Origin of the sequence: Bradyrhizobium sp. 191, from assembly GCF_023100985.1 — a bacterium.
In the GTDB taxonomy this organism is placed as follows: domain Bacteria; phylum Pseudomonadota; class Alphaproteobacteria; order Rhizobiales; family Xanthobacteraceae; genus Bradyrhizobium; species Bradyrhizobium diversitatis.
Genome location: NZ_CP064692.1, coordinates 4,152,804 through 4,210,474, shown reverse-complemented (window position 1 = coordinate 4,210,474; position 57,671 = coordinate 4,152,804). Strand labels below are relative to the sequence as shown.

Here is a 57,671-nt window from a genome sequence, read left to right as displayed (position 1 = left end):
GATCTCCCATCGCAGCGCCTCCGCATTTGGTGGCGCGGTCGGGCGAGGTGAAGGCGAGATCGGTGTTGTCGGACACGGTGAAGCCGGGCGGCGGGCCGGAGGCAGCGAGTGCGGGTGAAGCGGCCACCGTCAGGACCAGCGCCAGTCATCGGGCGGGACGGCGAAATACGGCCACGGGAAATTCCTTGAAGACATGCCGCGCTGCGGCCTCGACGATTGGACGCCGGCGGGGTGGCCCCGGTTCATCCCGGGCGCCGGGACGGAGGCTTATCATCCCATCGAACGTCTTGCTGCCGCAGCCAAATCGGCGCACTTTGCCGGCCTCGGCTGATTTGCCACCCAAGGTCCTTTTCAGATGATCACCGCATCCAAGGCCCTCATTGCCCTCTGTCTGCTCGCACTGGCCGGCACCGCACTGGTGATCGGCCCGACCGGGCTGCGCCGCCTGTTGCCGTCCGGGATGGAGACCGCCGTCGCCGCCAAGCCGGAGGCCAAGCCCGAACCCAGAGCTGAACCCAAAGCGGAGGCCAAGGCCGAGCTCAAGCCGGAACAGCCAAAACTCGCCGGCGGTTCGCCGCCGGCCCCGGCCGCCGGGCCGAAGGCGGGCGCGCTGGCCGAGACGCAGAACCAGGTCACGGCCGCGCTCGCCGATCTCGCGCCGGTCAAGCCGCCGCCGGCGGTTGCGGAGAGCGGCCCTCGTTTCGACGTCGCCCGCGTCGACGATCACGGCGAGGCGGCGGTGATCGCGGGCCGCGCCACGCCGGGCGCAAGGGTCGAGCTGCTGCGCGACGGCAAGGCGCTCGATAGCGTCGTCGCGGACGCCTCGGGCCAGTTCGTCATGACCCCGCCGCAGCTTCCCTCCGGTTCCTATGAATTGACGCTCCGGGCCAAGGCGCCGGACGGCACGGTGACGGAGTCCGGCCGGACCATGCCGGTGACGATCGCCGCGGCGGCGCCGCCGCCCGCGCGGCCCACACCGGCCGCGAAGCAAGATGCGGGACAGGAGCCGAAGCAGGCCGAAAAGCCCGACGACAAGCCGGACGTCGTGGCTGCTCTGCCATCGGCCTCGCCGCGCCTGGCTTCAGCGCCTGACAGGCAGGCAGCCCGGCCGAGATTGACCGGCGCGCCGAAACCCAAGGTCCTCGCGCGTGCGCCGGCGGACACCACGGTCGCATCGGCCTCGCCGGCGGACGTGCTCACCACCGCACCGGCGCCGGCCGGCGGCAGCCGGGTCATTGCCCGTGGCGACAGTCTGTGGGCTCTGAGCCGGCTCGCCTATGGTGACGGCGCCCGTTACGCGGTGATCTTCAAGGCCAACCGCGACAAGATCAACAATCCCAATCTGATCTATCCCGGCCAGACTTTCGTGATGCCGCAAAAGGCGGAGTGACGGCACGCTCCATCCTCTCCCCGCCCAGGCAGGCGTGTTGAAAGTCGCCTGTCCGCGGGCCGAGCGCGCGGTGGCCCGCGACGCTTTGCCCTGTGTCTCTCCGGAACAATCGGTTCCCTCGCGCGTCATTGTGCTGCGACGCATTGCGCTTGGTGCTGGGAGGAGGCCGAGGTGGCCAGTTCGGCGATCATGTCGGGACGCATGGGACTGGCACTGGCCGGCGCGACCCTCGTGATTGCGGCAGTGTTGCTGCCCAGCAAGGCGGAGGCGCAGTTCGGATTGCGCGGCGGTCCGGTTGGCGTTGCACGCTTCGCGGTCGGCCACATGCTCGGCCTGTCGCGCCTGCGCCATTCCCGCATGGCCGTGCGCGGCAGCCGATACCGCTCCGCTGCGCTGCGGTCGCAAGATCTGCGCGGGGCCGAGCGCGGACAGCTGTCCAATCCCTACGTCCTGCGTGCGGCCCTCACCGCGCAGGCGGCGCTATCGGGCTGGCATGGCGGCCGACGCCCGCAAGGCTGGTGGCGCCATCCCGACGGCAGCTACGGCTGGGTCGGCCCGGTGTTCTGGCCGTTCGCGCATGATGATCTCACCACCGCGATCATGTTCGGAGACACCACCAGCCTTTCGTTCTACGGCTATGGCGACATCTATGCCGCGATCTTCTCGCCCTATGCGGCGACGGAGCTCGCCGCCTATACCGCGCCGCAAAGCCGGCGTGGACGAAGGGTCCCGACGGCGGAGACGCTCTGCGAGGCCAGCGACACCGGCGGCCTGCCGGTCGACCGCATCGCCGCGGCCGTGACACCGAACGAGCCGCAGCGCACCGCGCTCGACGAGCTCGCATCCGCCTGGAATGCGTCGCGCGACGCCATTCACACCGCCTGCCCGGAGCAGGCGCCCGCGACTGCGTCGGAACGCCTCGGCCTGATGCGCGAGCGCCTCGAGGCCATGATCAAGGCGATTGACGCCATCGAAGCGCCGCTGGCGAAATTCACCGGTCTCCTCAATGACGACCAGAAGGCCAGGCTCAATGCCCTCGCCAGCGACCGTCGCGCGGCACTGGCGTCACATCAGCCAAAGGATTCGCAGAAGGATGCGGCCAGGGATGCGCAGGCCGCCGCCTGCCGGCCCGACTACGATCCGCGTTATGACGAAAAGGCGCAGCGCCAATACGAGCAGCTGGTCCAGCAGCAATGGCCCGCAAACGACATTGCCTCCACGCTCCACCTCGACGAGGTGGCCCGCGCCCGCCTCGAGGTGCTCCAGGACACCACCCTGCGCACCATGCAGACGCTCAGCGCCTGCCCGACCGAGCCCGCCGCGACACCGCAAGCCCGCCTCCCGGCCGTGAAGGCGCGGCTGCAGACGATGCTGCAAGCCGTCGGCGACGTCACCGATGCGCTCGACGATTTCCAGGCGGATCTGAGCGACGAGCAGAAGGCCGGGTTCGAGGCGATCGGGCCGAAGCGGGGGGCGTGAGGCCGAAGCCGCAACGCCTCCCGTGAAGGTCGCTAAAGCATGATCCGGAAAAGTGCGCAGCGGTTCTCCGAAAAGATCATGCTGAAACAACAACCTAAAGCGCGACGACGATTCATCCTCGCGCTTTAGCCGACCTCCCGCCGGACCTTCGCCGCTGCGTCGCACATGGCCTTCAGCTTCCCGAACGCAGTCGCGCGCGGCATGTATTTCATGCCGCAATCCGGCGCCGGGACGAGACGATCCGGCGAGACATATTTCAGCCCGTTGCGGATGCGCTCTGCGACGGTATCGACGCTCTCGATCGCGGGATCCGCGAGGTCGAGCACGCCGAGCATGATCTTCTTCGACGACAGGTCCTTGAGCACGCCGAGGTCGAGCTTCGGCTGCGCCGCCTCGATCGAAATCTGGTCGGCGGTGGTGTCGTCGAGCTCGGCCAGGAAGGAATAGCCGGCCGGCTTGTTCGAGCCCGGCACGACCGCGGCATAGCCAAAGCAGAGATGCACCACGGTGGGCACCGTGATCCCTTGCAGCGCGCGATTGATCGCCTTGACGGCATAGCGCTTGGCGAGCTCCGGATTGTTGCGCACCCAGGGCTCGTCGAGCTGGATCACGTCGGCGCCAGCCTTTTGCAGATCGAGCGCCTCGGCATTGACGGCCTCGGCGAGAGCCATCGCGAGCTCTTCCTCGTCCTTGTAGTACTCGTTCTTGGCCTGCTGGCTCATCGTGAACGGGCCGGGAAGGGTGATCTTCGCCGCGCGCTCGGTGTTCTCTCGCAGGAACTGCATGTCATGCAGCTCGACCGGGCCCTTGCGCCTCACAGGGCCGACGACGCGCGGCACCGGCGTCTGGGTGTTGCCCGTGCGCGCCACGATCATTGCGGGATTGTCCCCGTCGATGCCGTCGAGCGCGGTAGCAAAGCGATTGGAGTAACTCTCGCGGCGGATTTCGCCGTCGGTCACGATATCGATGCCGGCGCGCTCCATGTCGCGGATCGCGACGATGGTGGCATCGTCCTGGGCTTCTTCCAGGTGTTCGGGCGGCAACCGCCACATGTCGTGCAGGCGCGTGCGCGGCACCACCTTCGACAGCATGGCGCGATTCACCAGCCATTCCGGCTGCGGATAGCTGCCGACCACGGTGGTCGGCAGGATGTGTGCTGGCATGGGCATGGGGCTCTCCTTCTTCTTGTCGTTGTGGCATGTCGTTGTTGAGCGCGGCTGTTCAGGCCGCGCGCGTTGCCGCGACTGAACCCTCGTCCTTGACGGGATTGCTCAGGATGCCGATGCCGGAGATCTCGATCTCGACGACGTCGCCGCCCTTCATCCACAGCGGCGGCGTGCGATAGGCGCCGACGCCGCCGGTCGTGCCTGTCACGATCACGTCGCCCGGCACGAGCTCCGTGAAGGTCGAGCAATAGGCGAGCAGGGCCGGCACGTCGAAGACGAGATCGGAGATCGGAGCCTTCTGCACTTCGACGCCGTTGAGCCGGGTAATCAGCGTCTGCTTTGCGATATCGGTCAGCTCGTCGGTCGTGACCATCCAGGGCCCGAAGCCGCCGGTGCCGGCAAAATTCTTGCCCGGCGCGAATTGCGAGGTGTGGCGCTGCCAGTCGCGGATGCTGCCGTCATTGTAGCAAGCGTAGCCGGCGACATGGCTGAGCGCAGCTTCACGCGAGATGCGGCGGCCGGCCTTGCCGATGATGACGGCCATCTCACCTTCATAGTCGAAGCGTTCCGATTCCTGCGGACGGATCATCGGCTGGCCATGGCCGACCTGGCTGTTGGCGAAGCGGGTGAAGATCATCGGATGCGCCGGCGTCGGATGGCCGCTCTCCGCCAGATGGGTGGCATAGTTGACGCCGATGCAGAAGATCTTGTCGGGATCGGGAATGGTCGGCAGCAGCGCGACGTCCTGCAACGCGTAGTCGGGCTTCTCGCCGGCGAGTTGCTTCAACTCGTCGAGCGACCCCTTCGCGAGCAGCGCCTTCAAGGTCGGATATGCCTTCAGGCGCTTGCCGGCATCGATGACACCTTTGTCGGTGACGATGCCATAGCTCGCAGTACCTGATATCGTGAAGCTTGCAACTTTCATCGGTCAAACACTCTCTTCAATGCAGGAGACATAGTCGTTGATCGGAAGGACGATCTCGCCACAGCGGATCGGAACGCATTGCGGCGGGAAATCCTGGCGGAAGCGCGCGCCGGCGGCACCGGCGCGGTCGAGGAACAGCTCCAGATGAGCCATCGCGCCGGTTGGAAGATCGTGCAGCACCATCAGCGTCCAGGGCTGTCCGTTGCACTGGTCGAGCGCGCGCTCGGTCCAGCCGTCGGGGTCGTCCCAGTCGCGCGGAATGGAATTCCAGAGCACGCAGCTGTGTTTTTTGCGCGCGAGATAGTCGACGACGGAGGGCTTGAGCAGCCGCGTGTCGAGATTGCCGCCGCCGCCGAACGGCCGGAACCAGCGCTGCGGATGTGCGAGATCGCCAATCGCGTCCTGCGTGCGTCCGATCTCGTTCTCTGCGGTATCTCGCCCCGATTGCTCACCGAGCGGAATGCTATGCGTAAAGGTGTGATTGCCGATCCAATGCCCCTCACGGTGCGCGCGCTCCGCAAGGCCGCGCCGCTCGGGATCGGCAAGCTTCTCGCCGATGACGAAGAAGGTGGTCTTGATTCCGCGCTCGCCGAGAATGTCGAGCACGCGCGGCGTCACCTCAGGGTCGGGACCGTTGTCGAATGTCAGGGTCAAGTCGTACACGCGCGTACCTCAGGTCGCCGGCTGCATCGCGCTGGAAGCGATGTCGTCGTTGGCCTGACCGGCGCGGGTGCCGGTCTGCCAGATCGCCGCCTTGCGCTCGATCCACCGGATCACGGCGTTGAATCCGATCGCAAGAAACAGCACGAGCAGCACGCCCGCGAATACGTGCGGGCTGTCGAGGATCGTCCGGTAGCGCGAGATCAGGTAGCCGATGCCCGCCGAGGAGATCAGCATCTCCGAGACCACGACGCCGACGATGACCAGCGCACCGCCGACGCGCAGACCCGACAGCACCGTCGGGATTGCCGCCGGGATAATGACGCGGACCAGCCGCTGGCTCAGCGTCGCGCCCATGCTGCGGGCTGCGAGCAAGAGTTGCGGATCGATGGTCTGGATGCCGGCGGCGGTCGCGAGCATCGTCGGCAGGAAGCCGTAGATCGAGGCGAATGCGATCTTGGACTCCGAGCCGATGCCAAGCCACACCGTGAAGACGGGATAGAGGATCACAAGCGGCACCGCATAGAGGCTCGACACCATCGGCATGATCAGCACGCGCGGACGCGGCAGGCTGCCGACGATGGCGCCGAGCAGGATGCCGCCGCCGCAGGCGAACGCCATGGAGACCACGACCTCGTAGAGGGTGACAGCAAGCGCATGACCGTATTCGCCGGCGTCTGTCCATCCCGCCATCAACGTGGACGACAGCGACGGCAGGAACAGTTCCGGGATGAGCCCGGCGCGCGGCAACAGCTCCCACAGCGTGATCAGGCCGATCACGATCAGATGTCGCAGCGTCTTCGCACTGATCCTGGCACTCATGTCCGCCTCACGCCGATTTGCGGATGTGCCGCCAGATGCGGTCGCGCAAGCTCCCGAAGGCATCGCCGCTCAGCATCTCGTAGGTGCGCGGCCGCGGCAGCTGGACCTGGAGATGGTCCACGATGCGGCCGGGCCGTGCCGACATGACGATCACCTCGTCGGCGAGATAGACGGCTTCGGTCAGGCTGTGCGTGACGAACACGACCGTCTTGCCGGTCGCCGCCCAGATGCGCAGCAGCTCGTCGCCCATGGTCATGCGCGTCTGCTCGTCCAGCGCTGCGAATGGCTCGTCCATCAGCAGCACCGGCGGGTCCTGCACCAGCCCGCGCGCGATCGAGACGCGCTGCTTCATGCCGCCCGAGAGTTCGTGCGGATGGCGCTTGCCGAAGCCGTCGAGCCCGACCAGCTTGAGCGCATCCTGCGCCTTGGCTCGCCGTTCAGCCTTGGGGACACCCCGCAACGCCAACGGAAACTCGACATTGTCCTCCGCCGTCAGCCACGGAAACAGGCTCGGCTCCTGGAATACCACGCCGACCCTGTCGGGGTCGGGCTGCAGGATCGGCGCGCCGCTGATCGTGATGGTGCCCGCGGTCTGCTGACGCAGCCCCGCCATCATCATCAAAAGGGTCGACTTGCCGCAGCCGCTCGGGCCGACCAGCACGACGAAGCGGCCGGGCTTGATCTCGAGCGAGACGTCCTCCAGCGCGATGACGTCCTGCGACCGGGTCTTGAACACCTGGCCGACATTCTTTACCTCGATCGCGCCGGCGCGCGCGGCGGGCTTGAGCGGGGTCACGTTCGCCAATGGCTGCATCGCGTTTCCACCCATCTGACAAGTTCGTTGAACGTCATGGCGATCGCGGCGACCATCACGACGCTGGCGAGGAGCTGCTTCATCTGGAAATTCTCGCCCCAGGTCGCGATCTGGTGGCCGATGCCGTCGCGTGAGGCGTACATCTCGGCGAGGATCACGCCGGTCAGGTTGAAGATCATGGAGATCCTGAGCGCCTCCAGCAGAACCGGCAGCATGCTCGGCAGGTAGACGCGGAACGCCGTCTGCATCGGCGTGGCGCCATAGGAGCGCGCCACCGTCAGATGCTCGATCTTGACGGACTCGACCGCCGTCGTGGTCGACATGATCACGATGAAGATGGTGGAGAAGAAGCCGAAGCCGACCTTCTGGGCAAAGCCGACGCCGAACACCAGGATGAACATCGGCAGGAAGATCGATTTCGGGATGCTGAAGGCGAAGAACAGCAGCGGCTTGGCGACATCGGCGAAGTAGCGGTTCTCCGCAACCAGGAAGCCGATCACCGCGCCAAAGGGGACGGCCAGCGCGAACGCGGCCAGCACCTCGGTCGCGGTCACCATCAGGTCCTTCTGCACGGCCGCGCGTTGCAGGAGATCGCCGAGCGTCACGAACGTGTCGGACGCCGACGGCAGCAGGCGCGGATTGACGATGCCGGTGCGCGACAACACCTCCCACAGCGCAAGGATCGCGACGATGATCGCGATCCGCGCAAGGTTGATGGCAAGCGTGCTCTGCATGGCCAACTACTTGGTCGGGACGGGCTTGAACTTGGTCGAGATCACGTCCTCGGCGGGCACGATGTCCTTGAGCCCGCCGAGCTTGGCGAGGTCGAGTGAGAGCTGCACGGCGGCGCTCACGTTGGCCGCGCCCATGTCGCCGCTGGTCTCCAGCTTCATGATCGTGTTGTCGTATTCGAGGCCGGCGATCTCCGGCGGCATCTCGTAGAGCTCGGCGATCAGCTTGACCGTAACGTCGCGATTGGCGCGCATGAACGCGACCGCGCCGTAGAGCGCGTTCACCGCCTTCTGCACCAGCTGAGGCTTGGCCTCGGCGAATTTGTCGAGCACGATCCAGCCCGCGGTCAGGTTCGGCGGAACCGCGGTCGCGTAGTCGAGAATGGACTTGGCTTCGCCGGACTTCGAGATCTGGAAGCTCAGCGGCGAATAGACCACGGCGGCTTCGACATTGCCGGCCAAAAGGTTCGGCACCAGGCCGCCGCCGCCGACGGGGACGCGCGTGAAGTCGATCTTCTTGTCCTGGATGGTCCACAGCGCCAGCAGGTCCGAGCCCGAGCCGGCCGCGGTGATCGCCACCTTCTTGCCGTTGAGGTCCTTGACGTCGAGCGTCGATTTGGTCGGCACCATCAACTGCCAGCCGAAATTGCCCATTGCGGCGTTGGCGACGATGCGCGACATCACGCCCTTCTTGCGCCCGGCGGAGACCAGCGAGGGCGGATCGAGGATGATGTCGGCCGCGCCCGCAGCCATGCCTTCGAACGTCTCCGCACCGCTGCGGTAGATGGTCAGCTCGGCCTTGATGCCTTCCTTCTCGAACAACTTTTGCCGCACGGCGGTCTCGGCGATCGTGGTCGGCCAGTATGTTTTCGTGGGCAGGCCGACGCGAATGGTGTCGGCGGCGCTCGCGGGGCCGGCGAAAATTGCGGCGGCAACGAGCGTCATGAACGCGTGACGGCAATTGATCTTCATTCTTTCCTCCCGGTCTCTCTTTTTTTGTGTCGAATTTCTAGGGATCGTCAGGTCGTGCGGCTCACCTCCGCAATGCGCGAGGCGGCGAGCTCGACGAACTCCTTGGTGATGCCGAAATGCTTTGACAAGGCGCGAACTGCCGCATCCGCATCGCGCTTCAGCACGGCAGCGACGATCGCCTCGTGTTCGCCCTCGACGTCGCGCGGCTTGCCACCGAGCTCGCGTCGGATCGAGAGACGGCGATATCTCTCACTCTGCTCGTGCAGCACGTCGCGGAAGCCGAGCAGCCATGGCGAGCCGCAGGCGTTGACGAGCGCACGGTGGAAAATGCGGTGACGGATCACCCATTCCTCGTAGTGCACGGTCGGATCATCGGGGTAGTGATAGGGGACGCCTTTCAGGTCCGCCCAGGTCGACTTCACCGACGCGAGCCAGGCGTCATCGCCCCGCTCGATCGAACGGCGCAGCGCGAGGCCCTCGATGTCGATCCGGGTCTGTGTCACGTCGGCGAGATCGGCCAGCGACACCGGGCTCACGCGGAAGCCGCGCTGGTCCGACGCCTGCACGAGCCCGTCGGCGACGAGACGCGACAGAGCCTCGCGGACGGCGGCAAGGCTCACCGAAAACTGCTTGGCGAGGCCGGCGATGTGCAGCTTCTGGGCCGGCAGCAGGCGCGCCGCCAGGATATCGGCTCGCAGCCGCTCATGCAGCGCCGACGTCAGGCTGCGCGGACCATCGCCGGGGTTTCCGGACATGTCGAACTGAAGCGGACCCATCGCGGGATGATTGCAAGGCGCCACCCAGCGGTCAACAGAAAATCGAAAATCGATTTTATGGGCGCCACTGGCTATCCTACTACTATTATGTCGGCGGCGTGCCCGGCCGCGATAATTTCCGCCTGCATGACTGCAGCAAGGATCACGCCCACAACCATCTCGGCGGCACGATGCGGCCCTGCCAAGCCGTGCCCGAGATGAGCCCGCCTCTTGAAGGGAAAGGATATCTGAACTATGATATACAATGGATCTGTATATCATAGAGGCTCCCATGCTTGTTTCCAAATGGGGGAATAGCTTGGCGGTTCGCCTGCCCAAGGCGCTCGTCGACGCCCTGAACCTTTCGCCCGGCGACGAACTCAACGTGGTCGAAGCCTCGAAGGATCGGCTCGCAGTGGAGAAGATCGACAAGCGGGCGGAATTTCTCAGGCAAGCCGAGCAGTTCCACTTTCCCCTGCCTGACGACTACAAGTTCGACCGCGACGAGGCGAACGAGCGGTGAGGCCGTTCTTCGACAGTAATATCCTGATCTACGCCTATTCGACCGACATCCGCCGTCAGCGGGCACTGACCATGATTGCCGGCGGTGGCGTCATCAGTGCGCAGGTGCTGAACGAGTTCACCAATGTGTTGCGCAAGAAGCAGAAGCAGGATTGGCCGGTGATCGAGGCCGCCGTGCAGTCCCTGCGCTTTCGATTTCCCGATATCGCGCCGCTGACGTCGGACACGCACACGGCAGCGCTCGCACTGGCGCGCGATCACAACCTCGCCTTCTATGACGCCTTGATCGTCGCCGCGGCGATCGAGGCTGGCTGTGACACGCTCTACAGCGAAGATCTCCAGCATGGCCGCAGCTTCAGTGGGCTCACCATCGTCAATCCGTTTCCCGGGAGCACGCCGTGAACGCCCAAACCCTCGTCGCAAAAGTTTGGAATTTCGCGCACGTGCTGCGTGACCAGGGCGTCTCCTATCAGGCCTATATCTCCTCTTCCTCAAGATGGACGAGGAGCGCGTCACGCAAATTTGGGAAGCCTCAAGGCTGCCCAAAGGTGCGCGCTGGGAGGACATCAAGGACCTCTCTGGTGAGGCGCTGAGTGAGACCTACGCCAAGTCGCTAGAGAAGCTCGTAAAGCAGGGTGGCATCATCGGCGCGATCCTCCTGAAGGCGCAGAGCGATATTCGGGACCCTGCCAAGCTCAAGGGGCTGGTCGGCTGATTGACACCAGTGACGCGAATGCCAGAGACACCTCTGGGACAGGATGAGCCTTGGCCTAAAACCCAATGATGCCATCATGCGAGTGTTTTGCCCGACGTGTCAAAATTTCCGTCCAGCTCACACTCTCGTCACCGCCTACGTCTGACGCTCCGGTAACCGATTGATTTTCCACCCCCCGTCTACTGTGCATGGGGTTGTTTTCGCAGTTTCGTTTGGGGCTACCCCCGCATCCGCGCGACCGTCGCATCCACCACGTTCTCCACCTCCTCGCGCCAGCTCAAAATCTCCATCGCCAGCACGGGGTGATTGAAGCCCTTGAGCTGGAGATCGTCCAGCGCGCGGGCCTCGACCCACGGCTCGACCATGCCGTAGACGCGGCGGCTCACCACGATCTGGTTGGGCTTGGCTTCGCCGCAGAGGCGGGAGGCGAGGTTGGTGACGCTGCCGATCGCGGCATATTCCAGCCGCTGCTCGAAGCCGACCTGGCCGAGCGTTGCATAGCCGAGCGCGATGCCGATGCCGAAGCCGAGGCTGTGCCCGCGGTTGCGCCAGCGCTCGGTCAGCGGGCCGATGGTGTCGCGCATCTCCACCGCCATCTTCACCGCGCGCCTGGTGTGGTCCTCGAACTGGATCGGCGCGTTGAACAGGATCATCACGCCGTCGCCAGCATATTTGTCGAGCGTGCCCTCGTATTTGAAGATCAGCTTGCCGAGCGCGGCGTGATATTCGCGCAGCACATTCATCGCCTCTTCCGGCTCGGTCGCTTCCGTGAACGCGGTGAAGCCGCGCAGGTCGCAGAACACGACCGTGACCTCGCGGCGCTGGCTGGTGAGCAACCCTTCCGGGCTGTCGGAGGAGGCGATCAGCTGCGCCACCTGCGGCGCCAGGAAGCGCTCGAGCTTGCGGATGCGCTCGATCTCGCCGAGCTGGGTCCTGACGCGCGCCTCCAGCGACTTGTTCCAGTCCTTGAGCTGCTCGGTCTGCTGCTTGAGCTTGTCCGCCTGGGCGCGCACGGTCGTGTTCGCCGCCTCCAGCGCGTGGCTCTTGTGGTCGACCTCGCTGAACAGCCGCGCATTGCGCATCGCCAGCACGGCCTGGTTGGCAAAGGTGCGCATCAATCCGATGACGCTGCCGGCGAACTCGCCGCCGGCGCGGCGCAGCACCACCAGCGCGCCCAGCGTGCCCTGCTGGTCGATCAGCGGCACCACCAGCACCGAATTGAAGCCGGCCGCGAGCGCGACCTCGCGCAGCGGCTGCTCGGCGGCCTCGCCGAGCTCGGCCAGCGCGATCGGCTCGCCGCTGGCGGCGGCATCGCTCAGGATGTCCTCGCCCTGCTCGATGGTGACGTGCGCGCCGTCGGCGGATTTGTCGATGCCGTTGGCCTCGGCCAGGTTGAAGCGGCCAGCCTCGGCGTCGAAGCCGTAGATCAGCACCGCGTCGGCACGGGTGATCTCGATCGCGCGGGCCGCGATCGTCGCAAGCACGGCGTTGAGATCGAGCGAGGAGGCCACCGCGCGGCCGACCTCCTCCAGCACCTTGAGCTCGTGGATCGACTGCGCGAGGTCGCGGGTGCGCTCCTCGACCTTGGTCTCCAGGTTCGAATAGGTCTCCTGGATCTGGTCGGCCATGCGGTTGAACTGCCCGGCGAGGTCCTCCAGCTCGTCGGAGGTGTGCACGTCGATGCGGTGGCTGAAATCGCCTTCGCCGAGCCTGTAGGCGCCGTCGCGCAGCGCCGTGATCGGGATGATCATGCGGCGCGCCAGCAGCGTGCCGGCGAGGATCGCGACCATCAGGCCCATGCCGATCAGCAGCGCGATGCGCACCAGCTGGTCGCGGATCGGCATCAGGGCCTGCGTGGCCGGCTGCTCGAACAGCACGCTCCAGCCGAGCTTCGGCACGATGCTCGCGGCGCTCATCACCGCATGGCCGTTGAAGTCGGTGCCTGACGTGTCCGGCTCGTGGCCGGGCGCGATCGCGGCTGCGACCTGCGGCAGCCTGGAGAGGTCCTTGCCAATCTCGGGTCCTTTCGAGGACGTCGCCAGCACGCGGCCGCGCGGATCGACGACATAGGCAAAGGCCGCCTTGCCGACCTGCGCGTCCGACAGGAAGTCGGAGAGGAAGCTGAGATCGATCTCGGCCACGGTGACGCCGGCGTTGAAGCCGGAATGCGCCACCGAGATCGACATCATCGGCGTCCGGTCGGCGAACCAGGCCGGTGCATAGCTGACGCCGCGGGCGACGGCGTCGGTGAAGCGCATGTCGCGGGAGAGGTCGGCATTGCCGCCGGTCGTGGTCGATTGCCTGGAGACGCGCAACACCTCGCGGCCGTCGCCATTGAGCTGGAACAGCTGGTTGACGTCGGAGACCTGGTGCAGCAGCGACGCATAGTCGGCGCGGCGCTTCTCCAGCGTGTCCTGGCTCGCCCGCGTCACCCAGCTGATCTGGCGGTCGAGCTCGGAGATCGACTGCTCGATCCGCCGGGCGGCTCCTTGCGCCTTGTCCTCCAGCCCGTCGGTCAGCGACGTCCTTGTGGCGCGGTAGGAGATCCAGGTCTCCATCGCCCCGTTGACGGCGAGGACGAACACGACGAGGCCGACGAGGGAGACGACGTATTTGGCGAACAGGCCCCCGCGCAGAGATCGTGTCTTGTCGTTCGCTCCTGCCATCCCGATCCTCTCGCGCCGCCATCGACGCTGCGCGCTACGGGCCGTTCTACCACAATTTGGGCCATGGGGCCGTGGCGGGGCCGGCGGACCGGCCGGCGTGGTTACCCGCTGCGGCTTTCCGGGCCGGTGGAAGGGGAAATTGCCGCAGCCTCATCCCGCTCGGAGGAAGCCGCAGGGGTCGAAGCCGATGCAAGGATCTGCCCGTGATGTCCAGCACGCCAGTCCTTAGGTCAGCGATTGAAGAGCTGCCGCAGCACGTCGTTCATTGGCTGACTGTCCTGCTGCGCCAGCGGCGGGTCCTCCAGCGCGGGCGCCGCAGGCGAGGCCTGCGGCGCAGGCGTGGAGGGCGTTGCCGGCACGCTGCGGCTGCGGCCGGAGCCGGTGCCGGTTGCTGCGCCACTGGAAAGCCCCTGCTGGATCAGATTGCCGATCGCCTCCCCCAGCGGGCCGCCGAGCGGATTGTTCTGCCCCGGCTGCTGGGCTTGCGGATTGGCATTGCCGGGCGCATTGCCGCCGCTTGGCGCGGTGGCGCCACCAAGGCCAAGGTTGCTGCCGAGGCTGCCCAGAATGTTGCCGAGCCCGGCGCCGTCGGGGCCGAACAGGCCCTTGCCCATCTCGCGCAGCTTGGCATAGGCGGCGTCCGGATTGTCCAGCATGCCGGCCATATCAGGATAGATCCGCGGCTGCGACCAGCTGCCCTGGATCATCACGGGGATGCCGAAGCCGACCGGTTCGGAGGTGCGGCCCTGGCCTTCGGTCGTCATCACGAGCTTCGGCTCGACGCGAAAGCCCATCATCTTGGTGTCGAGCGCGATGGTGCCGGCGCCGGTGACGCGCACCAGCGGCCCGATCAGATTGAGATCGGTCGTCACCGCCTGGCCCTTGTCGATGCGGAAGGAGGCCGAGAGCTGCGACAGGTCCGTGCTCTGCTCCTGGCCCGGGTCCTGATTTGCCTGCCAGCCGGACAGCGTGCCCGCCGTCAGCGAGCGGATCATCTGCGCGACGTTGATGCCGCGGATGGCGCCGTCCTGGAAATTGACGAAGGCCGTGCCCTGCATGTTCGCCATCAGCGCGCGCTGACTGTTGCCGGCGCTGCGCAGGGCGAGCTTGGCCTGCAGCTTGCCGTCGATGCGGTCGAATTCGGCAAGGCCCTGCAGCAGCGGCAGCGCGCGCACGCCGACGAGATCGGAATGCATGGCAAAGCTCGGCGCGCCGCTGGTCGCATCCAGGATCACCTCGCCCGAGACCTGGCCGCCATAGGCGCCGAGATTGGAGGTGCCGGCCTTCAGCACGCCGCCGGCGAGCTTGGCGTCGAGCGCCAGCGGCGCGATGCGCGCATCGCCGATCAAGGCTTCGTTCGCGGAGATCCGCAACTGCGCATCGACATAGTTGAGCCCGGACACGTTGATCGGCGCATCGCTCCAGGGCTGCCCCGCCGTGCCCTGCGGCGATTTCGCCAGCGGCATCGCGAGCCGCTGGAAATCGAGGTCGACCTTGACCAGAGGCTTGCTCGCGATGTCGACCGAAGCCCAGCCGTTGAATGCGCCGTCGCCGAGCCTGCCGTTCACGCCGTTGATCATCACCACATCGCGGTTGAGCCGCATCTCGGCGTGGCCGGTGAGCTGGGACTTCAGCACGTCAGGCATGTCGATGGCGAAATCTACCGGCACCGTCGGCCGTTCGGCCGGCGATGCCGGCGCGGCCGCCTTGATGTCGAACTTGGTTGGATGATCGCCGACGCGCGCGGTGCCGGTGATATTGACCTTGCGGTCGTGGTCGACGGTCGCGTCGGCGTTGATGGCGCTGATGCGGCCTTCGACACGATCGCGCAGGCGCGAGAATGCAACTTCGCCGTCGATCACCTTGATGCGGTCGATAGTGGCGCCATTGGTATCGAGCGCGAGCGGCTTCGACGGGGCGCCGGCACTCGGCAGGCGCTCACGCAGCAGCGGCTGGTAGAGCACGGGATGGGTGACGACGAGCTCGCCGATCTCAGGGCGGCCGGACCATATGCTTGCGAGCGACACGTCGGCCTGCACGCTGCCGATCGTCAGGCGCGTGATGCCGCTGCGGTCCCTGGGGTCGGCTAGCGTGAGGTCGTTCAGGGTGACGTTCAGCGTCGGCCACAGGCTGATCTTCGTGGTGCCGTCGATCGACAGGCGATAGCCGGTCGCGCTCTCGACGCGCGAGGCGATCGTGGAGGTCAGGAAGCCCGAGGGGATTCCCACCATCAGCAGGAGTGCGATCACGATGATGACGGCGGCGAAAGCTCCGCCGGCGAATTTCAATGCTCTCATGTCGACTTTCCAACGACGGATGATCGGCGTCGAACCCGGCAGATGACCCGTCCTTTGCGCCCTTAGTTTATCCCCGGACGGGAAGCGGCTCCAAGCGCGTAAAAATAGTCCGGGGGTGCTGCAAAGTTATGTGACTTATGACACACTTCTCCGGCGCGGTTTTACGCGATCCTGAAGTTTGATGGTTTCAAGCGATTTGACAGGAACAGTGACGTTCACAAGGACATTGAAATGAGCAAGCAGGCCGAATTTGCGGTCATCCTGAAGATGAACCCGATGTTCGCCGATCTCGGCGCAGACGAGCTCCAGCGACTGTCCAATCTCTGTCACACCCAGCATTTGGGGAATGGCGAGGTGCTGTTCCAGAAGGGCGATCCCGGGGACGCGCTGTTCGGCGTGCGCCGCGGCCAGGTCCGCATCGAGACCGGCGCCTCCGATGGCAGCCGGCTGACGCTGAATTTCATGGGCCCTGGCGACCTGTTCGGCGAGGTCGCGGTGCTGGACGGCCAGAGCCGCACGGCGGACGCCACTGCGGGCGAGACCAGCGAATTGTTCGTGCTGCGGCGCGAAGATTTCCTCGGCTTCCTCGAGCGCGAGCCAAAGGTCGCCATCAAGATCATCGCTCTGCTGTGCCAGCGCATCCGCTGGCAGAGCGAGCGCATGGAGGAATCCATGCTGCAGCCGCTGCCGGTGCGCCTGGCCCGGCGGCTCTGCGCGCTCGCCGCCGATTTCGGCTCCGAGGTCCACATCTCGCAGGAGCAGCTCGGCGTCTTCGTCGGTGCCGCCCGCGAGAGCGTCAACCGCCAGCTTCAGGCCTGGCGCAAGGAGGCGATTCTCGATCTCCAGCGCGGCCGGATATTGCTGCGGAACATGACCAAGCTGACCGCGATCGCGCGGAACGAGTAGGAGATGCGGCGGCTCGCGGCGTCCGATCTTCCTGCTCGCCGCGCACTCATCATCGCACCCAACCAGCGTCGTCCTCCGTTTGAGACGCGCGGTCCTACTCCGCCGCCGGGTGCACGAAGTTCTTTGGCACGCGGGGCGCCTCCGCTGGAGTCGTTCCGTGGTGATCATCCGTCTCGGCGTCCTCGCTGTGCACGATCAGCCGCTTGGCGAAGCGCCAGATCAGGGCGCCGAAATCGTCCATCACCATGAACATCGCGGGCACGAACACCAGCGACAGGATGGTCGAGAAGATCAGGCCGCCGATCACCGCGAGCGCCATCGGCGAGCGGAACTCGCCGCCGGCGCCGACCGCGAGCGCGCTCGGCATCATGCCCGCGGCCATCGCGATCGTGGTCATCACGATCGGGCGGGCCCGCTTCATGCCGGCGTCGATCATGGCTTCCTCGCGCCGCTTGCCGGCGCGAATGGCTTCGATCGCGAATTCCACCAGCATGATCGCGTTCTTGGTGACGATACCCATCAGCATCAGGATGCCGATCCACACCGGCGTGGTGAGCTGCTTGCCGGTGACGAGCAGCGCGGCGATAGCGCCGCCGATCGAGAGCGGCAGCGAGAACAGGATGGTGATCGGCTGCAGGAAGGTGCCGAACAGCAGCACCAGCACGGCGTAGACCATCATCAGTCCCGCCGTGATCGCGGTCGCGAAGCCGTCGGACAGTTCGTTCAGGCTTTCCGCGTCGCCGGAGGGCGAGACCTTCACGCCCTTCGGCAGAGTCTTCATGACCGGCAGGTCGTAGATCTTCTTGGTGGCGTCGCCGAGCGCGGCGGAGCCGACGAGGTCGGCCGCCACGGTTGCCTGCCGCTCACGGTCGTAGCGGTTGATGCTGGTCGGACCCTGGTCGAGCTTGACATCGGCGATGACCGAGAGCGGCACGCCGCCCTTCTCGCCGCGCTCGCCGAGCGGCACGCGCAACTGTTCGAGCGTCTTCAGATTGCCGCGCGCGGCATCCTCGAGCTGCACCCGGATCGGTACCAGGCGATCGCCGACGTCGAATTTGGCGAGCGCAGGGCCGACGTCGCCGATGGTGGCGACACGGATGGTCTGCGACAGGCTTTCGGTGGACACGCCGAGCCGTGCGGCGAGATCGGCGCGCGGTTCGATACGCAGCTCGGGACGCTCCAGCGAGGTCTCCGAGATCACATTGGCGATGGTGGGAATGCGTTTCATCTGCGTCGCAAGCTCGCTCGCGACGTTGTTGACGATGTTGGGATCGACACCGGTCACCACCAGCGAGATCGCGCGCAGGCCGTTCTCGTCCAGGAACCAGAAGCGGATATCGGGAACGTTCTCCAGCTCCTGGCTGATCGAGAATTCAAGCTCGCGCTGGGTGATGTCGCGGCTGTTCTTGGGCGTGTAGTTGATGATCAGGGCGGCGCGCCGCACTTCCTGGGTTCCCGGCGGGACGCGCCCGCCGTCGACGAAGATGCTCTTGACCTCGGGCCGCTTGCGCAGGCGCGCGACGATGTCCTCGGTGACCTTTTCGGTGTAGGCGAGCTGGGTGCCCGGCGGCAGCTCGAGGGCAAGCAGCGAGCGGGCGCTGTCCTGCGCCGGCAGGAAGCCCTGCGGCAGCAGCGTGATGCTCCAGATCGAGGCGGCAAAGACGCCGAGGCCGATCAGCACCGTGATGAAATAGTGCTTCACCGACCAGGCCACGATCCGGTGATAGGACCGCAAGATGCGGCCGGGCGGCGGTTCCACATGCGTATGGTGCTTGAGGAAGTAGGCTGCCAGAACCGGGGTGACGAAGCGGGCCGCGAGCAGCGAGAAGAACACCTGCACCGAGACGGTGATGCCGAACTGCTTGAAGAACTGTCCGGCAATGCCCGACATGAAGCTCGCCGGTGCGAAGATCGCGATGATGGTCAGCGAGATCGCGATGACCGCGAGGCCGATCTCGTCGGCGGCCTCCAGCGCGGCGCGGTAGGGCGACTTGCCCATGTTCATGTGCCGGACGATGTTCTCGATCTCGACGATGGCATCGTCGACGAGAATGCCGGTCGACAGCGTGATGGCGAGAAAGCTGACGAGGTTCAGCGAGAAGCCGAGCAGGTCCATCGCCCAGAACGCCGGGAAGATCGACAGCGGCAGCGAGATCGCGGCGATGATGGTCGCGCGCAGGTCGCGCAGGAACAGCAGCACGATGACGACGGCGAGGATGGCGCCTTCGAACAGGGTCGAGATCGCCGCGTGGTAATTGCCGTTGGTGTATTCGACCGAGGTGTCGATCACCTTCAGATCGACGTCGGGATAGGCCGCCTTGAGCGCGTCGATGCGCTTCTGCACGGCTTCGGCCACCTTCACGTCGCTGGCTCCCTTGGAGCGCTTGATGCCGAGCGCGACCACCGGCTCGCCATTGAAGCGGGCGAAGGTGCGGCGGTCGGCGATGGTGTCGGTGACGGTGCCGAGATCGTCGAGCCGGACCTCGCCGCCGCCGAACAGCGGAATCATGGTGCCGGCGAGATCGCCCAGCGTCTTGGCGCCGGCGAGCGTGCGGATCGCCTGGTCGTTCTTGCCGATCTCGGCGCGGCCGCCGGCGACGTCGACATTGGTGCCGCGCAGGCTCTGGCTGACATTGACGGCAGTCAGGCCCATGGCCTGCAAGCGATCGGGATCGAGCGAGACCAGGATCTCGCGTTCGACACCGCCGATGCGCTCGACCTGCGCGACGCCGCGTACGCCCTGAAGCGCGCGCTTGACCACGTCGTCGACGAAATAGGAGAGCTGCTCCGGCGTCTTGCCGGGCGAGATCGCGGCATAGGTGACGATCGGAAGGCCGATGACGTCGACGCGCTGGATCAGCGGCTCGGTGACGTTCTGCGGCAGGTTGGAGCGCACGCGCGTCACCGCGTCCTTGACGTCGTTGAGCGCGCGGTCGGTGTTGGTCTCGAGCGCGAACTGGATCGTGGTGACCGACAGGCCGTCGGTGATCGAGGAGGTGATGTGCCTGACGCCCTCGACGCCGGAGACCGCGTCTTCAACCGTCTTGGTGACCTGGGATTCGAGCTCGGCTGGCGCGGCGCCGAACTGCGAGACCGCAACCGAGATCACGGGGATGTCGGCCGAGGGCAGCCGCGTCACCGCAAGCCTGGTGAAGGAGGTCCAGCCGAGAACCAGGAGGATGATCGAAAAGACGACAGACGGCAGCGGATGACGAATAGACCATGCCGAGATATTGAGAGCCATCAGCGTACCCGCGTGCGATCGAGTTCATCGGCGAACATGGTCTTGATCTGGTCGCCATCATGGAGCGAAGAGCCGGCGTCGGCCACGACGATTTCGCCGACCTCGAGCCCTTCCAGGATTTCCGTCGAGGTGTCGGACGACAGTCCGACCCGCACCTTGCGCGTCTCGACGACATTGCCTTTGACGACCTGCACCATCAGATGGTCGATCGCGGTCTTGGGGATCGAGACGCCGCAGCTGCGCTTGGCGTCGATCGAGGCGCGGGCGAACACGCCGACCTTGAGGGATGGATTGTTGGTGACGCTGATACGGACGCGCCCGAGCTGGGTCGTGCGGTCGATTTCGGGCGCGACCAGCCGGACGCGTCCGATCAGATCGGGCGCGTCGTCGCGGCTGATGCGCACGGTCGCGCCGGAACTGAGCTTGGACATGTGCACCGCCGGCACCTGGGCGTCGAGCTCGATCTCGTTGTTGACGGCGATGCGGAACATCGGACCGGCCTGCGGCGAGGCCGGCGCGCCGACGATGGTGCGGACCTCGGTGATGAGCCCCGGCGCAGGTGCTCTCAACGAGATCGGGCCTTGTGGGCCGGGTCGCTGCGGCTGCCCCGGAATCTGCGGCGGCGCAGTCAGGCGCGCCAGCTCCTGGTTGTCGGCGACAATGGCGCCTTCGGTGACCAGGAGGTCGGTGACTCTTGAGCCTTCCTGGTCGGCAACGACCACCGCCTCGCGGCGCGGCACGAAGAAGCCGGTCACCCGGACCAGGTCGGAGAAGCAGGCGTTGGTCGACTTCGTCACGATGACGAGCGCCTCGCCCGGCGTCTCCTTCGCTTCGGGGCGATGTCGATGCTCGAACAGATAATAGCCGACGCCGAGCACGGCGACGAACAGCACAGTTCCGGCCGGCTTGAGATATTGAGTCAGATTCATCGCCGGATCATCCTGGCCTGGCTCACGGCCGTCCGTGCGAGGCCCAGACAGAGCGTTTCCCCGAAATAAAGCGTCCCGCAAGGTTGCGGGACGCGCTTTGGAAGCGAGACCTTACACCACATCACGACTGTTCACTGTAAAGGATTACGTCGAGCTCACTTCGTCGATGAGCTCACTTCGACGCGGTAGTCTTGTTTTCCATGTTGACGACCTGCACGCGGCGGTTGACCTCTGCCAGCGGCTGGCTTGGATTCTTGAGCTTGCTCTTGCCATAGCCGACGGTGACGAGATCGGTCGCGGAGATGCTGTATTTCTCGACGAGGTAGCGCTTGATCGAATCGGCGCGACGCTCCGACAGGTCCTGGTTGTAGGCTTCGCCGCCGGCGGCATCGGTGTGGCCGGCGACCACGAAGGTCGAGCCCTTCAGGTCGGGACTGGTCAGCGCCCGGCCGAGCGCTTGCACCGACGGCATCGACTTGGCGCTGATATTGGCGGAGTTGTAGTCGAACGTGATTTCGAGGTCGATGTTCGGCTTGTCCTTGACGACTGAAGCGATTTCCTCGCGCTCGGTCGACGACAGCGAGCGTGTCGAGCGGCCGCGCACGGACTGAATCAGCTTGGTCTCCGCCGCGTTCGGCGCGGATTCGGTCTGCGGGCCGATCGAGAGGCCGCGGGTCAAGGGCTTCTTGGCTGGCGGCGCGAGCGCGCGGACGATCTCGTCCTCGGTGACATTCTTGCTGTTGCCGTCATCGCCTGCGTAGGCGCGCGGCAATGACAGAGCGGCGCCGACGATGATGATGGACAGGATCGCGGTAAGTCCTTTTGCAGCCGATCTCATAGCCAGTCCCTCCTGCTCAGCCAGCTTGCGTGCTTCCAAATTCCGGCAACAAGCCTCGGAAAAGGCCTCTTGCGGCATCCGCCCATTAGTCTTTCTTGGCCCATCCAAGGTTCGAGGCTTCGACGGCCTCAACTCGAAAAAATATCAACGCACTCCGTAGCTTGCGAATTCCTGAACGATGTTCGGATCCATCGCCTTGGCATTGGCGATGTCCAGCGCCCCTTCCTGGGCCGAGCCGTTGCGTTGCTTGGCAAGGCCCCGTCCGTAGAGCGAAGAGGTCAGGCGCGGGTTGATCTTCAGGGCCGCGTCGAAATCGGCGATGGCGTTCTTCACCGCGCCCGACTTGAGGTTGACGAGTCCCCGGCTGTCCAGTGCATCGACGAAGTTCGGCCGAAGCCGCAATGCCTCGTTGCAATCCTTCAGCGCGCCCTGGAGGTCACCGACCACGGTGCGAGTCCAGCAGCGGTTGTTCAGCGCCTCGACGTCCTTCGAATTGATCCGGAGCGTGTCGTCGAAATCCTTGATCGCAAGGTTGTAGGCGCCCTTGCTGGCATAGACCTGGCCGCGCCGGTACAGCGCGTTCACGTCGTCCGGATTGGTGGCGATCTTGGCGGTCAGGCCCTTGATCGTGGGATCGTCAGCCAGCGCGGCGGCGCTGGGTCCGCTGTCGGCGCTCGGCGCGAGGCCGGGATCGATCGGTTTCACCGGCGGTGGTGGCGGCGGCAGGGCGGCCTCGATCTGCGGCTTCGGCGCGGGGGGCGGCGCGGGTGCGGGGGCAGCTGGAGCAGCAGGAGCCGGTGCCGCAGCAGTGTCGGCCGGCTTCGGCGCCGGTGCCGGCGGGGCAGGTGGTGCCGGCGGCGGGTTGTTGGCGACGACGGCCGGCGCAGCGGGAGGCGCGGGCGGCGGCGTCGTTGCGGGACGCGATCCGCCGGCGCCCGGAATGAACGAGAAATCTTCGGCCAATGACGAGGAAATCCACGGCACCTGCTCGCCGCGAGAGGCACGGGTGACGCCCATCTTGGTGCGGTTCAGCGTCTCTTCGGCCATCAGGTCGGGAACGCGGATCTCCTTCAACAACTCCTGGACGAACAGGCTGTGGTCGCCACCGGCGTCCGAGACCACCGAGGCCAGCGCCGCCGAATACATCACCAGAGTGCCGTTGGGCGCGATGACCGGGGTCAGGCCGGCCGAGAAGCTGCGGAACCGGCGCTCGAACGGATTGCGCCTGGACGCATCGATCAGCGCGATCTTGACGCCGGCGCCGCGGCTGTTGAGCTCGCCGAGCACGGTCTCGAGGCTGAAACCATCTCGGCGTACGTCGGACTCCGTCCAGATCTGCGCATCGACCGGAAGCAAGTAGCTCTGGCGCGCCGACTGGATGCCGAAACCGCTGAAGAACACCAGCGCCACCGATCCCGGCTTGATCTTGCCGTAGAGCTTGTCGAAGGCGCGGCGCATCGCGTCGCCGGTCAGGTTCTCGCCGACCTCGACCGAGAAGCCGTCCCGCTTGAGCTCATCGGCGACGTCGCGCGCATCGTTGATCGGTTCCTTCAGCGGAGCATCCGCGTCCGGATATTTGGCGTTGCCGATGACCAGCGCAAAGCGGTCGCCGGCCGCAAGCGATGGGGCAGTCGGGACAAGCGAGACGAGCAAGAGCAGAAGAAAAACGAAGCGAATTTTCATAATCAGCGCGGTCCAGCCAAAAAGGCGCCGTTCCAGCTTGCGCCGCGGCGACCTTAACTTACGCTTCCTGCATTATCAAACCGGGGACGGGGGGCGTCAACCGCTTGGAGATTCGGCATTATCGTAGCGATTGACCGCAACGTATGGGCGTGCCGCGAGGGGGATTAGACGGGCTGTCATGACGGTACTCGGCGCGGCCTGGTTCGATCCTATCGGCAGCATGTAAGGGCAACCATGGCGATGAAAATGTGATTGGTCTCACATTGCGGGGCCGGCCCCCGACGCAATGCCCCGTTTGACCTTTCCTGCCGACGATGGCTTGGTGTGCTCGATCGTCCCAGAAGATCCAACTCAGAAAAGCAAGGCCATGGGAAACGTCTACGAAATCTACGCCCTGCGCTACGCGACGATGTCGCCGCGCACCCCCAGCATGAACTTCCTGGCACCCGATCCACATGACAGTGCGGCGCAGGACCTCGACTATTTCGTCTGGCTGATCCGTGGCGGTGGCCGCGACATTCTGGTCGACACCGGTTTCAATGCCGAGGAGGCGAGCGCGCGGGCGCGCAAGCTGACGCTCAACCCGGTCGATGCGCTGGAGCGCTTCGGGGTTGCCGCATCTGCGATTCGCGACGTCATCGTGACGCATCTGCATTACGACCATGCCGGCAATCTCGACCGCTTCCCGAATGCGCGCTTCCATCTCCAGGAGCGCGAGATGGCTTACGCGACGGGACGCTGCATGTGCAACGGACTGTTGCGACATCCGTTCTCGGTCGAACACGTCACGCAGATGGTGCGCCATGTCTATCGCGAGCGCGTCAGCTTCTATTCGGGTGACGGCGAGGTCGCTCCGGGCGTCACCGTGCATCGTGTCGGCGGCCATTCCGACGGCTTGCAGGTGGTCAGAGTCGAAACCGCGCGCGGCCCGGTGGTGCTGGCATCCGATGCCGCGCATTACTACGCCAATCTGCAGCGCAGGAGCCCGTTCCCGATCGTCTACAATGTCGGCGACATGGCGCAGGGGTGGGAGACGATCGAGCGCCTCGCCGGTCACCCCGATAGATACATTCCCGGTCATGATCCGATCGTGACGGAGATCTATCCGCGTGCCAGCGAGAAGGTCGACGCCTGGGCGCTGCATATGCCGCCGACGCGATCGTTTGCGAGATAGCCGCTGAGGCCTGCCCCATGCTCGTCGTCCCGGACAAGCGCGCCCAAAGCGCGCGTAGATCCGGGACCCATAACCCCCAGGGAGGAGTCGTCGCGCGAGCTGGCAACTCCGAGTCTTCGCCAAACATCTCCCTGTGGCTATGGGTCCCGGATCTGCGCTTCGCTCTAGACAACGCTTTGCGTTGTCTAGAGCTCTGCTTGTCCGGGACGACGATTGAGGTTTTGGCCGTCGTCTCATACTCCGCTGTCGTCCCGGACAAGCGCGCATCAAGCGCGCGCCGATCCGGGACCCATACCCCCAGGGAGGAGTCGCCGCGCGAGCTGGCAACTCCGAGTCTTGGCCAAACCCATCATGCCTCGCCACAGGCGGAGGGATTGATGGGTTTCGCTGACGATCTACCCATCCTGTGAGCTGACCTTTTCTTCGGACGCGTGCGGTCTCCGAGACGGGCGGCAGATATGGTGTCAACGAGTGCCGGCAGGATCGCCACAAGCAACGATATCGCGAGGAGATTTTCGAGCCGCTAGCTCCGGCGGAGAGAATACCGCCAGGTATCCTCTGTCCCCTGCGAGCCTATATGTGGCGACCTCGCGATAGCCGACGGCAGTCAATTCGCAGCGCAACAGCGCAATTGGCGTGCCATGCTTCGGCGTCGGAAGCTCAAGATCGACAATTCCGACCCGCGCACCCTGCTTCAAGGAGGGCGCGAGATTGTAGAGGAAGGCATAGGGTTGCGCTATCTCGTGATACATATGCACAAGGATAGCGGCATCCAGCGAGGAAGCGGGCAGACGCGGGTCGTGTGGTTCGCCGAGCGCGAATTGCACGTTTGTCAACTTCAGAAGTTTTGTTCGCCTGGCGAGTTCGACGAGGTAATCCAGCGTGACGTCCTGGGCAACGACAGAGCCGGCGGGTCCGACGAGGTGCGAGAGCCTGACCGTGTGGTAGCCACCGCCTGCTCCAATGTCGCCGACTGTCATGCCTGGTTTCAGTTCAAGCAGACGTGCGATTTGACCGGCCTCATCGAGGGCATCGCGGTGCTCTTCGGCGGAGCGGCGGGGGCTGACGATTCTTGCAACAGGACGCTGTGGCGAGGGAAACTCGTTTGCAGCGACGCCAGGGGGGGCCAGATGACCTATGTCAGCGGCGTATGCGCGAGTTGCGACAAGCGCCACAAGGAGCATCGCTATATAAGCCAGTGCCGTCACGGGCCTACCAAGATTCCTCAACAGGACCCTCAAACGCCGACGTCCGCGCCTCTATGAGTCCCTAATACGCCTGCTTTGCGTCGGCTTCTTCGCTGGTCTGGATCAGGTCGAGGCTCTGCTCGATCTTGCCGAGCAGGGCCGAGAGTTGCCTGCGCTCCTGCGCGGAGAGGCAGGCGAGGATCTCGTCCTCGCGCCGCAACAATTGCGGGAACAGCTCCTCGTAGAGCGCACGGCCCTTCCTCGTCAGTTGCAGCCGGAATTCGCGGCGGTCGGCCTCGTTCTCGACCCGTTCAATCAGATCGCTGTTGAGCAGCGTGGTCACCGCGCGGCTGATGGTGGATTTGTGCGTGCGGGTGCATTGCGCGATGAACTGTGCGCTGCAGGCATCGTTGCGGAAGCCGAGGGTGGCGATCACGCGCCAGGCCGGAATGTCGAGGCCATGGCGTTCCTGATATTCGACCGAAAGCGCGGAACTGACTTCCGCTGCGAGCCGGTTGAGGCGGAACGGCACGAACTTGAACAGGTCGAGCCGTGGCTTTGGCCGCGCCGAAGCCTCGTCGGCCTCACGCGCCTTCAGCGCGATGTTGCTGGATGTCCTCGTCAAGGAAGCGCTCCGAATTCCAGTTGACGGCCGGCCGGCTCCGGTCCAAAATAGTTGCACGTGAGACTATCTAGCAGATCAATCCTCTCCTGACCAGAGCCGAGGTTAGTGTGTATGGCGCAGGCCAAGTCCCAGTTCGGCTATCGACGCCACCCCGATCAGGATCGTTCCGGCCAGAGCCCGGCCGAGCACGCGGTCGTGGTCGTCGGTGCGGGCCCGGTCGGGCTGTCGCTTGCGATCGATCTTGCTCAGCGCGGCCAGCGTGTCGTCCTCCTGGATGATGCCGATCGTATCGGCGAGGGCTCTCGCGCGATCTGCTTCTCGAAGCGCTCGCTGGAATATTGGGACCGGCTCGGCGTCGGCGACCGCATGGTCGACAAGGGGGTGGTGTGGAGCGTCGGCCGCATCTTCCACGGCGAATCCCAACTTTACCAGTTCAATCTCCTGCCGGAGAACGGCCACAAGCGGCCGGCCTTCATCAATCTCCAGCAATATTACGCCGAGGCCTATCTGGTCGACCGCATCGACGATTTGCCCGAGATCGACCTGCGCTGGCGCAACAAGGTGACGGCGCTCGAGCAACGCAACGGTTCCGTCGCGTTGACGATCGAGACGCCCGAGGGCGCGTACCGCGTGCTTGCTCAATACGTCGTTGCCTGCGACGGCGCGCGCTCCTCGTTGCGGCAGATGGTCGGCGCCGAGTTCGCTGGTCAGGTGTTCGAGGATCAGTTCCTCATTGCCGACGTCAAGATGACTGCGGAATTCCCGACCGAGCGCTGGTTCTGGTTCGATCCGCCGTTCCATGCCGGGCGGTCGGCGCTGCTGCACCGGCAGCCCGATGATGTCTGGCGCATCGACCTCCAGCTCAACCGCTACGCTGATCCTGTCGTCGAGAAGAAGCCCGAGAACGTGCGGCCGCGGATCGCGCGTATGCTCGGCCACGACAAGTTCGCGTTCGAGTGGATCTCGCTCTACAAATTCCAGTGCCGGCGGATGGACCGCTTCATCCATGGCCGCGTGGTCTTCGCCGGCGATTCCGCGCATCAGGTCTCGCCCTTCGGCGCGCGCGGCGCCAATTCCGGGCTCGAAGACGCGGAGAATCTGTCCTGGAAGCTCGACCGTGTGCTGCGCGGCAGATCGCCCGCGAGCCTGCTGGAGAGCTATCATCTCGAGCGCAGCATGGCGGCCGACGAGAACATTCGCGAATCCACCCGCTCGACCGACTTCATGGCGCCGAACTCGCATCAGGAGGCGCGGCTGCGCAAGGCGGTGCTGTCGCTGGCGAAGGAGACCGAGTTCGGCAAGCGCATGGTCAATGGCGGCCGGCTTTCGGTGCCATGCAGCTATGACTCCCCTTTGTCCTCGCTCGACGCGGATACGTGGCACGGTGGACCGTCGCCCGGCTGTTCCATGCTCGACGCTCCCGTCACGACGCCGGCCGGCGAGCAGATCTATCTGACGGATGCCTTCCGCAAGGGTGGAACGGACTTTACCCTGCTGTCGTTCAGCAATGGTGCGGCCATCGACGCGCCCGATGGCGTCAAGGGCATCCGCATCGGCGGCAAGGGCGGGTTCGCCGATCCCTCGGGCTTGGTCGCGAAGCGTTACGCCGCCGAACCGGGCGCCGCCTATCTGCTGAGGCCGGATGGTTATGTCGCGGCGCGCTTCCGCCATCCGGCGCGTGCGGCGATCGCGGCAGCGCTGGTGCGTGCCGAAGGCTTGTATTGAGGTTCGCATGCCGCTTTCCACCAGCTCCAACTTCGCACGCCCCGACGATGCCTTCCGCGCCATTGTCGAGGCGCATCGCGGTCTCACCGAGGAGCAGAGCGCCGATTTCGATTCGGCGCTGGTGCTGATCCTCGCCAACCATATCGGCGATATCGACGTGCTGCGCGAAGCGATCGGGCTTGCGAAGCGCCGCATGATCGACGGCCAACAGCAACAACAGCAGCAACAATAACCCGGTGACTTGAAGGACGAATTGATGGCGAAGAACTTCGCATCCACTGGCGATCTCTCCGAGAAGAAGATCACCTTCTCCGAGATCGGTACGGATCTCTATGCCTTCACCGCCGAGGGCGATCCCAACACCGCCGTCATCGTCGGCGACGACGGCTGCCTCGTGTTCGACGCGCAGGCGACGCCCGCGATGGCGAACAAGGTGATCGAGCGCGTGCGCGCAGTCACCGACAAGCCGATCAAATATGTCGTGCTGTCGCACTATCACGCCGTGCGCGTGCTCGGTGCCTCCGCCTACAAGGCGCAAGGCATCGTTGCCTCGCAGGAGACCTATCGGCTGATCGCGGAGCGTGGCAAGCAGGATTGGGATTCCGAATACGGCCGCTTCCCGCGGCTGTTCCAGGATGCGCAGAGCATCCCCGGCCTGACCTGGCCGACGCTGACCTTCGAAGGCGAGATGACGATTTACCTCGGCAAGCGCGAGGTTCGCCTGATGCAACTGGGCGCCGGCCACACCTCGGGCGACATCGTCGCCTGGGTGCCGGACGCGGGGGTGATGTTCTCCGGCGACCTGATCGAATATCACTCGGCCTGCTATTGCGGCGATGCGCATCTGCGCGAATGGCCGATGACGTTGAACGAGATCCGCAACTTCAATCCCAAGGCGATCGCGCCGGGCCGCGGCGATGCGCTGAAGGGCACGGCCACGGTGCGCGAGGCCATCGCGATGACGCGCGACTTCGTCACCTCGCTGTATGGCGCGGCCGAGATCTCCGTTGCTCGTGGCCGCACGCTGAAGGAATCGATGGCGGCAACCCGCGAGGTGATGGACCCGAAATTCCACAGCTTCGCCATCTACGAGCACTGCCTGCCGTTCAACGTGTCGCGCGCCTATGACGAGGCGTCGGGCATCGACGACCCCGTGATCTGGACTGACAAGCGCGACCAGGAAATGTGGGCTGCCTTGCAAGGAGGAGGATAGTCATGAACATCAACACCTCGCCTGACCAGATCATCCGCAGCTCGGCCCAGGTGACGCCGGGCTACATGTCCGGCTTCGGCAACAGCTTTGAGACCGAGGCACTGCCGGGCGCGCTGCCGATCGGCCGCAACTCGCCGCAGCGCTGCGCCTACGGGCTCTATGCCGAGCAGCTCTCCGGCTCGCCCTTCACCGCGCCGCGCGGCAGCAATGAGCGCTCCTGGCTCTATCGCATCCGCCCTTCCGTGAAGCATTCCGGCCGCTTCGAGAAGGTCGACGCCGGCCTGTGGCGCTCGGCGCCGTGCCATGAATACGACCTGCCGATCGCGCAGCTGCGCTGGGACCCGACGCCGCTTCCGAAGGATGAGGTCACCTTCGTTCAGGGCGTGCAGACCATGACGACGGCTGGTGACGTGAATACCCAGGCCGGCATGGCCGCACATGTCTACCTCATCACCAAGTCGATGGTGGATCAGCATTTCTACGATGCCGACGGCGAGCTGATGTTCGTGCTCCAGCAGGGTAATCTTCGCGTTGTCACCGAGTTCGGTCGTATCGATGCCGAGCCGGGCGAGATCGTGGTGATCCCGCGCGGCGTCAAGTTCCGCGTCGAGATTCCGAATGGCCCGGCGCGCGGCTATCTCTGCGAAAATTACGGCGGTGCCTTCACGCTGCCGGAGCGCGGGCCGATCGGCGCCAACTGCCTTGCCAATGCGCGCGACTTCCTGACGCCGGTTGCGAACTACGAGGACAAGGACACGCCTACGGAACTGTTCGTGAAGTGGGGCGGTTCGCTGTTCAAGACCACGCTGCCGCATTCGCCGATCGACGTCGTCGCCTGGCACGGCAATTACGCGCCGTACAAATATGATCTGCGCACCTTCTCTCCCGTCGGCGCGATCGGCTTCGACCATCCCGATCCATCGATCTTCACGGTGCTGACCTCACCGTCGGAGACCGCGGGCACCGCGAACATCGACTTCGTGATCTTCCCCGAGCGCTGGATGGTCGCGGAGAACACGTTCCGTCCGCCCTGGTACCACATGAACATCATGAGCGAGTTCATGGGGCTGATCTACGGCGTCTATGACGCCAAGCCGCAAGGCTTCGTCCCCGGCGGCATGAGCCTGCACAATTGCATGCTGCCGCATGGCCCGGACCGCGACGCCTTCGAGCACGCCAGCAATGGCGAGCTGAAGCCGGTGAAGCTGACCGGCACCATGGCCTTCATGTTCGAGACCCGCTACCCGCAGCGCGTCACCGCGCATGCGGCGAAGGCGTCCACGCTGCAGGACGATTACGCGGATTGCTGGAAGGGCCTGGAGAAGAAGTTCGATCCTAACCGGCCGTGACGGTCGCGCCCTCTCCCCCTTGTGGGAGAGGGTGGCTCGCCGCGTAGCGGCGAGACGGGTGAGGGGTTCTCTCCGCGAGTGGACCTCTCTCATTCTAGATTCGCGGATAGAACCCCTCATCCGGCGCTTCGCGCCACCTTCTCCCACAAGGGGAGAAGGAAGAAAGGACCGGGCCAGACGTGACGACACACCCCAACGACCCCAGCCTCCGCTCCTTCATCGACGTCGATCCGGCCTCGGACTTCCCGATCCAGAACCTGCCCCATGGCGTGTTCTCGGCGAATGGATTGGCGCCGCGCGTTGGTGTCGCCATCGGCGCCTACATTCTTGATCTGTGGGAGCTCGAGCAGGATGGCCGCCTCGATGTCGGGCAGCCGGGGACCTTTGCGGCAGGCAGCCTGAATCCGTTCATGTCGTTGGGCCCGAAGGTGTGGTCGACGACCCGCGCGCGGATCAGCGAGCTCTTGCGGCACGACAATCCCGAATTGCGCGACAATGACGAGTTGCGCAAGCTGGCCCTGGTTCCCATGTCGGCTGCCAAACTGCATCTGCCCTTCACCGTCTCCGGCTACACCGATTTCTATTCCTCGAAAGAGCACGCCACCAATGTCGGCGTGATGTTCCGCGGCAAGGACAATGCGCTGCAGCCGAACTGGCTGCATATGCCGATCGCCTATAACGGCCGCGCATCGACCGTCGTGGTCTCCGGCACGAAGGTGAAGCGGCCTCGCGGGCAACTGAAGCCACCGAATGTGGATGTGCCGAGCTTCGGGCCGTGCAAGCGACTCGATTTCGAGCTGGAGATGGGCGTCGTCATCGGCCAGCCCTCGCCGATGGGCGGCATGCTCACGGAGCAACAGGCCGAGGAGATGATCTTCGGTTTCGTGCTGCTCAACGACTGGAGTGCGCGCGACATCCAGCAATGGGAATATGTGCCGCTCGGGCCGTTTCTCGCCAAGGCGTTTGCGACTTCGATCAGCCCCTGGGTGGTGACGCGCGAGGCGCTGGAGCCGTTCCGGCTGAAGGGGCCGGAGCAGGAGCCGGTGCCGCTTGACTATCTCAAGCAGACGAAGCCGCAGAACTACGACATCGCGCTCGACGTGTCCCTGCGCGCGGCGGGTGCCAATGCACCCGCCGGCATCAGCCGCACCAATTTCAAGTACATGTACTGGTCCTCGGTGCAGCAGCTCATGCACCACGCTTCCGGCGGCTGCGCCATGAATGTCGGCGATCTCCTGGGCAGCGGCACCATCTCCGGCCCGGAGAAGGACCAGCGCGGCAGTCTTCTGGAGATCAGCTGGAACGGCACCGAGCCGGTGGAATTGCCCGGCGGCGCCAAGCGCTCGTTCCTGGAAGACGGCGACAGCCTCGTGATGCGCGGCTGGTGCCAGGGCAACGGCTATCGCGTCGGCTTCGGCGAGGTCGAGGGGACGATTCTGCCGGCGGAGTAGGAGCGGTCGCCGCCACAAGCACCGTCATTGCGAGCGCAGCGAAGCAATCCAGAATCTCTCCGCGGAAAGCTTCTGGATTGCTTCGTCGCAAGGGCTCCTCGCAATGACGGCGTGGAGAGAGCCTACCGCCTCTCCGGCGGCACGTCCTTGATCCGCGCGCAATGCGCCGCGACATCCTCCACGCTGTACTTCAGATGCACTCGCTTGTCGGACGGCGCCTGCTTCGCTGTGCAGACCCCCGGCCGCCATTCCTGCGCCGGCCTGATCGGGCGTGGGGCAAAACCGCCGCCGCAATTCGGGCAGACGTTGAACAGCTTGGTCTCGACGCAATCCGCGCAGAACGTGCATTCATAGGAGCAGATCCGCGCGTCCGTCGCGCTCGGCGGCAGGTCGCGGTCGCAAAATTCGCAGTTTGGCCGAAGCTGGAGGGCCATGTTGAATCTCCGCACATGGAGCTGCAATCATCGCAGATCGTGCGCCTCGCGCGAATGCCATAGTTCCCTCGATTTCAGCCGGCCCTGATTTCCTTGAGCGGGAGCCGTGAGCTTTCCTTGAGCCTGTCGAGCACGATCGAGGAGCGCACATGCGCCACGCTCTGGTGCGGCATCAAGACGTCGTTGACGAGGTTGGAGAGGCCCTTGAGGTCGCGCAGCACGGCCTTGAGCACATAGTCGGCATCGCCCGTGAGCGAATACGCCTCCTGGATCTCGTCGATCCGGTTCACCAGCGCGCGGAAGCGTTTCGAATTGTCCGGCGAATGAGTTGCCAGTCCCACCTGGATGAAGGCGATCACGCCGAAGCCGAGCGCCTCGCTGGAGAGGTCGGCATGATAGCCCGCGATCACCTTCTCCTCCTCCAGCCGCATCCGCCGCCGCGAGCATTGCGAGGCGGAGAGGCCCGCGAGGTCGGCGAGCTCCTGGTTGGTGAGGCGGCCGTCGTCCTGGAGTGCGCCCAGGATCTTGAGGTCAAAGGCGTCCACAGGAATCATGCGTCAATCGTCCATTTATTGCACAAATCATGCATAGAGTAGCGAAATCGCGTCCCATTTGCACGCCCCTTGCGCACCCTATGAAGGATAGTTCCTCCCAGCAGCAATTCGGGAGAGCACCATGGGTCCGTTTCCGCACGATGCACCGCCGGCCACGATCAGCGCCGACAATCCGATGGGCACCGACGGATTCGAGTTCGTCGAATATGCGCATCCCGATCCGGAACAGTTGCACGCGCTGTTCAAGCTGATGGGCTATGCGCCCGTCGCGCGCCACAGGACCAAGAAGATCACGGTCTATCGCCAGGGCGACATCAACTATCTCGTCAACGAGCAGCCCGGCACCCACGGCTACGAGTTCGTCGCCGCGCATGGCCCCTGTGCGCCGTCGATGGCCTTTCGCGTCGTCGACGCGAAGGCGGCCTATGACCGCGCGATTTCGCTCGGCGCCGAACCTGCCGATGTGCCATCGGCGCAGAAGACTCTCGACGTCCCCGCCATCAAGGGGATCGGCGGCAGCCTGCTTTATCTCGTCGACCGCTACGGCGCCAATGGCTCGGCCTATGATGCCGAGTTCGAATGGCTCGGCGCACGCGATTCCAAGCCGGTCGGCGCCGGCCTGTTCTATCTCGACCATCTCACCCACAACGTCCATCGCGGCCGCATGGACGTCTGGGCCGGCTTCTATGAGAAGCTGTTCAACTTCCGCCAGATTCGCTTCTTCGACATCGAGGGCCGCGCCTCCGGCCTGTTCTCGCGCGCGCTGACCAGCCCGGACGGCAAGATCAGGATTCCGATCAACGAGGACGCCGGCGAGTCCGGCCAGATCGAGGAATATCTCAAGACCTATCGCGGCGAGGGCATCCAGCACATCGCCTGCGGCTGCCGCGACATCTACCGCACCATCGAAGGCCTGCGCGAAGCCGGCCTGCCGTTCATGCCGTCGCCCCCCGACACCTATTTCGAGAAGATCGATGCGCGCCTGCCCAAGCATGGCGAGGATCTGGCGCGGCTGAAGAAGAACGGCATCCTGATCGACGGCGAGGGCGTGGTCGAGGGCGGCCAGACCAAGGTGCTGCTGCAGATCTTCTCGGCCAATGCGATCGGCCCGATCTTCTTCGAGTTCATCCAGCGCAAGGGCGACGACGGCTTCGGCGAGGGCAATTTCAAGGCCCTGTTCGAATCGATCGAGGAGGATCAGATCCGGCGCGGGGTGTTGAAGGTGGACGCGGCTTAAGCTGCCGCTGTTGCCGACGTCGTCGTCTCTACAAAGGGTGTCGTCCCGGACAAGCGTAAGCGCCGATCCGGGACCCATACCGCGGAATCCATCCATTGTGTTCGGTAGGAGTACCGAACCACGAATCTTCGCCAAACCACTCCCTGTGGTTATGGATCCCGGATCGGCGCGCGCTTATGGCGCGCTTGTCCGGGACGACAGCGGAGAGTGAGGCGACAGCAGAGAGCCTAACGTCCTGCCCACGCCTGCATCACCGCGGCGATCTCCGCCGGCTCCGGCTCGCGCACCTTCGAGGGCGTGCGCGAGAACCGTGGCGCCGGCCCCGGCTGCTTGATGCCGTGACGTTCCACGAAGACCTTTCGCGCGACCATGTGCGGATGCTGCGTGGCCTCCGACATGGTCAGCACCGGCGCGAAGCAGATGTCGGTGCCTTCCATGATCTTGCACCAGTCCTCGCGCGACTTGCTCTTGAACACCGTCTTGAGCTTTTCCTTCAGCGCGGGCCAGGCCTTGGGATCCATCTGCGCGTCGAAATCGGTGTCGGTGAGCCCGGCATGCTCGCGCAGCAGCGCGTAGAACTGCGGCTCGATCGAGCCGATCGAGACGAAATGGCCACAGGCGCATTCATAGACGCCGTAGAAATGCGCGCCGCCGTCGAGGAAGTTCTGGTCGCGCCCCTCGGTCCAGCGCCCGATCGCGGTCATGTCGAAGAAGAACGACATCAGAGAGGCCGCGCCGTCGCACATGGCGGCATCGACCACCTGGCCCTTGCCGGACTTCTGCGCGTCCAGCAGTGCCGCGAGCACGCCGACGACGAGATAGAGCGCGCCGCCACCGAAATCGCCGACCAGGTTGAGCGGCGGCACTGGCGCTTCCTTCGTGCCGATCGCGGCAAGCGCGCCGGTGATGGAGATGTAGTTGATGTCGTGGCCGGCGGCATTCGCGAGCGGGCCTTCCTGGCCCCAGCCGGTCATGCGGCCATAGACCAGCTTTGGATTGCGCGCGAGCACCACGTCGGGCCCGAGCCCGAGCCGCTCCATCACGCCGGGACGGAAGCCCTCGACCAGGGCATCGGCGCTGGCAAGCAGGTCGAGCACCTGTGCAATCGCGGCCTTGTCCTTGAGGTCGAGCTCGATCACCTTGCGGCCGCGGCCCGCCACCGACTTCATGCTCTTCTTCGCGCCGACGCGATCGAGCGTGACGACGTCGGCGCCCATGTCGGCCAGCATCATGCAGGCGAACGGACCAGGACCGATGCCGGCGAATTCGACGATGCGGAAGCCCGAGAGCGGGCCGGAGGTGCGGACGGTCGAGGTGGGGGCTGGTTTGTCGAGCACGTTGTTGTTTCCTCGGGTCGCGGGCAGGTGCCGGTGATCCGGCAAACGCCTCAAACGTTTCTTCTGTTGAGCGAGTTAATCGGCCGATTAACTTTCCCGCCTTCACGCCGACGAGGCAAGCAGTTTTGATGCCGCACGGCCAAAATAAAACGGCGCGCACCGAAGTGCGCGCCGCGGAAAATTTGTGCTGAGACGCTGGAGCGTGATCGTCAGCCCGCAGCAGCCACCGCGCGCTGCGCCATCACCTTGACGAGGTTGGCGCGGTACTCCGCCGAGCCATGGATGTCGGCCAGCAACCCGCTCGCCGGAATGCTGACGCTGTCGATCGCTGCCGGCGACCAGTTCGCCTTCAGTGCGGCTTCGATCGCAGGCACCCGCATCACGCCATTCTGCGAGGCGCCGGTGGCGGCCACCCGAACCTCGCCCGACTTGGTCTGCGCGACGAACACGCCGGTCAGCGCGAAACGCGAGGCCGGATGCGGCATCTTGGAATAGCCCGCTTTCGCCGGAACAGGGAACGACACGGCGGTGATGATCTCGCCGTCTTCAAGCGCGGTCGTGAACAGGCCCTTGAAGAAATCGGCGGCCGCGATCGACCGCTTGTTGGTCTTCACGGTCGCGTCGAGCGCGAGCAATGAGGCCGGATAGTCCGCGGCGGGGTCGTTGTTGGCGATCGAGCCGCCGATCGTGCCACGGTAGCGCACGGCGGGATCGCCGATCAGCGAGGCCAGATAGGCAAGCGCAGGGATCGCCTTCTTGGCAGCGTCGCTGCTCGCGACATCGTAATGCGGCGTGGCGGCCTTGATGGTCAGCGTGTCGCCGGAGGCTTCGATGCCGATCATGTCCTTGATCTTGGCAAGGTCGATCACGTCGGAGGGACCTGCGAGGCGCTGCTTCATCACCGGCAGCAATGTCTGCCCGCCAGAGAGGAATTTCGCCTCGCTGCTCTTGGCGAACAGACTGGCGGCCTCGTCGACCGAGGAGGCGCGATGATAGGTGGTCTGGTACATCTTGGTTGCTCCTGAAATCTTTTCTCTGTCATTCCGGGATGCGCCGCAGGCGCAGACCCGGAATTTCGAGGTTGAATTCGTAGCTTCAGATTCCGGGTTCGACGCTTCGCGTCGCCCCGGAATGACGATGATGAGCAGTCAAGCCGCGTGGATCGTGCGCCACACCCGATCGGGGGTTGCGGGCATTTCCAGATTGTTCTTGCCGATCGCATCCGTGATCGCGTTGATCACGGCCGCAGAAGCGCCGATTGCGCCGGCCTCACCGCAACCCTTGATGCCCAGCGGATTGCCCGGGCACAGCGTCGTGGTGTGGGAGAGATTGAATGACGGCACGTCGTCGGCGCGCGGCATGGCGTAGTCCATGAACGAGGCCGTGATCGGCTGGCCGTTGGCATCGTAGATCGCGTGCTCGAGCAGCGCCTGCCCGATGCCCTGCACAAGGCCGCCATGGACTTGGCCCTCGACGATCATCGGGTTGATCAGCCGGCCGAAATCGTCAGCCGCGACGAAGTTGACGAAGGAGGTCTTGCCGGTGCCGGGATCGACCTCGAGCTCGCAGATATAGGCGCCGGCCGGGAAGGTGAAGTTGGTCGGGTCGTAGAAGGCGCTCTCCTTCAGGCCCGGCTCCATCCCATCAGGCAGATTGTGTGCGGTGTAGGCCGCGAGCGCGACCATCGGGAAGGCGATCGCCTTGTCGGTGCCTGCCACCTTGAACTCGCCGTTCTCGATCACGATGTCGCCCTCGGACGCCTCCAGCGCATGCGCGGCGATCTTCTTGGCCTTGGACTCCATCTTCTCCATCGCCTTCAGGATGGCGGTGAGGCCGACGGCCGCGGAGCGCGAGCCGTAGGTCCCCATGCCGAACTGCACCTTGTCGGTGTCGCCATGGACGATCGAGACCTGGCTGATGGGAACGCCGAGGCGCTCTGCAACGAGCTGGCAGAAGGTGGTCTCGTGGCCCTGGCCGTGGCTGTGCGATCCCGTGAGGATCTCGATGGTGCCGACCGGGTTGACGCGCACCTCGGCCGATTCCCACAGGCCGACGCCGGCGCCCAGGCTGCCGACCGCCTTGGACGGAGCGATGCCGCAGGCCTCGATGTAGCAGGATACGCCGATGCCGCGTAGCTTGCCGTCGGCTTTCGCCTTGGCCTTGCGGGCGGGGAAGCCGGCATAGTCGATCGCCTTCATCGCGGCATCGAGCGAAGCGTTGAAGTCGCCGGTGTCGTAGGCCATGATCACAGGCGTCTGGTGCGGGAACTGGGTGATGAAGTTGGTCCGGCGCAACTGGGCCGGATCGACGTTGAGCTGCCGCGCCGCCGTTTCCATCAGCCGTTCGATCAGATAGCTCGCCTCCGGGCGGCCTGCGCCGCGATAGGCGTCGACCGGCGTGGTGTTGGTGTAGACGCCGATCACCTCGGCATGGATCGCCGGGATGTTGTACTGGCCCGACAGCAGCGTCGCGTAGAGATAGGTCGGAACCGAGGACGAGAACAGCGACATGTAGGCGCCGAAATTGGCGTAAGTCTTCACCTTCAGGCCGATGATCTTGTTGTTGGCGTCGAAGGCCATCTCGGCATGGGTGATGTGGTCGCGGCCATGCGCGTCGGTGAGGAAAGCCTCGGTGCGGTCGCCAGTCCATTTCACGGGACGACCGACCTTCTTCGAGGCCCACAGCGCCACCATCTCCTCGGGATAGATGAAGATCTTGGAGCCGAAGCCGCCGCCGACATCGGGGGCGATCACGCGCAGCTTGTGCTCGGGGGCGATGTTGTAGAACGCCGACAGCACGAGGCGGGCGACATGCGGGTTCTGCGAGGTCGTATAGAGCGTGAAGTGCTCTTCCGCTGCGTCGTAATCGGCGATGGCTGCGCGCGGCTCCATCGCGTTCGGGGCGAGACGGTTGTTGGTGACGTCGAGCTTCACCACATTGGCAGCCTTGGCAAAGGCGGCATCGGTGGCGCTCTCGTCGCCGATCACCCAGTCATAGACCTGGTTGCCGGGGGCCTCGGGGTGAAGCTGCGGCGCGCCGGCCTTGATGGCGGCTTGCATGTCGGCGACTGCGGGAAGCTCCTCGTAATCGACGACGACGACCTCCGCCGCGTCGCGTGCGAGATTCTTGCTCTCGGCGATCACGACGGCGACGGCCTGGCCGACGAAGCGCACCGTCTCGGGCGCCATGGCCGGCCATGCGCCCATCTTCATCGGGCTGCCGTCCTTGGAGGTGATGGCCCAGCCGCAGATCAGGTTGCCGACCTTGTCGTCGACGAGCTGCTTGCCGGTGAGCACCGCGACCACGCCCGGCATCTTCAGCGCGGCGGACGAGTCGATCCCCTTCACCTTGGCGTGCGCGTGCGGGCTGCGGATGAAATAGGCATGGGTCATGCCCGTAAGCTTGATGTCGTCGACGTAGCGGCCCTTGCCGGTAATGAAACGCTTGTCTTCCTTGCGCACGACTCGCGCGCCGATGCCTTCAACACCCATGTCTGGTCCTCCCGACCGGAAATTTGTTGACCTGCGCTTTCCCTCGAAAGCGGCAGTGGTTTTTTTGTCGCGGGGCGGCCGCTCTACTCGGCCGCCTGCGCAACCTTCATGCGTCCGGCCGCATCCAGCACGGCTTTCACGATATTGTGGTAGCCGGTGCAGCGGCAGATATTGCCCTCAAGCTCGTGGCGGACGGTCGCCTCGTCGAGCTGGCCACCATGGCGTTGCACGATGTCGATCGCGGACATGATCATGCCCGGCGTGCAATAGCCGCATTGCAGGCCGTGATTGTCGCGGAAGGCGGCCTGCATCGGGTGCAGCTCGTCGCCCTTTGCGATGCCCTCGATGGTGGTGATGCTGGCGCCATCGGCCTGGCCCGCCAGCATGGTGCAGGATTTCACAGCACGGCCATCCATGTGCACGACGCAGGCGCCGCACTGGCTGGTGTCGCAGCCGACATGCGTTCCTGTGAGGTTGAGGTGATCGCGCAGAAGCTGGACCAGCAGCGTGCGGTCCTCGACGTCGACGGCGACGGCCTTGCCGTTGACCGTCAGTTTGACTGTAGACACTTGAAGTCCTCCCAGGATGATTTTGATTGGTTCTAATTAGAGACAGCGCGAGCGAAACTTTGCAACTGGGATTTTGGCGACCGCGCGTCATGTAAATGACACCATGCGGCCGTCGCAATCGTACGATCCGGTCACGACGCTCCGCGCCGCCGCCAGTGGATGGTGCGACCTTGCGGGAAGCTTGCGGAAAAGGTCGCTCCTCCAGCCGCGATGGTGTGTTCGACGGCCATCATGCGAAGCGCTTGTCCTGGCGGCGCGTGTCTTGGTCGTGCTCGCCACTTGCCCCTGGACGCGGCCCGGTGCGTCGTTTCTCCCTTGATGCTGCCTTCGTTGCACGAATAGGAGCACGCGCTCCCGCCTTTGTAATCGCGATCTTGGTAGTAGGCGGCGACGGTCTAAGTCATTGATTTTGCTTATGGCGATGCAGCGAAGCCGCGCCCGCACGATGCTCGCCGGTAAGCCGCATCGGCCACGACCCTCTAGTACTTCCTGGCGATTGATCGCAGGCCCGCGCCACCCTAGTCGAGCCGACAGGCAACGGCAAAAAGGGTGGAAGCGATGCAGATGAACGACAGTCAGCGGATCCCGGCGTCCAAGGCCACGGTGTGGACCGCGCTCAACGATCCCGACATTCTCAGGCGCTGCATTCCCGGCTGCCAATCGCTCGAGATGGCGTCCCCGACGGAGATGACCGCGACTGTGGTGCTGAAGGTCGGTCCGGTGAAGGCGACGTTCAGCGGCAAGGTGACGTTGGCCGACATCGATGCACCCAATGGCTACCGCATCGTCGGCGAAGGCGCCGGTGGCGTCGCCGGATTTGCCAAGGGCGGCGCGAAGGTCAGGCTGGAGGAAGAAGCGCCTGGCGTCACCATCCTGCACTACGAGGCCGACGCGCAGATCGGCGGCAAGCTCGCACAGCTCGGCTCGCGTCTGATCGAGTCGACGTCGCGAAAACTTGCCGCGAACTTCTTCCAAAGCTTCGCGGCGTTGGTAGCGCCATCATCGTGATTGATGCGCGATTGCGGCGCGATGCTGTCTGAATTCGATGACGCATTTCGAGCTGCAAAACAAGGGCAAGACGCAAGCTCGGACAACGAGATGGGCGACGAAGATCGTCAATGATTTGCACTACTACCTTCCGCCTATACTAAGCGCGAAAAGGCGATGCTGTAATTTCGAACGATGGCTCGCAGACGAACTGCGCATCACGAGCGCAACGCGCTCAGGCGCCCAACGAGGCGTGCACAACAACATCGCGGAGGGAATACATGACCTTTGGAACGAAGGGCTTCTTGGCTGGCATTTCGATGATCGCGATGCTGGCCGCCGGCGCGTCTGACGTCCGCGCCAACGATTCGCTGCTCAAGGCGCAATCCGATTCGAACCAGTGGGCCGTTGCCGGCCATGACTACGGCAACACGCGCTACAGCCCGCTCAAGCAGATCAACACCGAGAACGCCGGCAAGCTGACGCTCGCCTATTCGTTCTCGCTGGCGTCGCTGCGCTCGAACGAATCCTCGCCGATCGTCGTCGGCAACACGCTGTACGTCTCGAGCTCCTGGGGCCCGAAATACGTCTACGCGCTCGATGCCGCGACCGGTGCGCGCAAGTGGACGTGGGAGCCCGAAATTCCCGATGATGTGCTGCAATATGCCTGCTGCGACGTGAACAACCGCGGTGTCTCCTATGCGGATGGCAAGATCTTCGTGGGCCGTCTCGACGGCAAGCTGACGGCGCTCGACGCCGCGACCGGCAAGGCGCAGTGGACGACGAAGGTGGTCGACTACAAGCAGGGTTCGGTCATCACCTCGCCTCCACTGGTCGTGCGCGACAAGGTCATCACCGGCTTCGGCGGCGGCGAGTATGGCGTGCGCGGTTCGCTCCAGGCCTTCGATATCAAGACCGGCAAGCAGTTGTGGCAGACCTTCACGGTTCCCAGCCCGGACGAGCCCGGCGGCGACAGCTGGAAAGGCGATTCCGCCCAGCACGGTGGCGGCGCGGCCTGGCTGGTCGGCTCCTACGATCCCAAGACCGATACCGTATATTGGGGGACCAGCAATCCCGGCCCGTGGAACACCGGCGTTCGCTCGACCGGGGACGGCAATTTCGGCAAGCTGACCAACCTCTACACCGCCTCGACGCTGGCGCTCGATCCCAACACCGGCAAGATCAAATGGCACATCCAGACCACGCCGGCCGATGCCTGGGACTATGACGGCGTCAACGAGGCCGTGCTCGCGGATCTGAAGATCGGTGGCAACACCGTTCCGGCGCTGATGAAGGCGGATCGCAACGGCTTCTTCTTCGTCGCCAACCGTGAGACCGGCAAGGTGTTGTCGGCGGAGAAATACGTGTTCTCCAACTGGGCCAACAAGTGGGACGTCCAGACAATGCGCGCGGTCGAGGATCCCGACAAGCGTCCGGGTCCGGGCCATCCCGCCAAGGACATCTGTCCGAACCTGATCGGCGGCAAGAACTGGCAGCCGATGTCGTTCAATCCGCAGACCGGACTCGTCTACATCCCCTCGAACAACGTCTGCATGGATTGGTCGGTCTCCGACGTCGCCTACAAGCGCGGCGTGTTCTATCTTGGCGCCGAATTCCCGACCAAGGAAGGACCCGGCGGCTTCCTCGGCGAGCTCGTGGCCTGGGATCCCGTCGCCCAAAAGAAGGTCTGGTCGATCAAGGAAGACCTGCCCTTCAACGGCGGTACGCTGACCACGGGCGGTGGCCTCGTATTCGCCGGCAACATCCACGGCGACTTCCGCGCCATCGATGCGAAGTCCGGCAAGGTGCTGTGGAGCAAGAATCTCGGCTCCGGCATCGGCGCGGGCCCGGTGACCTACAGTGTCGACGGCAAGCAATACGTCGCCATCGTCGTCGGCCGCACGGCTGCATTGCCCGCGTTCCTGGGCGAGGTTGGGAAGAAGATGACGGCCGCAGCCCCCGAGGGCGGTTCGCTCTTCGTGTTCTCCGTCCAGTGACGACTGGCGCGCGTATCCCGAAGGAGACGGGATACGCGCGCGCCTTTCGAGATTGCGCGATTGCGGCGTCGGCCAGATCCCGTGCCGCAATCCCTGGTCCAGCCATTCCAAACCTCCGGAGATGAGAATGCGTCCGATCAATCCAGGAAGCGGCAAGAGCCGAAATCGCGCCGTTGCCGGGTTCCTCGCATGTGTCGCCGCGTCCGCGATGATCGCGCCGGGTCACGCAGACGAGGCGCAGCCGTTCCGTCTCTGCGCCGATCCGACCAATCTGCCGTTCTCGAGCGATAACCCATCGCGGCCGGGCTTCTATGTCGAAATCGGCCGGGCGCTGGCGCAGGCGCTCGGCCAGCCGATCGCCTACGACTGGTACAAATCCTATTTCGGCAAGCGCACGGTGCGGGTCACGCTGCTGGGCAAGCAATGCGACGCCATGATCGGCTTGCCGCGCTCGGAGGATTTCATGGGTCCCGCCGTGATCTTCTCCAGCACCTTTGCGAGGGAGGGCTACGCGCTGGTCGCGGCGAAGGGTCAGGCGATCGGCGGTTTCGACGACCTCAAGGGCAAGCGCGTCGCAGTCCAGTACGCCAGCACGCCGCAAAACCTTCTTGCGACACGGGACGATATCCAGAAGGTCACCGTGCTGTCGCCCGAGGAAGGCATGCAGGCGCTCGACCAGGGCAAGGCCGACGTCGCCTTCATCTGGGGGCCCGTGGCCGGCTGGTTGAACATGACCACCTACAATGATCGCTATCAAATCCGGCTGACCGAAGGCGAAGGCCTGTCATGGGATGCCGCCATCGGCTTTGCGAAGGGGTCGACCGAGCTCCGCGATCGCGTCGACGCGATCTTGCCTCAGCTCCAGCGGACAATCGCCGATCTCGCGGTGAAATACGGCTTGCCGGCCGGACAGCCTGTCCGCCTTGGTGCGGCCCCGGCTGCGCCGGCGGGAACCACGACCGGAGCGGGCCCCCGCCCGAGCGTGATGCAGGTCGCAAATGCGGTGGCAACCGAGATCAAGGGCGATGCAGTTGCGCCGAATGCCGAGGCCATCAGCGCAGGCAAGGAGATCTTCAACGGAACCTGTGCGCATTGCCACGGCCCGGACGCGGTGCAGAGCGAACGGAAGATCGACCTGCGGCTCCTGCATCACCGCTACGGCGACGACATGCGCGATACGTTCTGGAAGACCGTACACGAGGGGCGCCCCGCCAAGGGCATGCCGCCCTGGAAGGAGGTTTTCACCGACGGCCAGCTCGATAGCATCTATTCCTTCCTGCTGACGGTCCAGGTCGAATCGAACGACTGAACGGTCTTGACCGGACGGGATCGGGAAGATGTGGTAGCGTCCATCCTGCATCTTTCCGGCACGGGATGGGTGCGCTGCTGCCGCCGGTACGGCGGATCCTTTGGAAGGCGCAATGGCCAGCTTCCTGATCATCGACGATCATCCGCTGTTCCGCGAAGCGCTGGGCAATGCGGTGCGGTTGGCCCTGCCCGAGGCCCGCATCCTCGAGGCGATGTCGATCGAGGATGCTCTGCACATCCTGACGACCGAGCAGGGGGTCGACCTCGCGCTGCTCGATCTCTCGCTGCCGGATGCGACCGGCTTCTCCGGTTTCCTCCGCCTGCGCGAAACATATCCGCGCCTGCCGGTCGCCATCGTATCGAGCGAGGAGGACCAGCACGTGGTCCGCGAAGCGCTGGCGCTCGGCGCGGCCGGCTATCTCCCGAAGTCGACGTCGAAGCGCGAGCTGGCCCAGTCGATCGAGGGCGTGCTCTCCGGCTCGGTCTCGGTGCCGCGGGATTTCGTGGCGACGCCGCAACGACGAAAGGCCGAGACCAGCAAGGCGCTCGAGGTCAAGCTCCGCGAGCTCACGCCGCAGCAGCTGAGGGTTCTGGACCTGTTGCGGCGCGGCTATCCGAATCGGCAGATCGCGCAGGAGCTGCAGCTCGCCGAATCCACGGTCAAGGCGCACATCACCGAGATCCTGCGCAAGCTCGGCCTGTTCAGCCGCAACAAGGCGATCATCGAGATCGGCAAGATGGACCTGCCAGATCCCAGGAACCGCCCCTATGCAAGGGTCGACCGCGGGAGGCCGCAATGACCGGCGCTGTCATTGACCTCGATCAAGCCGGCTGGCGCCGGCTGATACATCCTCGGTTTACGCTCGATCCCGGCAACGATTTGGAAATGGCTGACGCGTGACGCGATTTCTGATTGTCGAAGATCATCCGTTGTTTCGCGAGGCGCTCGAAGGCGCGCTGCGAATGGTGGCGCCCGAGGCCGAGATCCTGCAGGCGACGTCGGTCGATGGCGCGCTCGAGCAGCTGGCCGCGGGAGCCGAGCTGGATCTCCTCCTGCTCGACCTGTCGATGCCGGGCACCACCGGCCTGTCGGGCATCATCCGCATCCGCAAGGCCTTTCCGAAGGTTCCCGTCGTCATCGTGTCGGCGCATCAGGATCCGAGCATCATCTCCGGCGCCTTGTCGCTCGGCGTGTCCGGCTATATCCTCAAATCCTCGTCCAAGCAGGATCTTGCGCAGTCGATCGGCGAGGCGCTGCGTGGCCTCGTCTGCGTTCCCAACGCCTATCGTGCGCTCCGGCCGCGGCGGGCTCCAGGTCCCGCGCATGATCTGCTGAAGCGGCTGCATGATCTGACGCCGCAGCAATTGCGGGTTCTCGAAATGCTCAAGCGCGGCCTGCAGAACAAGCAGATCGCCTATGAGCTTAAAATTTCCGAGACGACCGTGAAGGTCCACGTCTCCGACATCCTGCGCAAGCTGAACGTGCTGAGCCGCACCAAGGCGATCGTCGAAATGTCGAAGATCGATTTCGCGACGCTGGCGAGCGAAGGAATGAGAGTGAAGCACGATCGCGCGCAGTCGGAGTAGAAGGCTGGGAGCGCTTCAAGTCAGCAGAAACGACAGCAGCGCGCGCATTTCGGCAGGCTTGACCGGCTTCTTCAACACCTCGAGCCCGTAGAGGCTCGCTTGCTTGGCGGCCTTCTCGGAATAGTCGGCGGTGATGATCATCGCAGGCACGTCCAGCTTCGTTTGCTGCCGGATGTCGGCAATGGCCGACAATCCGCTCTCGCCGTGATCGAGATGAAGATCGGCGATGACCGCGTCCGGCGCGCCGCCCAGCTCGCGCAGGCGCAGCAGCGCGTCCGCGGCCGATCGCGTCGACGCGACGTCGCAGCCCCATCCTTCCAGCAGCGCGGCCATGGCCTCAGAGCCCGATGGATCGTTCTCGATCAGCAGGATCTTGGCGCCTTCGAGCCCGCCATATTGCCGTTCGGTGAGCTTGGCCTCGTGCGCCCCGTCGCCGACCTCGGCAAGGTCGGCCGGCTCGAGCTCGAGGGTGAACGTCGATCCCTTGCCAAGTTGCGATGACAGCCGCACCTCGTGCCCGAGCACCGTTGCGAAGCGGCGAACGATGGAGAGACCGAGCCCAAATCCGGCCTGGTCGGTTGCGCTGGCCTCACCGCGCTGGAATTCGCGGAAGATGGCCTCCTGCTGCGCCTGTGCGATGCCCGGTCCGGTATCGGAAACCTGAACGCAGATGCGGTTGTTGCGGCGCCTGCATCCCATTACGACGCCGCCGCTGCGGGTGTAGCGGATGGCATTGGCGAGCAGATTTTGCAGGATGCGCCGGAGCATCATCGCGTCCGACGACACAGCGAGCGGCGAGGAGCGGATGCGCAGGCACAGGCCCTGCCGCGCGCAGATCGGCGCGAATTCGTTGCGGAGCTGCTCGAGCAGCGGCGCGAGCGCCATGGGACGCACGTCGGGCTTGAGCGCGCCGGCGTCGAGCTTTGCGATCTCCAGCAACGAGCGCAGCAGATCCTCCAGCGTCACCAGCGAGCGGTCGACCTGATCGATCAGCAGGGCGGCGTCCTGCGATTGCATCATCTCGGTCAGTGCCGAGAGCGTCAGGCGCGCCGCGTTCAGCGGCTGCAGCAGGTCGTGGGTGACCGAGATCAGGACGGATGATTTGAGCGAGCTTGCGGCCTCGGCCTGCTGCTTGGCGCGATGGAGCCCTTCATTGGCGTGTTCGATCGAATGCAGCGCCTCGCGCAATTGTTGCGTCCGGTCTCGAACCTGGCGGTCGAGCGCGATGGCGGTCTCGAACAGCGAGAAGGCGTTGAGCTGCTGGTCCATCGAGCGTTCGACGCGGGACATCAGCGCTGCATTGATCTTCTTCAGCTTCGCGGTTTCCCGCTGAAGCTGCTCGACCGTTGCGGGATCCTGCCACAGCTCGGTCACGTGGGGCGCCTGCCGATGGCGACGCCGGTGAACGTCTGGTTCACATGCATCGAGCCGAACTGTTCGCCGTAGGTATGAAAACCGACCACGCGATTCTGGCGGTAGAGCTCGGACATGTCGCGTGCGAGCTGATGCTGCTCGGCATCGAGACGGCGCAGAAGGCACTCGAAGCCGATATAGAGCGAGACCTCACCGATCTGGTCGCACGTCTCCGCAAAGGCCTCGCGCGTCGTGCCGACGAGGCTGCGCGACGTCGCCGCCGTCAACACCATGCCTTCGTCGATGGCGCAAAAGAAGTGCAGGGAACCATCCGGTTCGACGCGCTGGATCGACCGCGCATAGTACGAGCCGCCGACGCGGACCAGCACAGGATGCGACGCGAATGAGAAGGGGTCGAGCTTGGCATCCATGATGCCGACGACACGGGAATATTCCTGGGCCGCGGGCTCCGCATTCAGCTCCCTGACGGTCCGGTTCTCGATGTCGGCCTCGGTGACCACCATGCGCTGTGGCCGCGGTTCGAAATTATCGCATTTGAAGACACGGAACGGCAGCGACGTATTCAAGAGGATCAGGAGCGCGGCATTCGTATGCGCCTTGCCGTCGAGGAACACCCAGGTCCTCTCGAAGCGCAATCCGTCGCCGGCAGACCCGCCGATGACCGGAATGTCGTCCAGCGAGGCATAGATGGCGGACATCACCGTCTCTTCGCGGCGGCACAGGCCGTCGATCAGCACCAGGCCGAACGGATTTCGGCGCTCGGCGTGCGCGGACACCCGCAGCAGCTCTTGCCGGATTTCGGCGCCGATCCGGCGGCCGTCCTCGACGCGAAAACTGTCGAGATTGAGAATCGGACGCACCACGGCCGAGAAGTCGGCCCGGCTGAAGGCGAGAGCGACGATGCTGTTCTCGTCCCAACCGTCAGGGGCCAGTTCGCCGGCGGTCGTGCAACCGCAGACCGGGATCCCGTCAAATCGCCGGCTGATCTCCGCGATAAATTGGTGGGGGTCGTAGCTCGGGGAGACAAAGAGCAGGATCAGCGCCAGCTCGTCAGACGGGAGCTGAGCGGTGAGCTCGGCAACAGCATGTTCCGCGCCCGCAGCCTTCGACTTCGCGACGGCAATGCCGGAAGCACCGCCAAACCGAAAGTCGGTTTGCCTCACTCCGTTTCTCCCCCGAGGACAGCTCGGTCTAATGCCGAATTCCTCACAAGTGTTCAAAGAGTATGGCCTTTTTCGTCCGGTCGCAACACGGCGATGGGGCCTGCGGGGCGGGGCGTTCCGCCCGAAGCCGATCGGGCCGGAGAGGGGTGGGACGAATTTACCGCCCCTTATCGATTCTGCCTTAGTTTTGCGCATCAAGGTCGGGGGGCGGGGCGCCTCCGGATCGCGGCTGAATTACAAATGGGGGTGGGAATGTCCGGGCGTATCGCGTCGCCGTCCAAGCGTGCACTGTTTCCGGCCCTCAGGTTCCGCGCAAAGATCATTCTCGGCTTCGCCGCCGTGCTGGTGATTTCCGCCGGCAGCATGGCTTTCTCCTATTTCGGCTTCGAGCGGGTCGCCTCCGGGGTCGGGTCGTACCGCAGCAGCGTTTCCGAGGCCGATCTCGCCCGCAACATCGATCGCGAGCTGCTCGCCTATCGTTCGGCCGCACGTTATTTCGTGGTGACCGGCAAGGAAGACGACGCCAAGGCGGCGCTGGATGCTGAAGGCAGCCTGAAGAACGCCATCGACCAGGCCGTGAAGGGCGCCAAGACGCCGGCGCGGCAGGAGAGCCTCGACAAGCTCGCCAAGGAGTTCTCCAACTTCTCCGCGACCTTCGCAAAGGTACTCAAGGCCAAGCGCGACAGTGCGCTGCTGGTGCAGAACCAGCTCAGCCGCAACGCCAATCTCTTGAAATACAAGCTGGACGATATCGGCAACAACGCCTCCGACTCCGAGGCGCAGGCGATCGAGTTCGGCACGAAGCAGGTCAACGCCCAGTTCCAGACGGCGAGCGCGGCGGCGACCAATTTCGTGCTGACCTCCGACCAGTCGATCGCCACCAGCGCGCTGGCGCGGCTGAAATTCGTCGAGAACTCGCTCGGTGCGATCTATTCCATGGACGACAAGGTCGTCGCCGGCCTGAAGGATGCCAAGGCTCTGCTCGGCGCCTATCGCGAAGCGCTGGAGAAGCTGATCGCCAATGCCAAGCTGGTCGATGATCTCGTCACCGAGATGAACGGTTCCGCCGGTGCGATCCTGCAAGGAGCGACCACCATGAAGGCCGACCTCCTCGCCGAGCAGCAGCGGCTGGATTCGGAGTCGGAGGCGACCATCGGGCGGACCGAGCAGCTGGTGCTGATGCTGGCCGTTGGCGGCACGCTGCTCGGCGCGGTCCTTGCTTTTCTGCTTGGTACCGGCATCTCGCGTCCGATGATCGCGATGTGCAAGGCGATGCGCGAGCTTGCCTCGGGCAATTTCGACGTGGTGCTGCCCGGCCTCGGCCGCAAGGACGAGATCGGCGAGATGGCCGGTGCGGTCGAGGAGTTCAAGGTTCAGGCGGTCGCCAAGGCCGAGCGCGACGCTGCCGCCAGCGAAATCCAGAACCGGGAGCAGGCCGCAAGCCGCCGCGCCGAACTGATCCGCTTTGCCGATGATTTCGAGAGCGCGGTCGGCGCCATCGTCTCCAACGTCTCGGCCTCCGCCGTGCAGCTGGAATCGGCGGCCTCGACGCTGACCCGCACCGCCGAGACCACGCAGAGCCTGTCGAGCCAGGTCGCCGGCGTCTCCGAGCAGGCCTCCAGCAACATGCAGTCGGTCGCGACCGCGACGGAAGAGCTCTCGGCCTCGGTCGAGGAGATTGGCCGCCAGGTCCGCGATTCCAGCCGCATCGCCGAGGCTGCCGTGGTGCAGGCCAAGGAGACCGACGGCCGCATCGGCAAGCTGTCGCATGCCGCCCAGCAGATCGGCGAGGTGGTCAAGCTGATCACGGCGATTGCCGAGCAGACCAACCTTCTTGCGCTCAACGCCACCATCGAGGCGGCCCGCGCGGGTGAAGCCGGCCGTGGCTTCGCGGTGGTGGCGAGCGAAGTGAAATCGCTGGCAAGCCAGACCGCGAAGGCGACGGACGAGATCTCCTCGCACATCGCCGGCATGCAGGGCGCCACCGCCGAATCGGTTGCCGCGATCAAGGAGATCGGCGCGACCATCGGCCAGATCTCGTCGATCTCGACGTCGATCGCGAGCGCGGTCGAGCAGCAGGGCGCCGCCACCCAGGAGATCGCCCGCAGCGTCCAGACGGTCGCACAGGGCACGCAGACGGCCGCCACCGACATCGGCGAGGTCAACCGCGGCGCCGCCGAGACCGGCTCGGCCTCGGAAGAGGTGCTGAATTCGGCCAAGACCCTGTCGAGCGAGAGCACCCGCCTGCGCGCCGAGCTCGACCGCTTCATGGGGAATATCCGCGCAGCGTAGGTGCGCTGCTGTCGCACCGCCCTCCGCCGTCGTCCCGGACAAGCGCGCCCCCCAGGCGCGCGCCGATCCGGGACCCATACTCCCAGGGAGCAGTTGGGGCGCAGGCTGGCAACTCCGAGTCTTCGCCAAACCACTCCCTGTGGCTATGGATCCCGGATTGGCACGCGCTTTGGGCGCGCTTGTCCGGGACGACGGCGGAGATGGGCGGCGGTCAATTTGTAACGGCGCGGGAAAGCGCGCCTTAACAATTCCCCGCGTCACCTAACCGCCAGTTGCGGCGCCACAAATTTACCACAGCTTATCCTTTGCCCCGTAACGTGCAGAAGAGCCGGGAAGCGGGCTGCTTCCGGGATGCGCCTGGTTTTCCGCGAATGGAATGGGGTGGGGGAATGTCGGTCAAGTCGAAGTCGAGCAAATCGAAGCTGCCAACGCTGCGCTTTCGCGCAAAAATCATCCTCGGCTTTGTGGCGGTGCTAGCCATTCTCGCCGTCAGCATGGCGTTCGCCTATTTCGGCTTCGAGCGAATCGCAGGCGCCGTGGCGTCCTACCGCACCAGCGTATCGGAAGCCGACCTGGCGCGGACGGTCGATCGCGAGCTGGTCGCCTATCAGGGGCTGGCGCGGGCCTATACCCTGACCGGCGCGGCGGATGATGAGACCGCAGCCAAGGCCGCTGAAGGCAATCTGAAAGGCGCGATCGCCAAGTCGATGGCGGCGACGACCGGCGCCGCCCGCCGTGAGCAGGTCGGCAAGCTCGAGGCCGAGTTCCAGAACTTTACGAAAGTCTTCGGCGAGATCATCACGCTGACCCGCGAGAACAACAAGATCGCGGCCGACGAGCTCAACAGTGTCGGCAACAAGATCCGCTTCAAATTCGACGATCTCGCCGACACCGCGGCTCTGGCGGGCCTGAACTCGGTCCAGACCACGGCCAAGGACGTCACCTCGCAATATCTGGCAGTCTCCACCTCGGTCGGCGCCTTCGTGGCCAAGCCGGAGCCGAAGACCGCCGACGGCGTGATCGCCCGCATCAAGTTCCTCGAGACGCTGCTGGTCTCCATCTACGCGAATGACCAGAAGATCACGGACCGCGTCAAGGAGATCGGCGATCTCCTGAAGCAGTACCGCACCTCGTTTGCAAAGCTGAATGAGAACGTGAAGGTCATCGTCAAGCTGAACGGCGAGATGACCAAGACGGCTGCGACCATCCTCAAGCTCTCGGCCGAGCTGCGTTCGGATCTGACCGCCGACCAGCAACGCATCGAGGCGAGCGCCAATTCTACCATCGTGGAAACCGAGCAGCTGATGCTGATGCTGGCGCTGGGCGGGCTGGCCGTCGGCACCGTGCTGGCCTTGTGGCTCGGCAATGGCATCTCGCGTCCGATGATCGCGATGTGCAAGGCGATGCGCGAGCTTGCCTCGGGCAATTTCGACGTGGTGCTGCCCGGCCTCGGCCGCAAGGACGAGATCGGCGAGATGGCCGGTGCGGTCGAGGAGTTCAAGGTTCAGGCGGTCGCCAAGGCCGAGCGCGACGCTGCCGCCAGCGAAATCCAGAACCGGGAGCAGGCCGCAAGCCGCCGCGCCGAACTGATCCGCTTTGCCGATGATTTCGAGAGCGCGGTCGGCGCCATCGTCTCCAACGTCTCGGCCTCCGCCGTGCAGCTGGAATCGGCGGCCTCGACGCTGACCCGCACCGCCGAGACCACGCAGAGCCTGTCGAGCCAGGTCGCCGGCGTCTCCGAGCAGGCCTCCAGCAACATGCAGTCGGTCGCGACCGCGACGGAAGAGCTCTCGGCCTCGGTCGAGGAGATTGGCCGCCAGGTCCGCGATTCCAGCCGCATCGCCGAGGCTGCCGTGGTGCAGGCCAAGGAGACCGACGGCCGCATCGGCAAGCTGTCGCATGCCGCCCAGCAGATCGGCGAGGTGGTCAAGCTGATCACGGCGATTGCCGAGCAGACCAACCTTCTTGCGCTCAACGCCACCATCGAGGCGGCCCGCGCGGGTGAAGCCGGCCGTGGCTTCGCGGTGGTGGCGAGCGAAGTGAAATCGCTGGCAAGCCAGACCGCGAAGGCGACGGACGAGATCTCCTCGCACATCGCCGGCATGCAGGGCGCCACCGCCGAATCGGTTGCCGCGATCAAGGAGATCGGCGCGACCATCGGCCAGATCTCGTCGATCTCGACGTCGATCGCGAGCGCGGTCGAGCAGCAGGGCGCCGCCACCCAGGAGATCGCCCGCAGCGTCCAGACGGTCGCACAGGGCACGCAGACGGCCGCCACCGACATCGGCGAGGTCAACCGCGGCGCCGCCGAGACCGGCTCGGCCTCGGAAGAGGTGCTGAATTCGGCCAAGACCCTGTCGAGCGAGAGCACCCGCCTGCGCGCCGAGCTCGACCGCTTCATGGGGAATATCCGCGCAGCGTAGGTGCGCTGCTGTCGCACCGCCCTCCGCCGTCGTCCCGGACAAGCGCGCCCCCCAGGCGCGCGCCGATCCGGGACCCATACTCCCAGGGAGCAGTTGGGGCGCAGGCTGGCAACTCCGAGTCTTCGCCAAACCACTCCCTGTGGCTATGGATCCCGGATTGGCACGCGCTTTGGGCGCGCTTGTCCGGGACGACGGCGGAGTTAAGAAGCGCGTGAGTCTTATTCTCTCCCGAAGGCTCGCTTCAGCTCCACCTTCGCGCGCTCCAGTCGCGTGCGCTGCGTCTTCGGCAGCGTCCTGCCGGCGCGGTTGATGTAGAAGGTCAGCATCGACAGCGCCGAGCGATAGGCGCCGGTCTTGCGACGCGAGCTGTGCTCCGCCGAGCGCTTCAGGGAGGCTGCGATCTTCCGGGGATCCCTAAGCTTGAACACTCCGCGCTTGAGATCGAGCGCGTCGCTCTCCTGTGTCACCCGTTGCGACCAGCGCTTCGGTGCTGCACGGCGATTTGACCTCTTGCGCGTCGTGCTCGCCTTGCGACGCGCGGTGTTGCGCGCGCCTGTCTTCCTTGAATGTGTCGTCTTTCTGACGTGAGCCATGCGTCAACTCCTTGCGGCTCCATTGGAAACGAGCGGTGCCAACGGGCGTTCCCATGGGAACCTGGCCTCGCCGCAGGCGTTGTCGCAGGTGGCAGGCGAATTGCCGCACCCCGATGATCGGATCGACCCGTCCACATCACGTGAGAGGGGTCCTTTCCATTGATCAGACGCAACAACCCGATGGAATTGCAGCAAAGCCCAGCGCTGAACTATGCACCCGTAGTCCCGGCGGCGACCGCGACGGACCGTATCGTCGAGACCAGCATTCCCTCGCGGCTGGACGCGCTGCCGTGGAGCGGCTTCCACACCCGCGTCGTGCTCGCGCTGGGCATCACCTGGATTCTCGACGGGCTCGAGGTGACCCTGGCCGGTGCGCTCTCGGGGGCGCTGAAGCAGAGTCCCTCGCTGCAGTTCTCCAATCTCGATCTCGGCATCGCCAACTCCGCCTATCTGGCGGGCGCCGTGCTGGGTGCGCTCGGCTTCGGCTGGCTCACCGACCGCATCGGCCGCAAGAAGCTGTTCTTCATCACGCTTGCGCTCTATCTCTCGGCAACGGCCGCGACCGCTCTGTCGTGGGATGTCGCGAGCTACGCGCTGTTTCGTTTCCTCACGGGCGCCGGCATCGGCGGCGAGTACACCGCGATCAATTCGACCATCCAGGAATTGGTGCCGGCGCGCTATCGCGGCTGGACCGATCTCGTCATCAACGGCAGTTTCTGGATCGGCGCCGCGATGGGTGCGGTGGCGGCCATCGTGCTGCTCGATCCTGCCGTGATCGATCCCGAGCTCGGCTGGCGCCTGGCCTTTCTCATAGGCGCGATCCTCGGCCTCGTCGTGCTGTTGATGCGAATGTGGATCCCGGAAAGTCCGCGCTGGCTGATGATCCATGGCCGTCCCGACGAGGCCCATGCCATCGTCGACGGGATCGAGCGCTCGGTGATCGGGCATGATCAGGACCTGACGGACGGGCGCTTCACGAAGATACGCCTGAGGATGCGCGATCACACGCCGATCAGCGAGGTCGTTCATACGTTGTTCTCGGCCTATCGCCAGCGCGCGGTGGTCGGCCTCGTGCTGATGAGCGCCCAGGCGTTCTTCTACAACGCCATCTTCTTCACCTTCGCGCTGGTGCTGACCGATTTCTACGGCATCAGTGCCGATCACGTCGGCTGGTACCTGCTGCCCTTCGCTGCCGGCAATTTCCTCGGCCCCCTGCTGCTCGGCCGTCTGTTCGATACGCTCGGCCGCCGCACCATGATCATGTTCACCTACGGCGCATCGGGCGTGCTGCTGGCGCTATCGGGCTATCTGTTCTCGATCGGTGTGCTGAGCGCGCAAGGGCAGACCGTGGCCTGGATGGTGATCTTCTTCTTTGCCTCGCCCGCGGCGAGCGCGGCCTATCTTACCGTCAGCGAGACGTTTCCGTTGGAGGTTCGCGCGCTGGCGATCGCGGTGTTCTACGCCGTCGGTACCGGCATCGGCGGCGTGATCGGGCCGGCGCTGTTCGGCGCGCTGATCGACACGGGATCACGCAACAGCGTGTTCGCCGGCTATTTGCTGGGGGCAGTCCTGATGATCGCGGCTGCGATCGTGGCGTGGCGCTACGCCGTCTCCGCGGAGCGCAAATCGCTCGAACAAATCGCGCGGCCGCTCGCATTTATGGAGTAGACTGATGAAATCTGAACTTGCGGAGATTGCGTTGGACCAGAACCGCACCATGCTGGATGACGATGCGCCCGAAGCGGTGCCGGTGCCGCATGCGCTTGTGCCGCATCTCGATGAGATCGCGATCTTGCTCGACATCGACGGCACGTTGCTCGACCTGATGCCGACACCGCGCGAGGTGTGGGTGCCGCCGGGCCTGTCGGAAACGCTGGGCCGGCTGACCGAGTGCACGTCCGGGGCGCTGGCGCTGGTCAGCGGCCGCTCACTCAACGACATCGACCTGATCTTCGCGCCGGACGTGTTCCGCGCCGTTGCCGGCCACGGTGCGGAGATGCGGCTGTCGGTGGACAACGAAGCGGATGCTGTGCATGCGCCGCCGCTTGACAAGGAGCTGAAGCGGCGCCTGGCGGCCATCGCCAAGCTCAGCCCCGGCATTCTGCTCGAGGACAAGGGCTACTCGCTCGCGCTGCATTACCGCCTGGCGCCGCATGCGGAGAAGGCGATCTACGAATCCGTCTCGTTGATCCGCGCCGACCTGCCCAATGCACCGATTGAGGTGCTGCCCGGAAAGTTCGTCTGCGAGATCAAGCATTCCGGCTTCACCAAGGCGAGCGGCGTGCGCGAATTGATGAAGCACGAGCCGTTCAGGGGACGGCGCCCGTTGTTCATCGGAGATGACGTCACCGACGAGACGGTATTCGCGATCATGCCAGACATGGACGGGCTCGCCTTCTCCGTCGGCCGCCGCGCCATGGGCGTGAATGGCCATTTCGATGCGCCGGCCGACGTGCGCGCGTTCCTTGCGCGCCTGCTCGATCCGAGGTGAAACGAAGGCAGCGCCACCGCGCAGACACAAAGCGCTGAGTGCAGTGCCGCTGCGCGCCGCGTTACATGCTGCGCAACACGACCGGAAAGCCGTCTTTGCGGCGAAATCCCAGGGTTCCGCAAGCGAAACCAGTTCCAACGCGCGCGCCTGATTTTGGTTTCAATTGGTTGAAACGATGATCAGGAACCATATTGATGAACGGCAGTTAAACGGGGTGGAATGAACAGGAGGGGACGACCTGTGAACTTAGTTGTCGTTTCAAATCGCGTCGCGCGCGGCAAACCCAATGAGCCCATGACGGGCGGCCTTGCGGCGGCACTGCTTCCCGTGGTGGAACATTCCGGTGCGATCTGGGTCGGTTCCTCCGGCCGTGTGCGTGATGGCCATCAGAAGGAACCCTTCGCCGAGATCGAGGCGCTTGGGACGGGCGCGATTGCGACGCTAGACCTGCCGGCGGCCCATTATGGCGGCTACTACGAAGGCTTTGCCAATTCTGCACTGTGGCCGGCGCTGCATTCGCGCAGCGATCTGATCCGCGTCTCGCGAGAGGATTATGTCAGCTATCGCGAGGTCAACGCCTTCATGGCGCGCGCGCTGCTGCGCTTCAGAAAAGCCAAGACCGCGTTCTGGGTGCAGGACTATCATTTCCTCGCGCTCGGCGCCGAGCTGCGCGACCTCGGCGTCGATGATCCCATCGGCTTCTTCCTGCATACGCCGTGGCCCGTCGCCGCGGTGGTGCAAGGCGTGCCCAACCATCGCGAGCTGATCACGGCGATGCTGGCCTACGATCTGCTCGGCTTCCAGACCGAGGAGGATCGCCAGAACTTTCTCGGTTATGTCGGCGGTGAGCTCGGCCTCGCCATCGAAGGCGGCGTTGCGATCTCGCAACATGGGCGTACGCGTTGTGAAGTCTTTCCGATCGGAATCGATGCGGAGAAGTTTGCGCAGTACGCTGCGAAATCGGCCTCGCACCCCGATGTGTCGCGGTTGCGGCGCAGCCTCAACGGCGAGCGTCTGGCGATCGGCGTCGACCGGCTCGACTATTCGAAGGGGCTCGTCAACCGCATCAGCGCGTTCGACCGGCTCTGGACCGAGCAGCCGCAGTTTGCGCGCAGCATCTCGCTGCTCCAGATCGCGAACCCCTCGCGCGGCGGCATCGAGGCTTATGGCACTCTCCAGAACGACGTCGCGCGCCTCGTGACCGACGTCAACGGCCGTCATGGCGAGGTCGACTGGACGCCGATCCGCTATCTGAACAAGGGCTTCAGCCAGGCCGTGCTCGCGGGCCTCTACCGCACGGCGCAGATCGGCGTGGTGACGCCGCTGCACGACGGCATGAACCTCGTCGCCAAGGAATACGTCGCCGCGCAAAACCCGGCCGATCCCGGCGTGCTGGTGCTGTCGAAATTCGCGGGCGCCGCCAACGAGCTGGACACCGCACTGCTGGTCAATCCGCACGACATCGACGGTATGGCGCGTGCGATCGCGGTCGCGGCCTCCATGCCGCTCACCGAGCGCAAGATGCGCTGGGACGCAATGATGAAGAAGCTGCGCGGCCACACCATCCAGCAATGGTCCGCCGATTTCGTCGCTGAG

Annotated in this window: 49 protein-coding genes (2 of these 49 cut by a window edge); 23 read left to right on the top strand and 26 right to left on the bottom strand. The window is 64.9% G+C overall.

Translation table 11 applies throughout. The features are described from left to right. On the bottom strand, positions 1–127 hold the 5' portion of the coding sequence (locus tag IVB23_RS19560) for a hypothetical protein (RefSeq protein WP_247799729.1). Its footprint begins 23 nt before the window's first position; the window shows 127 of its 150 coding nt (coding positions 1–127); its start codon is at positions 125–127; its stop codon lies beyond the left edge, outside the window. 228 nt (positions 128–355) lie between these two features. On the opposite strand from IVB23_RS19560, the gene IVB23_RS19555 reads away from it, so the two are divergent. Then, positions 356–1,390, top strand: a complete 1,035-nt coding sequence (locus tag IVB23_RS19555) for a LysM peptidoglycan-binding domain-containing protein (protein ID WP_247799728.1) — start codon at positions 356–358, stop codon at positions 1,388–1,390. 189 nt (positions 1,391–1,579) lie between these two features. Beyond that, complete coding sequence (locus IVB23_RS19550) at positions 1,580–2,869, top strand: Spy/CpxP family protein refolding chaperone (RefSeq protein WP_247804936.1); 1,290 nt, start codon at positions 1,580–1,582, stop codon at positions 2,867–2,869. Between the two features lie 125 nt (positions 2,870–2,994). On the opposite strand, the gene IVB23_RS19545 is transcribed toward IVB23_RS19550, so the two are convergent. From IVB23_RS19545 to IVB23_RS19510, 8 genes are read right to left on the bottom strand one after another with little or no spacing between them, the layout of a single operon-like run. Beyond that, a complete protein-coding gene (locus tag IVB23_RS19545; RefSeq protein ID WP_197488728.1) occupies positions 2,995–4,038 on the bottom strand; it encodes a uroporphyrinogen decarboxylase family protein in 1,044 nt (347 codons plus the stop codon). Positions 4,039–4,090: 52 nt separating this feature from the next. Continuing rightward, on the bottom strand, positions 4,091–4,960 hold the full coding sequence (locus IVB23_RS19540; RefSeq protein ID WP_247799727.1) for a fumarylacetoacetate hydrolase family protein: 870 nt from the start codon (positions 4,958–4,960) through the stop codon (positions 4,091–4,093). Positions 4,961–4,963: 3 nt separating this feature from the next. Next, positions 4,964–5,623, bottom strand: a complete 660-nt coding sequence (locus tag IVB23_RS19535; protein ID WP_247799726.1) for a polysaccharide deacetylase family protein — start codon at positions 5,621–5,623, stop codon at positions 4,964–4,966. A 9-nt stretch (positions 5,624–5,632) separates the two neighbouring features. After that, positions 5,633–6,442: an ABC transporter permease gene (locus IVB23_RS19530; RefSeq protein ID WP_247799725.1), complete on the bottom strand. Its 810-nt coding sequence runs from the start codon at positions 6,440–6,442 to the stop codon at positions 5,633–5,635. 7 nt (positions 6,443–6,449) lie between these two features. Continuing rightward, complete coding sequence (locus tag IVB23_RS19525) at positions 6,450–7,256, bottom strand: ABC transporter ATP-binding protein (protein ID WP_247799724.1); 807 nt, start codon at positions 7,254–7,256, stop codon at positions 6,450–6,452. Beyond that, on the bottom strand, positions 7,235–7,990 hold the full coding sequence (locus IVB23_RS19520; protein WP_247799723.1) for an ABC transporter permease: 756 nt from the start codon (positions 7,988–7,990) through the stop codon (positions 7,235–7,237). The genes IVB23_RS19525 and IVB23_RS19520 overlap by 22 nt, the downstream gene beginning before the upstream one ends. A 6-nt stretch (positions 7,991–7,996) precedes the next feature. Further along, the gene (locus IVB23_RS19515) at positions 7,997–8,959 is read right to left on the bottom strand and encodes an ABC transporter substrate-binding protein (RefSeq protein ID WP_247799722.1); all 963 of its coding nucleotides are present in this window, start codon (positions 8,957–8,959) and stop codon (positions 7,997–7,999) included. Between the two features lie 47 nt (positions 8,960–9,006). Beyond that, positions 9,007–9,714: a GntR family transcriptional regulator gene (locus IVB23_RS19510; protein WP_245312060.1), complete on the bottom strand. Its 708-nt coding sequence runs from the start codon at positions 9,712–9,714 to the stop codon at positions 9,007–9,009. Between the two features lie 292 nt (positions 9,715–10,006). On the opposite strand from IVB23_RS19510, the gene IVB23_RS19505 reads away from it, so the two are divergent. The 3 genes from IVB23_RS19505 to IVB23_RS19495 all read left to right on the top strand — a co-directional run bounded on the left by IVB23_RS19505 (position 10,007) and on the right by IVB23_RS19495 (position 10,951). Further along, positions 10,007–10,237, top strand: a complete 231-nt coding sequence (locus IVB23_RS19505) for an AbrB/MazE/SpoVT family DNA-binding domain-containing protein (RefSeq protein WP_061880347.1) — start codon at positions 10,007–10,009, stop codon at positions 10,235–10,237. Continuing rightward, positions 10,234–10,638 (top strand): PIN domain-containing protein, encoded by a 405-nt coding sequence (locus tag IVB23_RS19500; protein WP_061880318.1) that lies wholly within the window; start codon positions 10,234–10,236, stop codon positions 10,636–10,638. The genes IVB23_RS19505 and IVB23_RS19500 overlap by 4 nt, the downstream gene beginning before the upstream one ends. A gap of 94 nt (positions 10,639–10,732) precedes the next feature. Then, on the top strand, positions 10,733–10,951 hold the full coding sequence (locus IVB23_RS19495) for a hypothetical protein (protein ID WP_061880319.1): 219 nt from the start codon (positions 10,733–10,735) through the stop codon (positions 10,949–10,951). Positions 10,952–11,169: 218 nt separating this feature from the next. Here the strand turns inward: IVB23_RS19495 and IVB23_RS19490 are convergent, their stop codons facing one another. Both IVB23_RS19490 and IVB23_RS19485 read right to left on the bottom strand, forming a co-directional pair. Further along, a complete protein-coding gene (locus IVB23_RS19490; protein ID WP_247799721.1) occupies positions 11,170–13,617 on the bottom strand; it encodes an adenylate/guanylate cyclase domain-containing protein in 2,448 nt (815 codons plus the stop codon). A 230-nt stretch (positions 13,618–13,847) separates the two neighbouring features. Beyond that, a complete protein-coding gene (locus IVB23_RS19485; protein ID WP_247799720.1) occupies positions 13,848–15,914 on the bottom strand; it encodes an AsmA family protein in 2,067 nt (688 codons plus the stop codon). 231 nt (positions 15,915–16,145) lie between these two features. Between IVB23_RS19485 and IVB23_RS19480 the strand changes: the two genes are divergently transcribed. After that, positions 16,146–16,820 (top strand): Crp/Fnr family transcriptional regulator, encoded by a 675-nt coding sequence (locus IVB23_RS19480; RefSeq protein WP_197969252.1) that lies wholly within the window; start codon positions 16,146–16,148, stop codon positions 16,818–16,820. Between the two features lie 94 nt (positions 16,821–16,914). On the opposite strand, the gene IVB23_RS19475 is transcribed toward IVB23_RS19480, so the two are convergent. The 4 genes from IVB23_RS19475 to IVB23_RS19460 all read right to left on the bottom strand — a co-directional run bounded on the left by IVB23_RS19475 (position 16,915) and on the right by IVB23_RS19460 (position 23,514). Continuing rightward, a complete protein-coding gene (locus IVB23_RS19475; protein WP_197969251.1) occupies positions 16,915–20,064 on the bottom strand; it encodes an efflux RND transporter permease subunit in 3,150 nt (1,049 codons plus the stop codon). Next, positions 20,064–20,993, bottom strand: a complete 930-nt coding sequence (locus tag IVB23_RS19470) for an efflux RND transporter periplasmic adaptor subunit (RefSeq protein WP_035670616.1) — start codon at positions 20,991–20,993, stop codon at positions 20,064–20,066. The genes IVB23_RS19475 and IVB23_RS19470 overlap by 1 nt, the downstream gene beginning before the upstream one ends. 172 nt (positions 20,994–21,165) lie before the next feature. Next, positions 21,166–21,831, bottom strand: a complete 666-nt coding sequence (locus tag IVB23_RS19465; RefSeq protein WP_197969249.1) for an OmpA family protein — start codon at positions 21,829–21,831, stop codon at positions 21,166–21,168. Positions 21,832–21,975: 144 nt separating this feature from the next. Then, complete coding sequence (locus tag IVB23_RS19460) at positions 21,976–23,514, bottom strand: caspase family protein (RefSeq protein WP_247799719.1); 1,539 nt, start codon at positions 23,512–23,514, stop codon at positions 21,976–21,978. A gap of 367 nt (positions 23,515–23,881) precedes the next feature. On the opposite strand from IVB23_RS19460, the gene IVB23_RS19455 reads away from it, so the two are divergent. Continuing rightward, positions 23,882–24,688, top strand: a complete 807-nt coding sequence (locus IVB23_RS19455) for an N-acyl homoserine lactonase family protein (protein WP_197969247.1) — start codon at positions 23,882–23,884, stop codon at positions 24,686–24,688. 464 nt (positions 24,689–25,152) lie between these two features. Here the strand turns inward: IVB23_RS19455 and IVB23_RS19450 are convergent, their stop codons facing one another. Together IVB23_RS19450 and IVB23_RS19445 are read right to left on the bottom strand one after the other, a co-directional pair. Further along, positions 25,153–25,872: a methyltransferase domain-containing protein gene (locus tag IVB23_RS19450; RefSeq protein ID WP_197969257.1), complete on the bottom strand. Its 720-nt coding sequence runs from the start codon at positions 25,870–25,872 to the stop codon at positions 25,153–25,155. Positions 25,873–25,957: 85 nt separating this feature from the next. Next, positions 25,958–26,500 (bottom strand): MarR family transcriptional regulator, encoded by a 543-nt coding sequence (locus tag IVB23_RS19445; RefSeq protein WP_197969246.1) that lies wholly within the window; start codon positions 26,498–26,500, stop codon positions 25,958–25,960. Positions 26,501–26,611: 111 nt separating this feature from the next. On the opposite strand from IVB23_RS19445, the gene IVB23_RS19440 reads away from it, so the two are divergent. From IVB23_RS19440 to fahA, 5 genes are all read left to right on the top strand, one after another. Further along, positions 26,612–28,225, top strand: coding sequence for an FAD-dependent oxidoreductase (locus IVB23_RS19440; RefSeq protein ID WP_247799718.1), 1,614 nt, complete (start codon positions 26,612–26,614; stop codon positions 28,223–28,225). Between the two features lie 7 nt (positions 28,226–28,232). Continuing rightward, on the top strand, positions 28,233–28,457 hold the full coding sequence (locus IVB23_RS19435; protein WP_061880329.1) for a DUF2783 domain-containing protein: 225 nt from the start codon (positions 28,233–28,235) through the stop codon (positions 28,455–28,457). A gap of 24 nt (positions 28,458–28,481) precedes the next feature. Next, positions 28,482–29,438 carry an MBL fold metallo-hydrolase gene (locus IVB23_RS19430; protein ID WP_247799717.1) on the top strand — a complete coding sequence of 319 codons (957 nt, stop codon included), beginning with the start codon at positions 28,482–28,484 and terminating at the stop codon, positions 29,436–29,438. Positions 29,439–29,440: 2 nt separating this feature from the next. Next, the gene (hmgA, locus tag IVB23_RS19425) at positions 29,441–30,787 is read left to right on the top strand and encodes a homogentisate 1,2-dioxygenase (RefSeq protein WP_061880331.1); all 1,347 of its coding nucleotides are present in this window, start codon (positions 29,441–29,443) and stop codon (positions 30,785–30,787) included. 179 nt (positions 30,788–30,966) lie between these two features. Continuing rightward, positions 30,967–32,238 (top strand): fumarylacetoacetase, encoded by a 1,272-nt coding sequence (gene fahA / locus IVB23_RS19420; protein ID WP_247799716.1) that lies wholly within the window; start codon positions 30,967–30,969, stop codon positions 32,236–32,238. Between the two features lie 122 nt (positions 32,239–32,360). Here the strand turns inward: fahA and IVB23_RS19415 are convergent, their stop codons facing one another. Both IVB23_RS19415 and IVB23_RS19410 read right to left on the bottom strand, forming a co-directional pair. After that, positions 32,361–32,672 carry a DUF1272 domain-containing protein gene (locus IVB23_RS19415; RefSeq protein WP_247799715.1) on the bottom strand — a complete coding sequence of 104 codons (312 nt, stop codon included), beginning with the start codon at positions 32,670–32,672 and terminating at the stop codon, positions 32,361–32,363. Positions 32,673–32,746: 74 nt separating this feature from the next. Next, the gene (locus IVB23_RS19410; protein ID WP_028178776.1) at positions 32,747–33,226 is read right to left on the bottom strand and encodes an Lrp/AsnC family transcriptional regulator; all 480 of its coding nucleotides are present in this window, start codon (positions 33,224–33,226) and stop codon (positions 32,747–32,749) included. A gap of 121 nt (positions 33,227–33,347) precedes the next feature. Here IVB23_RS19410 and hppD point away from each other — a divergent pair, with 121 nt between their 5' ends. Further along, entirely contained in the window at positions 33,348–34,463 is a 1,116-nt protein-coding gene (gene hppD, locus IVB23_RS19405; protein WP_247799714.1) for a 4-hydroxyphenylpyruvate dioxygenase, read from the top strand. A 227-nt stretch (positions 34,464–34,690) separates the two neighbouring features. On the opposite strand, the gene IVB23_RS19400 is transcribed toward hppD, so the two are convergent. The 4 genes from IVB23_RS19400 to IVB23_RS19385 all read right to left on the bottom strand — a co-directional run bounded on the left by IVB23_RS19400 (position 34,691) and on the right by IVB23_RS19385 (position 39,860). Then, positions 34,691–35,800 (bottom strand): CaiB/BaiF CoA-transferase family protein, encoded by a 1,110-nt coding sequence (locus IVB23_RS19400; RefSeq protein ID WP_197969241.1) that lies wholly within the window; start codon positions 35,798–35,800, stop codon positions 34,691–34,693. Between the two features lie 209 nt (positions 35,801–36,009). Further along, the gene (locus IVB23_RS19395; protein WP_247799713.1) at positions 36,010–36,810 is read right to left on the bottom strand and encodes a xanthine dehydrogenase family protein subunit M; all 801 of its coding nucleotides are present in this window, start codon (positions 36,808–36,810) and stop codon (positions 36,010–36,012) included. Between the two features lie 138 nt (positions 36,811–36,948). Next, the gene (locus IVB23_RS19390; protein ID WP_247799712.1) at positions 36,949–39,291 is read right to left on the bottom strand and encodes a xanthine dehydrogenase family protein molybdopterin-binding subunit; all 2,343 of its coding nucleotides are present in this window, start codon (positions 39,289–39,291) and stop codon (positions 36,949–36,951) included. 83 nt (positions 39,292–39,374) lie between these two features. Next, complete coding sequence (locus tag IVB23_RS19385; protein ID WP_061880337.1) at positions 39,375–39,860, bottom strand: (2Fe-2S)-binding protein; 486 nt, start codon at positions 39,858–39,860, stop codon at positions 39,375–39,377. Between the two features lie 558 nt (positions 39,861–40,418). On the opposite strand from IVB23_RS19385, the gene IVB23_RS19380 reads away from it, so the two are divergent. The 5 genes from IVB23_RS19380 (at position 40,419) to IVB23_RS19360 (ending at position 45,739) form a co-directional block, all read left to right on the top strand. Next, positions 40,419–40,868 carry a carbon monoxide dehydrogenase subunit G gene (locus tag IVB23_RS19380; RefSeq protein ID WP_247799711.1) on the top strand — a complete coding sequence of 150 codons (450 nt, stop codon included), beginning with the start codon at positions 40,419–40,421 and terminating at the stop codon, positions 40,866–40,868. Between the two features lie 260 nt (positions 40,869–41,128). Beyond that, positions 41,129–42,844: a PQQ-dependent methanol/ethanol family dehydrogenase gene (locus tag IVB23_RS19375; protein WP_247799710.1), complete on the top strand. Its 1,716-nt coding sequence runs from the start codon at positions 41,129–41,131 to the stop codon at positions 42,842–42,844. 127 nt (positions 42,845–42,971) lie between these two features. Further along, the gene (locus IVB23_RS19370; RefSeq protein ID WP_346659108.1) at positions 42,972–44,153 is read left to right on the top strand and encodes a transporter substrate-binding domain-containing protein; all 1,182 of its coding nucleotides are present in this window, start codon (positions 42,972–42,974) and stop codon (positions 44,151–44,153) included. A gap of 112 nt (positions 44,154–44,265) precedes the next feature. Then, positions 44,266–44,952 (top strand): response regulator transcription factor, encoded by a 687-nt coding sequence (locus tag IVB23_RS19365; RefSeq protein ID WP_197969237.1) that lies wholly within the window; start codon positions 44,266–44,268, stop codon positions 44,950–44,952. 97 nt (positions 44,953–45,049) lie between these two features. After that, positions 45,050–45,739, top strand: a complete 690-nt coding sequence (locus tag IVB23_RS19360; protein ID WP_247799708.1) for a response regulator transcription factor — start codon at positions 45,050–45,052, stop codon at positions 45,737–45,739. A gap of 15 nt (positions 45,740–45,754) precedes the next feature. On the opposite strand, the gene IVB23_RS19355 is transcribed toward IVB23_RS19360, so the two are convergent. Both IVB23_RS19355 and IVB23_RS19350 read right to left on the bottom strand, forming a co-directional pair. Then, on the bottom strand, positions 45,755–47,113 hold the full coding sequence (locus tag IVB23_RS19355; protein WP_061880342.1) for a hybrid sensor histidine kinase/response regulator: 1,359 nt from the start codon (positions 47,111–47,113) through the stop codon (positions 45,755–45,757). Further along, on the bottom strand, positions 47,110–48,276 hold the full coding sequence (locus tag IVB23_RS19350) for an FIST N-terminal domain-containing protein (RefSeq protein WP_247799707.1): 1,167 nt from the start codon (positions 48,274–48,276) through the stop codon (positions 47,110–47,112). The genes IVB23_RS19355 and IVB23_RS19350 overlap by 4 nt, the downstream gene beginning before the upstream one ends. A gap of 252 nt (positions 48,277–48,528) precedes the next feature. Between IVB23_RS19350 and IVB23_RS19345 the strand changes: the two genes are divergently transcribed. Together IVB23_RS19345 and IVB23_RS19340 are read left to right on the top strand one after the other, a co-directional pair. Next, on the top strand, positions 48,529–50,568 hold the full coding sequence (locus IVB23_RS19345) for a HAMP domain-containing methyl-accepting chemotaxis protein (protein WP_247799706.1): 2,040 nt from the start codon (positions 48,529–48,531) through the stop codon (positions 50,566–50,568). A 389-nt stretch (positions 50,569–50,957) separates the two neighbouring features. Next, the gene (locus IVB23_RS19340) at positions 50,958–52,991 is read left to right on the top strand and encodes a HAMP domain-containing methyl-accepting chemotaxis protein (protein WP_247799705.1); all 2,034 of its coding nucleotides are present in this window, start codon (positions 50,958–50,960) and stop codon (positions 52,989–52,991) included. A gap of 218 nt (positions 52,992–53,209) precedes the next feature. Here the strand turns inward: IVB23_RS19340 and IVB23_RS19335 are convergent, their stop codons facing one another. After that, positions 53,210–53,584: a DUF3175 domain-containing protein gene (locus IVB23_RS19335; protein WP_247799704.1), complete on the bottom strand. Its 375-nt coding sequence runs from the start codon at positions 53,582–53,584 to the stop codon at positions 53,210–53,212. Between the two features lie 180 nt (positions 53,585–53,764). On the opposite strand from IVB23_RS19335, the gene IVB23_RS19330 reads away from it, so the two are divergent. From IVB23_RS19330 to IVB23_RS19320, 3 genes are all read left to right on the top strand, one after another. After that, positions 53,765–55,252, top strand: coding sequence for an MFS transporter (locus tag IVB23_RS19330; RefSeq protein ID WP_197968616.1), 1,488 nt, complete (start codon positions 53,765–53,767; stop codon positions 55,250–55,252). A gap of 4 nt (positions 55,253–55,256) precedes the next feature. Next, positions 55,257–56,075, top strand: coding sequence for a trehalose-phosphatase (gene otsB / locus IVB23_RS19325; RefSeq protein WP_061882690.1), 819 nt, complete (start codon positions 55,257–55,259; stop codon positions 56,073–56,075). Positions 56,076–56,315: 240 nt separating this feature from the next. Then, a protein-coding gene (locus IVB23_RS19320; RefSeq protein WP_247804718.1) for a trehalose-6-phosphate synthase crosses the window boundary here: on the top strand, positions 56,316–57,671 show its 5' portion. Its footprint extends 108 nt past the window's final position; the window shows 1,356 of its 1,464 coding nt (coding positions 1–1,356); it begins with the start codon at positions 56,316–56,318; its stop codon lies off the right edge, out of view.

Bases quoted from the DNA above. Each gene is read 5' to 3' on its own strand.
- IVB23_RS19555 (WP_247799728.1), top strand. From the start codon at position 356: ATGATCACCGCATCCAAGGCCCTCATTGCCCTCTGTCTGCTCGCACTG.
- IVB23_RS19550 (WP_247804936.1), top strand. From the start codon at position 1,580: ATGTCGGGACGCATGGGACTGGCACTGGCCGGCGCGACCCTCGTGATT.
- IVB23_RS19545 (WP_197488728.1), bottom strand. From the start codon at position 4,038: ATGCCCATGCCAGCACACATCCTGCCGACCACCGTGGTCGGCAGCTAT.
- IVB23_RS19540 (WP_247799727.1), bottom strand. From the start codon at position 4,960: ATGAAAGTTGCAAGCTTCACGATATCAGGTACTGCGAGCTATGGCATC.
- IVB23_RS19530 (WP_247799725.1), bottom strand. From the start codon at position 6,442: ATGAGTGCCAGGATCAGTGCGAAGACGCTGCGACATCTGATCGTGATC.
- IVB23_RS19525 (WP_247799724.1), bottom strand. From the start codon at position 7,256: ATGCAGCCATTGGCGAACGTGACCCCGCTCAAGCCCGCCGCGCGCGCC.
- IVB23_RS19520 (WP_247799723.1), bottom strand. From the start codon at position 7,990: ATGCAGAGCACGCTTGCCATCAACCTTGCGCGGATCGCGATCATCGTC.
- IVB23_RS19515 (WP_247799722.1), bottom strand. From the start codon at position 8,959: ATGAAGATCAATTGCCGTCACGCGTTCATGACGCTCGTTGCCGCCGCA.
- IVB23_RS19510 (WP_245312060.1), bottom strand. From the start codon at position 9,714: ATGTCCGGAAACCCCGGCGATGGTCCGCGCAGCCTGACGTCGGCGCTG.
- IVB23_RS19505 (WP_061880347.1), top strand. From the start codon at position 10,007: ATGCTTGTTTCCAAATGGGGGAATAGCTTGGCGGTTCGCCTGCCCAAG.
- IVB23_RS19495 (WP_061880319.1), top strand. From the start codon at position 10,733: ATGGACGAGGAGCGCGTCACGCAAATTTGGGAAGCCTCAAGGCTGCCC.
- IVB23_RS19490 (WP_247799721.1), bottom strand. From the start codon at position 13,617: ATGGCAGGAGCGAACGACAAGACACGATCTCTGCGCGGGGGCCTGTTC.
- IVB23_RS19485 (WP_247799720.1), bottom strand. From the start codon at position 15,914: ATGAGAGCATTGAAATTCGCCGGCGGAGCTTTCGCCGCCGTCATCATC.
- IVB23_RS19480 (WP_197969252.1), top strand. From the start codon at position 16,146: ATGAGCAAGCAGGCCGAATTTGCGGTCATCCTGAAGATGAACCCGATG.
- IVB23_RS19475 (WP_197969251.1), bottom strand. From the start codon at position 20,064: ATGGCTCTCAATATCTCGGCATGGTCTATTCGTCATCCGCTGCCGTCT.
- IVB23_RS19470 (WP_035670616.1), bottom strand. From the start codon at position 20,993: ATGAATCTGACTCAATATCTCAAGCCGGCCGGAACTGTGCTGTTCGTC.
- IVB23_RS19465 (WP_197969249.1), bottom strand. From the start codon at position 21,831: ATGAGATCGGCTGCAAAAGGACTTACCGCGATCCTGTCCATCATCATC.
- IVB23_RS19460 (WP_247799719.1), bottom strand. From the start codon at position 23,514: ATGAAAATTCGCTTCGTTTTTCTTCTGCTCTTGCTCGTCTCGCTTGTC.
- IVB23_RS19455 (WP_197969247.1), top strand. From the start codon at position 23,882: ATGGGAAACGTCTACGAAATCTACGCCCTGCGCTACGCGACGATGTCG.
- IVB23_RS19450 (WP_197969257.1), bottom strand. From the start codon at position 25,872: ATGCTCCTTGTGGCGCTTGTCGCAACTCGCGCATACGCCGCTGACATA.
- IVB23_RS19440 (WP_247799718.1), top strand. From the start codon at position 26,612: ATGGCGCAGGCCAAGTCCCAGTTCGGCTATCGACGCCACCCCGATCAG.
- IVB23_RS19435 (WP_061880329.1), top strand. From the start codon at position 28,233: ATGCCGCTTTCCACCAGCTCCAACTTCGCACGCCCCGACGATGCCTTC.
- IVB23_RS19430 (WP_247799717.1), top strand. From the start codon at position 28,482: ATGGCGAAGAACTTCGCATCCACTGGCGATCTCTCCGAGAAGAAGATC.
- hmgA (WP_061880331.1), top strand. From the start codon at position 29,441: ATGAACATCAACACCTCGCCTGACCAGATCATCCGCAGCTCGGCCCAG.
- IVB23_RS19415 (WP_247799715.1), bottom strand. From the start codon at position 32,672: ATGGCCCTCCAGCTTCGGCCAAACTGCGAATTTTGCGACCGCGACCTG.
- IVB23_RS19410 (WP_028178776.1), bottom strand. From the start codon at position 33,226: ATGATTCCTGTGGACGCCTTTGACCTCAAGATCCTGGGCGCACTCCAG.
- hppD (WP_247799714.1), top strand. From the start codon at position 33,348: ATGGGTCCGTTTCCGCACGATGCACCGCCGGCCACGATCAGCGCCGAC.
- IVB23_RS19395 (WP_247799713.1), bottom strand. From the start codon at position 36,810: ATGTACCAGACCACCTATCATCGCGCCTCCTCGGTCGACGAGGCCGCC.
- IVB23_RS19390 (WP_247799712.1), bottom strand. From the start codon at position 39,291: ATGGGTGTTGAAGGCATCGGCGCGCGAGTCGTGCGCAAGGAAGACAAG.
- IVB23_RS19380 (WP_247799711.1), top strand. From the start codon at position 40,419: ATGCAGATGAACGACAGTCAGCGGATCCCGGCGTCCAAGGCCACGGTG.
- IVB23_RS19375 (WP_247799710.1), top strand. From the start codon at position 41,129: ATGACCTTTGGAACGAAGGGCTTCTTGGCTGGCATTTCGATGATCGCG.
- IVB23_RS19370 (WP_346659108.1), top strand. From the start codon at position 42,972: ATGCGTCCGATCAATCCAGGAAGCGGCAAGAGCCGAAATCGCGCCGTT.
- IVB23_RS19365 (WP_197969237.1), top strand. From the start codon at position 44,266: ATGGCCAGCTTCCTGATCATCGACGATCATCCGCTGTTCCGCGAAGCG.
- IVB23_RS19345 (WP_247799706.1), top strand. From the start codon at position 48,529: ATGTCCGGGCGTATCGCGTCGCCGTCCAAGCGTGCACTGTTTCCGGCC.
- IVB23_RS19340 (WP_247799705.1), top strand. From the start codon at position 50,958: ATGTCGGTCAAGTCGAAGTCGAGCAAATCGAAGCTGCCAACGCTGCGC.
- IVB23_RS19335 (WP_247799704.1), bottom strand. From the start codon at position 53,584: ATGGCTCACGTCAGAAAGACGACACATTCAAGGAAGACAGGCGCGCGC.
- IVB23_RS19330 (WP_197968616.1), top strand. From the start codon at position 53,765: ATGGAATTGCAGCAAAGCCCAGCGCTGAACTATGCACCCGTAGTCCCG.
- otsB (WP_061882690.1), top strand. From the start codon at position 55,257: ATGAAATCTGAACTTGCGGAGATTGCGTTGGACCAGAACCGCACCATG.